The 57671-nt window shown below is 55.3% G+C and carries 50 protein-coding genes, 1 pseudogene, 2 riboswitches and 1 other annotated feature (1 of these 54 running past the window's edge); of the genes and pseudogenes, 10 read left to right on the top strand and 41 right to left on the bottom strand.

Annotated elements, in window-relative coordinates; translation table 11 throughout:
- A protein-coding gene (trpE, locus tag OR1_RS18285) for an anthranilate synthase component I (protein ID WP_041974037.1) crosses the window boundary here: on the bottom strand, positions 1-365 show its 5' end (the start). 1114 nt of this gene lie to the left of the window's left edge; 365 of the gene's 1479 nt are visible here — the first part of the coding sequence; the start codon lies at positions 363-365; its stop codon lies off the left edge, out of view.
- A gap of 102 nt (positions 366-467) precedes the next feature.
- The gene (locus OR1_RS18280) at positions 468-1649 is read right to left on the bottom strand and encodes an ATP-binding protein (protein ID WP_052440646.1); all 1182 of its coding nucleotides are present in this window, start codon (positions 1647-1649) and stop codon (positions 468-470) included.
- Between the two features lie 150 nt (positions 1650-1799).
- On the opposite strand from OR1_RS18280, the gene htpG reads away from it, so the two are divergent.
- Positions 1800-3746 carry a molecular chaperone HtpG gene (htpG, locus tag OR1_RS18275; RefSeq protein WP_041974035.1) on the top strand — a complete coding sequence of 649 codons (1947 nt, stop codon included), beginning with the start codon at positions 1800-1802 and terminating at the stop codon, positions 3744-3746.
- A gap of 119 nt (positions 3747-3865) precedes the next feature.
- Positions 3866-3942, top strand: a riboswitch (cyclic di-GMP riboswitch).
- 220 nt (positions 3943-4162) lie between these two features.
- A riboswitch (cyclic di-GMP riboswitch) is annotated at positions 4163-4238 on the top strand.
- A gap of 152 nt (positions 4239-4390) precedes the next feature.
- A complete protein-coding gene (locus OR1_RS22530) occupies positions 4391-5959 on the top strand; it encodes a DUF5666 domain-containing protein (protein ID WP_041974032.1) in 1569 nt (522 codons plus the stop codon).
- Positions 5960-6079: 120 nt separating this feature from the next.
- Here OR1_RS22530 and rsmI read toward each other — a convergent pair whose 3' ends face one another.
- The 13 genes from rsmI to OR1_RS18205 all read right to left on the bottom strand — a co-directional run bounded on the left by rsmI (position 6080) and on the right by OR1_RS18205 (position 15445).
- Positions 6080-6919: a 16S rRNA (cytidine(1402)-2'-O)-methyltransferase gene (gene rsmI, locus OR1_RS18265; RefSeq protein ID WP_272946217.1), complete on the bottom strand. Its 840-nt coding sequence runs from the start codon at positions 6917-6919 to the stop codon at positions 6080-6082.
- Between the two features lies 1 nt (position 6920).
- Positions 6921-7760, bottom strand: coding sequence for an NAD+ synthase (locus tag OR1_RS18260; protein ID WP_041974029.1), 840 nt, complete (start codon positions 7758-7760; stop codon positions 6921-6923).
- Positions 7750-8613, bottom strand: a complete 864-nt coding sequence (locus OR1_RS18255; RefSeq protein WP_041974026.1) for a nitrilase-related carbon-nitrogen hydrolase — start codon at positions 8611-8613, stop codon at positions 7750-7752. The genes OR1_RS18260 and OR1_RS18255 overlap by 11 nt, the downstream gene beginning before the upstream one ends.
- A 70-nt stretch (positions 8614-8683) precedes the next feature.
- Complete coding sequence (locus tag OR1_RS18250) at positions 8684-9073, bottom strand: YraN family protein (protein WP_041974023.1); 390 nt, start codon at positions 9071-9073, stop codon at positions 8684-8686.
- Positions 9070-9735: a ribonuclease HII gene (locus OR1_RS18245; RefSeq protein ID WP_041974020.1), complete on the bottom strand. Its 666-nt coding sequence runs from the start codon at positions 9733-9735 to the stop codon at positions 9070-9072. Before OR1_RS18245 ends, OR1_RS18250 begins: the two co-directional genes overlap by 4 nt.
- A gap of 47 nt (positions 9736-9782) precedes the next feature.
- Positions 9783-10139: a 50S ribosomal protein L19 gene (gene rplS / locus OR1_RS18240; RefSeq protein ID WP_041974017.1), complete on the bottom strand. Its 357-nt coding sequence runs from the start codon at positions 10137-10139 to the stop codon at positions 9783-9785.
- Positions 10140-10197: 58 nt separating this feature from the next.
- Positions 10198-10776, bottom strand: a complete 579-nt coding sequence (locus OR1_RS18235) for an RNA methyltransferase (RefSeq protein ID WP_041974014.1) — start codon at positions 10774-10776, stop codon at positions 10198-10200.
- Complete coding sequence (gene trmD, locus OR1_RS18230; protein WP_041974012.1) at positions 10766-11506, bottom strand: tRNA (guanosine(37)-N1)-methyltransferase TrmD; 741 nt, start codon at positions 11504-11506, stop codon at positions 10766-10768. The genes OR1_RS18235 and trmD overlap by 11 nt, the downstream gene beginning before the upstream one ends.
- On the bottom strand, positions 11503-12024 hold the full coding sequence (gene rimM, locus OR1_RS18225) for a ribosome maturation factor RimM (protein WP_041974009.1): 522 nt from the start codon (positions 12022-12024) through the stop codon (positions 11503-11505). Before rimM ends, trmD begins: the two co-directional genes overlap by 4 nt.
- Complete coding sequence (locus tag OR1_RS18220; protein ID WP_041974007.1) at positions 12024-12254, bottom strand: KH domain-containing protein; 231 nt, start codon at positions 12252-12254, stop codon at positions 12024-12026. The genes rimM and OR1_RS18220 overlap by 1 nt, the downstream gene beginning before the upstream one ends.
- 193 nt (positions 12255-12447) lie before the next feature.
- The gene (gene rpsP, locus OR1_RS18215) at positions 12448-12717 is read right to left on the bottom strand and encodes a 30S ribosomal protein S16 (RefSeq protein ID WP_041974004.1); all 270 of its coding nucleotides are present in this window, start codon (positions 12715-12717) and stop codon (positions 12448-12450) included.
- A 49-nt stretch (positions 12718-12766) separates the two neighbouring features.
- A complete protein-coding gene (gene ffh, locus OR1_RS18210; RefSeq protein WP_041974002.1) occupies positions 12767-14122 on the bottom strand; it encodes a signal recognition particle protein in 1356 nt (451 codons plus the stop codon).
- Between the two features lie 105 nt (positions 14123-14227).
- Positions 14228-15445, bottom strand: coding sequence for a CHASE4 domain-containing protein (locus tag OR1_RS18205; RefSeq protein ID WP_041974000.1), 1218 nt, complete (start codon positions 15443-15445; stop codon positions 14228-14230).
- Between the two features lie 158 nt (positions 15446-15603).
- Between OR1_RS18205 and OR1_RS18200 the strand changes: the two genes are divergently transcribed.
- Entirely contained in the window at positions 15604-16356 is a 753-nt protein-coding gene (locus tag OR1_RS18200; protein ID WP_052440644.1) for a hypothetical protein, read from the top strand.
- 1 nt (position 16357) lies between these two features.
- Here OR1_RS18200 and OR1_RS18195 read toward each other — a convergent pair whose 3' ends face one another.
- The 6 genes from OR1_RS18195 to OR1_RS18170 all read right to left on the bottom strand — a co-directional run bounded on the left by OR1_RS18195 (position 16358) and on the right by OR1_RS18170 (position 22879).
- Complete coding sequence (locus OR1_RS18195; protein WP_041974051.1) at positions 16358-17224, bottom strand: carotenoid biosynthesis protein; 867 nt, start codon at positions 17222-17224, stop codon at positions 16358-16360.
- Between the two features lie 181 nt (positions 17225-17405).
- Positions 17406-18476 (bottom strand): MlaD family protein, encoded by a 1071-nt coding sequence (locus tag OR1_RS18190; protein ID WP_041973997.1) that lies wholly within the window; start codon positions 18474-18476, stop codon positions 17406-17408.
- A gap of 31 nt (positions 18477-18507) precedes the next feature.
- Positions 18508-19284: an ABC transporter permease gene (locus OR1_RS18185; protein ID WP_052440643.1), complete on the bottom strand. Its 777-nt coding sequence runs from the start codon at positions 19282-19284 to the stop codon at positions 18508-18510.
- Positions 19281-20792 carry a hypothetical protein gene (locus tag OR1_RS18180; RefSeq protein ID WP_041973995.1) on the bottom strand — a complete coding sequence of 504 codons (1512 nt, stop codon included), beginning with the start codon at positions 20790-20792 and terminating at the stop codon, positions 19281-19283. The genes OR1_RS18185 and OR1_RS18180 overlap by 4 nt, the downstream gene beginning before the upstream one ends.
- A 172-nt stretch (positions 20793-20964) precedes the next feature.
- On the bottom strand, positions 20965-21492 hold the full coding sequence (locus OR1_RS18175; RefSeq protein ID WP_041973993.1) for a 3-isopropylmalate dehydratase small subunit 2: 528 nt from the start codon (positions 21490-21492) through the stop codon (positions 20965-20967).
- Positions 21493-21595: 103 nt separating this feature from the next.
- Positions 21596-22879, bottom strand: a complete 1284-nt coding sequence (locus tag OR1_RS18170) for a 3-isopropylmalate dehydratase large subunit (protein WP_041973990.1) — start codon at positions 22877-22879, stop codon at positions 21596-21598.
- 196 nt (positions 22880-23075) lie between these two features.
- Between OR1_RS18170 and OR1_RS18165 the strand changes: the two genes are divergently transcribed.
- Together OR1_RS18165 and OR1_RS18160 are read left to right on the top strand one after the other, a co-directional pair.
- Positions 23076-24104 (top strand): TIGR00730 family Rossman fold protein, encoded by a 1029-nt coding sequence (locus OR1_RS18165; protein WP_041973988.1) that lies wholly within the window; start codon positions 23076-23078, stop codon positions 24102-24104.
- A gap of 213 nt (positions 24105-24317) precedes the next feature.
- Complete coding sequence (locus tag OR1_RS18160; RefSeq protein ID WP_041973986.1) at positions 24318-24518, top strand: cold-shock protein; 201 nt, start codon at positions 24318-24320, stop codon at positions 24516-24518.
- Positions 24519-24612: 94 nt separating this feature from the next.
- On the opposite strand, the gene OR1_RS18155 is transcribed toward OR1_RS18160, so the two are convergent.
- From OR1_RS18155 to ilvD, 10 genes are all read right to left on the bottom strand, one after another.
- Positions 24613-26283 (bottom strand): MXAN_6640 family putative metalloprotease, encoded by a 1671-nt coding sequence (locus OR1_RS18155; protein WP_041973984.1) that lies wholly within the window; start codon positions 26281-26283, stop codon positions 24613-24615.
- A gap of 108 nt (positions 26284-26391) precedes the next feature.
- The gene (locus tag OR1_RS18150) at positions 26392-27948 is read right to left on the bottom strand and encodes a 2-isopropylmalate synthase (RefSeq protein WP_041973982.1); all 1557 of its coding nucleotides are present in this window, start codon (positions 27946-27948) and stop codon (positions 26392-26394) included.
- A 52-nt stretch (positions 27949-28000) separates the two neighbouring features.
- Positions 28001-28222 (bottom strand) — a binding site (T-box leader).
- 65 nt (positions 28223-28287) lie between these two features.
- Positions 28288-28974, bottom strand: a complete 687-nt coding sequence (locus OR1_RS18145; protein ID WP_041973981.1) for a glycosyltransferase family 2 protein — start codon at positions 28972-28974, stop codon at positions 28288-28290.
- Between the two features lie 3 nt (positions 28975-28977).
- Complete coding sequence (locus OR1_RS18140; RefSeq protein ID WP_041973978.1) at positions 28978-30627, bottom strand: glycosyltransferase family 39 protein; 1650 nt, start codon at positions 30625-30627, stop codon at positions 28978-28980.
- On the bottom strand, positions 30624-31376 hold the full coding sequence (pssA, locus tag OR1_RS18135; RefSeq protein ID WP_041974046.1) for a CDP-diacylglycerol--serine O-phosphatidyltransferase: 753 nt from the start codon (positions 31374-31376) through the stop codon (positions 30624-30626). The genes OR1_RS18140 and pssA overlap by 4 nt, the downstream gene beginning before the upstream one ends.
- A 32-nt stretch (positions 31377-31408) precedes the next feature.
- Positions 31409-32053: a phosphatidylserine decarboxylase family protein gene (locus OR1_RS18130; RefSeq protein WP_041973975.1), complete on the bottom strand. Its 645-nt coding sequence runs from the start codon at positions 32051-32053 to the stop codon at positions 31409-31411.
- A 79-nt stretch (positions 32054-32132) separates the two neighbouring features.
- Positions 32133-33149, bottom strand: coding sequence for a ketol-acid reductoisomerase (ilvC, locus tag OR1_RS18125; protein ID WP_041973972.1), 1017 nt, complete (start codon positions 33147-33149; stop codon positions 32133-32135).
- Positions 33150-33240: 91 nt separating this feature from the next.
- Positions 33241-33735: an acetolactate synthase small subunit gene (gene ilvN / locus OR1_RS18120; RefSeq protein ID WP_041973969.1), complete on the bottom strand. Its 495-nt coding sequence runs from the start codon at positions 33733-33735 to the stop codon at positions 33241-33243.
- 116 nt (positions 33736-33851) lie between these two features.
- Positions 33852-35552 (bottom strand): biosynthetic-type acetolactate synthase large subunit, encoded by a 1701-nt coding sequence (ilvB, locus tag OR1_RS18115; RefSeq protein ID WP_041973966.1) that lies wholly within the window; start codon positions 35550-35552, stop codon positions 33852-33854.
- 98 nt (positions 35553-35650) lie between these two features.
- Positions 35651-37306, bottom strand: a complete 1656-nt coding sequence (ilvD, locus tag OR1_RS18110; RefSeq protein WP_041973964.1) for a dihydroxy-acid dehydratase — start codon at positions 37304-37306, stop codon at positions 35651-35653.
- A 296-nt stretch (positions 37307-37602) separates the two neighbouring features.
- Here ilvD and OR1_RS22915 point away from each other — a divergent pair, with 296 nt between their 5' ends.
- Positions 37603-44703: a chitobiase/beta-hexosaminidase C-terminal domain-containing protein gene (locus OR1_RS22915; protein WP_041973960.1), complete on the top strand. Its 7101-nt coding sequence runs from the start codon at positions 37603-37605 to the stop codon at positions 44701-44703.
- Between the two features lie 110 nt (positions 44704-44813).
- Here the strand turns inward: OR1_RS22915 and tsaB are convergent, their stop codons facing one another.
- From tsaB to rpsB, 9 genes and pseudogenes are all read right to left on the bottom strand, one after another.
- Positions 44814-45509: a tRNA (adenosine(37)-N6)-threonylcarbamoyltransferase complex dimerization subunit type 1 TsaB gene (gene tsaB, locus OR1_RS18100; RefSeq protein ID WP_041973957.1), complete on the bottom strand. Its 696-nt coding sequence runs from the start codon at positions 45507-45509 to the stop codon at positions 44814-44816.
- Positions 45506-46574 (bottom strand): annotated as a pseudogene (rseP, locus tag OR1_RS18095) (RIP metalloprotease RseP). Before rseP ends, tsaB begins: the two are co-directional and overlap by 4 nt.
- Before the next feature lie 78 nt (positions 46575-46652).
- Positions 46653-47816 (bottom strand): 1-deoxy-D-xylulose-5-phosphate reductoisomerase, encoded by a 1164-nt coding sequence (dxr, locus tag OR1_RS18090; RefSeq protein WP_041973954.1) that lies wholly within the window; start codon positions 47814-47816, stop codon positions 46653-46655.
- A 22-nt stretch (positions 47817-47838) separates the two neighbouring features.
- Positions 47839-48633 carry a phosphatidate cytidylyltransferase gene (locus OR1_RS18085; protein ID WP_041973951.1) on the bottom strand — a complete coding sequence of 265 codons (795 nt, stop codon included), beginning with the start codon at positions 48631-48633 and terminating at the stop codon, positions 47839-47841.
- 10 nt (positions 48634-48643) lie between these two features.
- Complete coding sequence (locus OR1_RS18080) at positions 48644-49384, bottom strand: isoprenyl transferase (RefSeq protein ID WP_041973949.1); 741 nt, start codon at positions 49382-49384, stop codon at positions 48644-48646.
- Positions 49385-49476: 92 nt separating this feature from the next.
- Positions 49477-50034, bottom strand: a complete 558-nt coding sequence (frr, locus tag OR1_RS18075) for a ribosome recycling factor (RefSeq protein ID WP_041973947.1) — start codon at positions 50032-50034, stop codon at positions 49477-49479.
- Position 50035: 1 nt separating this feature from the next.
- On the bottom strand, positions 50036-50752 hold the full coding sequence (gene pyrH, locus OR1_RS18070; RefSeq protein WP_041973945.1) for a UMP kinase: 717 nt from the start codon (positions 50750-50752) through the stop codon (positions 50036-50038).
- Positions 50753-50849: 97 nt separating this feature from the next.
- Positions 50850-51500 carry a translation elongation factor Ts gene (gene tsf, locus OR1_RS18065; protein WP_041973943.1) on the bottom strand — a complete coding sequence of 217 codons (651 nt, stop codon included), beginning with the start codon at positions 51498-51500 and terminating at the stop codon, positions 50850-50852.
- A gap of 86 nt (positions 51501-51586) precedes the next feature.
- Positions 51587-52357, bottom strand: coding sequence for a 30S ribosomal protein S2 (gene rpsB / locus OR1_RS18060; RefSeq protein ID WP_041973941.1), 771 nt, complete (start codon positions 52355-52357; stop codon positions 51587-51589).
- Between rpsB and lptF the strand changes: the two genes are divergently transcribed.
- From lptF to OR1_RS18045, 4 genes are all read left to right on the top strand, one after another.
- Entirely contained in the window at positions 52341-53720 is a 1380-nt protein-coding gene (gene lptF / locus OR1_RS18055) for an LPS export ABC transporter permease LptF (protein ID WP_237754349.1), read from the top strand. The two genes, rpsB and lptF, sit on opposite strands and share 17 nt — an antisense overlap.
- Positions 53717-54139: an LptF/LptG family permease gene (locus OR1_RS23060; protein WP_272946214.1), complete on the top strand. Its 423-nt coding sequence runs from the start codon at positions 53717-53719 to the stop codon at positions 54137-54139. Before lptF ends, OR1_RS23060 begins: the two co-directional genes overlap by 4 nt.
- Positions 54140-54195: 56 nt before the next feature.
- Positions 54196-54798, top strand: coding sequence for an LptF/LptG family permease (locus OR1_RS23055; protein ID WP_272946213.1), 603 nt, complete (start codon positions 54196-54198; stop codon positions 54796-54798).
- A 71-nt stretch (positions 54799-54869) separates the two neighbouring features.
- Entirely contained in the window at positions 54870-55778 is a 909-nt protein-coding gene (locus OR1_RS18045) for an IPT/TIG domain-containing protein (RefSeq protein WP_041973939.1), read from the top strand.
- On the opposite strand, the gene OR1_RS18040 is transcribed toward OR1_RS18045, so the two are convergent.
- Positions 55765-57615 carry a tetratricopeptide repeat protein gene (locus OR1_RS18040; RefSeq protein ID WP_052440641.1) on the bottom strand — a complete coding sequence of 617 codons (1851 nt, stop codon included), beginning with the start codon at positions 57613-57615 and terminating at the stop codon, positions 55765-55767. The two genes, OR1_RS18045 and OR1_RS18040, sit on opposite strands and share 14 nt — an antisense overlap.
- Positions 57616-57671 lie beyond the last annotated feature (56 nt).

Here is a 57671-nt window from a genome sequence, read left to right as displayed (position 1 = left end):
ACAGCGCCGCCGAAAAAGCGGGGCACCCCTTCGACCTCGACCGGGGTGAACCGGGCCAGATGGTCCCGGACAAAACCGAGCGGATCTTCGACCTGCAGCCGCTTCAGTGGAGCGCCATTCTCGACGATCTCCACGGTGTTGCCGGCCGTCCTGATAATTACCCCCGGGCTCGACCCGAGAAAGGTATAGCGCGCCCACTTCTCCCCCCCCTCGATACTCTCCAGCAGGAAGGAGTAGCGGCCGTCGTCGATCTTGCGGAACGCCGAAACCGGGGTGTCGAGATCGGCCATGATCTCCCGGTAGACCGGGATCAGGTTACCTTTGGCCGAAAGCCCTTGAAAAGTGTCAAAATCGGGATAATACATGCAGGTTCTCCGGAATCAACAAGGCAGGATGGGGATTGGGATTTTATCGAGCCGGGAAGCGTCCTCCCGGGCTGGTAACGGTACCACAGGGCAGGATCGGAATCAAGACAAATGGGGCTTAGCGTCGCGCGGCAACTCTGTCGGGGGAGTAATCGGGAGGGCAAAATAGAAGGTCGAACCGACTCCGGGCTCCCCCACTCCCCAGGTTCGCCCCTCATGGCGGTTGACGATGCGGCGCACCGTGGCCAGCCCGATGCCGGTGCCCTCGAACTCATTGGCATGATGCAGCCTCTGGAAGGTCCCGAACAGCCGGTCCGAATAGGTCATATCAAAGCCGACCCCGTTATCCTTCACGTAAAAGATATGTTCACCGTCAAGGTCATGGCAGCCGAATTCCACGGTCGCTTCATCCTTTTTGCTGGTGTATTTCCAGGCATTGCCCAGATAGTTCGCCAGCACGATCCGCAGCAGATGAGGGTCACCCCACGCCTCCATACCCTCGGCAATGGTACAGGAGATCCGCCGCTCCGGGTGAAGCTCCCGCAACTCGGCGACAACCTCGGTAGCGATCCTGGTCATGTCGAAATACTGGCAGTTCAGGGACCCGCTCGTGACCCTGGAAAGCTTCAGGAGGTCGTCGATCAGGAGCGCCATCCGCCGGGTAGCCTTGCAGACCCGGTCGAGATATTCCCGGCCGTTTACGTCAAGCGCGGCCTCGCACTCTTCCAGCAGCAGCCGGCTGAAACCTTCGATATGCCGCAACGGCGCCCTTAAGTCGTGGGAAACAGAATAGCTGAATGCCTCAAGCTCGTTATTCGCATTTTCCAGAGCATGGGCCCGCCTCTCAAGATCGTCGTTCAACCAGCCGATCTCTTCCTGGGCCTTGGACCGCTGGGCCACTTCCTCCCGGAGCAGCCGGTTGGACTCGGAAAGCTGCAGGGTCCGCTCCTGAACCCGCTGTTCAAGCTCCTGCGTCTTCTCTTCAAGGATTTTGGCCGCCTGTTTGCGCTCCGTTGAAATTTTCAGCAGCAGCCCGATTATGGCGGCAAGCAGTCCGAGGACGATAACCGCTCCCCATATCATGGCGGTATGATTTAGATAGCACAGTTCCGGATCGCTGCCGGCAATGCCGCCGGGCGAAGAATTGGCGCCAAAGGTACGGCCAACTGAAAGATAGTGGATCGAAACCGCTACCGCCAGGATAATGCCGGGAACACGACAAATCCGGATACAGCCATCCATCTGCTTGAAATAGTTATTGATTTGGCTTGCGGACTGCTTCATTTCTCGTTGTATGACTTTCTCTGATCATCCGACTGAAATTGTAATCTTTTGCTTAAGAATATAAATATACCATCTCCTCTTGCAATTCCCAGCCCCAATGATTATGTTTTTCACCTATCGACCAAAAACCAGCAGGAGGAGCCAGCAAGTATGTCCAAAGCAACCAAACAGTTCCAGACCGAAGTCCAGCAACTGCTCGATCTGGTGATCCACTCCCTGTACTCCAACCGGGATATCTTTCTCCGCGAACTGATCTCCAACGCCTCCGATGCCGTGGACAAGGTCCGCTTCGAGGCGCATTCCAACGAGTCGCTGCTCGAAGGGAATGCCGACTGGAAGATCAAGATCGTTCCGGACAAAGCGGCCGGGACCCTGACGATCAGAGACAACGGCATCGGCATGTCCATTGCCGAGGTGGAGGAAAACATCGGCACCATCGCCCGCTCCGGCACCAAGGCGTTCATGGAGAGCCTCAAAGGGAAGAACCTCGCTGAAAATCCGGAGCTGATCGGCCAGTTCGGCGTCGGCTTCTATTCGTCGTTCATGGTTGCCGACCGGGTTGAGATCGTCACCAGGAAGGCCGGCAGCCCCTCTGAAGGTTGCCGCTGGGAATCGACCGGCGACGGCTCCTACACGGTCGAGGACTGCACCAAGGAGAGTCGCGGCACCGATATCACCCTGCACCTGAAAGAGGAGATGAAGGAATACCTGGACGAATGGAAGATCAAGTCGATCGTCAAGAAATACTCCGACTACGTCCAGTACCCGATCTGCATGGACATCACCCGCACGGAGCCGGTCAAGGGGGTTGACGGCAAGGTCATCGAGGGTGGCGGCGATATCGAAACAACCACCGAAGAGACCCTCAACTCCATGAAGGCGATCTGGACCCGACCGAAGAGCGAGATCACCGAAGAGGAGTACGAGGAGTTCTACAAGCATATCTCCCACGACTATGACAAGCCGCTCAAGACCATCCACTACTCGGCCGAGGGGACCAGCGAGTTCCGTTCCATTCTCTACATCCCGTCGCACCGGCCGTTCGACCTCTTTTACCGGGACCAGAAAAAAGGGGTGCAGCTTTACGTCAAGAGGGTCTTTATCACCGACCACTGCGAAGAACTCCTCCCGGACTGGCTCAGGTTCATGAAAGGGGTGGTCGACTCCAGCGACCTGCCGCTCAACGTCTCACGCGAAATACTGCAGCAGGACCTGGAAATCAAGCGGATCCAGAAGAGCCTGGTCACCAAGACCATCTCCACCCTGACCGAAATGAAGGAAAAGGAGTTCGACGAATACCTCAAGTTCTACAAGGAGTTCGGCCCGGTACTGAAGGAAGGGCTGCATTTCGACTACGCCAACAAGGAGAAGCTCCAGGAACTGGCCCTGTTTGAAAGCTCCAAGACCGAGGCCGGCAGCTTCGTGTCGCTGAAGGAATACGTAGGCCGGATGCCGGAGGCGCAGAAAGAGATCTATTTCCTGACCGGCACCTCCCGCTCCACTGTGGAGAACTCGCCGCACATGGAGGCGCTGCGGAAAAAGGATTACGAGGTGCTGTTCCTGACCGACCCGGTTGACGAGTGGGTGACCCAGGCGCTGCACGAGTATGACGGCAAGAAGCTCAAGGCCGTGGACCGCGGCGACCTGGAACTCGACACCGAGGAGGAGAAGAAGGAGCAGGAGCAGAAGCGCGATGAGGCCAAGAAGCAATACGGCTCGCTGCTCGATTTCATCAAGGAGAAGCTCGACGACCGGGTCAAGGAGGTCAGGTTCTCCAGCCGGCTCACCGACAGCTCCTGCTGCCTGGTGGCGGACGAGTACGGCATCAACGCCAACATGGAGCGGATCATGAAAGCGATGAACCAGGATGTCCCGGAATCGAAGCGGGTCCTGGAACTGAACCCGGACCACCCGATCGTCAGCGTCATGGGTAAGCTTTTCGAGAAGGACAAGGAAAGCCCGCGCCTGGCAGACTACTGCGAACTCCTTTTCGACCAGGCGCTGTTGACCGAAGGATCGCCGATCAAAGACCCGCTCAGGTTCACCCGGCTGGTGTCCGAGCTGATGGTTGCCGACGGCAAGGGTCTGGTGGGCTGATTACCAAGGCTTTACAGACATATCACAGTTTTGAACATGACCTTGAGATTTTTTTGGCTTGACAACGATCAGATCATTAAAGTAAAGTTTACGAAAATGTAACAAACTGTTTCACTGATAGACGACAATACTAAACCACCCGCGAGGGTGGGACGGAAAGCCCATAGGGTCTCAAGCAGACAGCCGGGTCGCCGAAATATCCAACCAGATATGACCGGCGACCCGGCTTTTTTGTTTCAAGACAGAATCAACATTTGGAGGGACCTAACGCAACTTTTCTGAAACCAAGGCACAGCAAAAAGCTTCAGATGCAAGGCTTGCGAAGTCTGAGGAGTGAGTCGTAGCCGTAGGCTACGTCGCAGCGACGAGGGCTGAGCGTAACGCAGCAGATGGGCTTTTGGCGAAGCCGTATAGGTACACGATAATACTAAACCATCCGCGAGGATGGGGCGGAAAGCCTAAGGGTCTCACTGAGACAGCCGGGATGCCGAAATGCCCTCACATTCGGCCCCGGCTCTTTTTTTGCCGGGGTTATAAAGGGGGTGATCAACAGAACCCAAATTTGTTAACCGGTAATTTGCAGATTTACTATGACAACTGACATCGACGGAAACGCATCAACAGCATTAACAATGGAGGAAACCATGAAGATTAAGACTATTTGGAGTGCCATAGGACTGATGATCGGTATCGCATCTTTGTCCGCGTGCGGGGGGGGCTCAGGGAGCAGTACTCCGGCAGTTTCGGGCGTTACCACCGGTGTGATCACGGCAACAGGCGGCAGTTCCAGCGGCAAGGAGATCGCCATTGCCGGAGCTTCCCAGAGCGGGGCAACCATCCGGATCAACGGCACCGATTATGATCTTGACGGCAGCCGAATCACCAAGGACGAAGACGACGATGCCCTGGATATCGGTATGGTGGTGACCGTAAAGAGTCATGATGGTGGCCAGGGGAACGCGAAAAAGGCGCTCGAAGTCACTTGTGACCACCTGATCAAGGGACCGGTGGCATCAGTAGACAATAACAGCGACACGCTGGTGGTTCTGGGGCAGACGGTAGCGGTCTCGACAACCACGGTTTTCAAAAGGGTTAACGACCTGGCCGGTCTTTCCAGAAACGACATGGTCGTGATCAGCGGTTACACCGATGCCAACGGCGCGGTTCAGGCCACCAGGATCGAACTGAAGAACAACCCGTTCGTTGCCAACAAGACACCGATAAAACTGATCGGCACTGTGACGCAATTGAACGGCCAAGAGCTGAAGATCGGCGGGGTCGCAATAACCAGCGTGCTGCCTCTGAATCCGCGCATCGGCACCGGATCTACTGTGAAGGTCCACGGGACCATTGCGACAGCTGACGGGCCGTTTACCGCCATGAAGGTGGAATTGAAATCGCGCGACACTGAAGATATCGAACATGCCGAGATCGAAGGGCTGGTGGCAAACCTGTCGCTGGACGACAAGGCCTTCACCATCGGCGATATCACCGTGGTCGCCGGCAATCTGAACATCTCCGGCTTGGCGTTGAACGACCGCGTGGAAGTGGAAGGGAAATTCGTCAACGGCGTTCTGGTTGCTTCTGAAATCAAGGTCAAGAGCCACGGCACCGGCACAACGCCTCCGCCCGCGCCAACACCGACACCAACTCCGACCCCCACGCCGACACCCACTCCAACCCCGACTCCTTCGGCAACAGCCGGCCAGGCAGTATACGCGGCAAACTGCAGCGGCTGCCACACCCTGACCGGCACATCGGTCATGAACCTGGCAGCAAAAGGGGCCAAGGTCAGCCAGAAATTCCCGGCTGCCGGCCAGGCAGGCCATAAAGGCATCACCCTGTCCGCAACTCAGATTGCCGATCTGGCCGCCTACCTGAACAGCCAGACAGCACCAACCCCGACCCCTACGCCGACCCCTACGCCGACACCAACGCCTACTCCTACGCCGACACCCACTCCTACCCCAACGCCAACACCGACACCGACCCCTGCCTGCGGTAGCTGCCATGCCGTTCCTCCTGCGACGGGCCAGCATGCGTTCCACATTTCACAGGGATACACCTGTGCTACATGCCACGGCACCGGCTACAGCTCAACGGCCGTGACTGCATCTACTCACATAAACGGCGTAAAGAACGTGATTAGCAGCCTGGGTTGGAATGGTACGTCATGCGCGACGGCCGGCTGTCACGGGAGCAGGCAGTGGTAATTAAGCTTCCGGCAACAAGGTGATAACCTTGCCGGAAAAACCGGGATCGCCGGTCTCAAGACCTTCCTCCGGCAGCACTCCGCAAACACCAAGGGCCTGCGCAAGCAGGCCCTTCTCAATTCAACTATTCCCCTCTTGTTTCAACCTGAGAGCCAGGTCGTAGACCGCGCTCCGAGGCTGGCCGGTGGCATCGGCCACCCGGCGCACGGCATCCTTGACTGTGACCCCGTCGGCCAGCAGGCTGCGCAGCATCCCCTCCAGGTCCATTGGTTCCTCGTCCGCGGCCACACCCGGAGCGACAAGGATCACCACCTCGCCGCGCGCCGGCGTCTCTGCGTAATGTTGGACGAGATCGAGGAGCAGCCCCCGGTTGAACTCCTCGTAGATCTTAGTCAGCTCCCGGCAGACAATCGCCTCGCGTGGACCGAAGACCTCGGCCATGTCCGCCAGGGTGGCGGTCAGACGATGCGGCGCCTCGTAGAAAACCAGCAGACGCGGCTCTCCCTGCAGCTCTTGCAGCCGCTCCCTACGCTTGCCCGATTTTGACGGCAGAAACCCGGCAAAGGTGAACTCGTCGGTCGGCAGGCCTGAAGCGGAGAGCGCCGCAATGGTGGCCGAAGCGCCCGGTATCGGCACCACCGTGATCCCTTCCGCCGCCGCGGCCCGTACGATCCGGTAACCCGGATCGGCAATGCACGGGGTTCCGGCATCGGTGACAATGGCAATGGATTGACCGGCCTTGAGTTTTTCGATCAGGTACGGTGACTTGAGGGTCTCGTTGTGGTCGTGATAGGCGGTAAGCGGGGTGGAAATGCCGAAGTGACTCAACAGCTTGCGGCTGTGACGGGTGTCCTCGGCAGCGATCAGGTCCACCTCCTTAAGGATGCGGACCGCCCGGAAGGTCATGTCCTCCAGGTTGCCAATGGGTGTGGCAACGATATAGAGGGTGCCAGCCGGCACCCTATTTACCCCAATCCCTTGAATATCGAAAGTCTCTATCTATTGTGCGGTTCGAGACTTTCGCGATCACCGGCAGGCGGCGCTTGAAATGGGAGTTCTGTACCTTAGCATAGATCTTTTCGATGAAAGCGGCCTCAAATCCGGCAGCCAGCAGCTCGGCGCGGCTCTTGCGGAGATCCACCATCTGGTAGAGCAGTTCATCCACGGCCTTGTAGGTGAACCCCAGCTCCTGCTCGTCGGTCTGGCCTGCCCATAGGTCCGCCGAAGGCTTTTTGTCGATCACCTCGCGCGGCACCTCCATCTCTTCGGAGAGCTGCCAGATCTGGGTCTTGTAGAGATCGCCGATCGGGTTCAGGGCGCTCGCCATGTCGCCGTAAAGGGTGCCGTAGCCGAGAAGCAGCTCGGTCTTGTTGCTGGTGCCCAACACCAGCGCCGACCTGGCTGCCGAGTGGTCGAACAGTATCGTCATCCGCTCGCGGGCCATCTTGTTGCCGCGCCGCATCGAATCAGCATCCGGGAACAGCTCGAAATAAGCGTCCACCATAGGCGTAATGCCGATAACGCAATGCTCGATCCCGAGCCGTTCGGCCACCAGCCGGGCATGGGCCTCGCTCTCCGGGTTGCTCTGCTTGTACGGCATGATGATTGCCTGGACATTCTCGGCCCCGAGCGCTTCGGCCGCCAGGTATGCCACCAGGGCAGAGTCGATCCCTCCGGAAAGCCCCAGGACTGCCCTCTTCAACCCGACCTTGTGAACCTCCTCGGCCAGGAACCCGACCAGAATCCGGCGCACCAGTGCGGCATTTATGGCAAGTCCCAATGAGCCTACATTACCAGACATGCGCGCTCCTCCGCTCCTTTTCGATCCGCCGCAGTTCGCGGATGGTCAGATCGAGATTTTCGTCCCGCAACAACGGTGCGAATATCCGCTCCCGCCGCAGTTCGCCGTCATCAACCCGCGCCGTTACCAGCTCTTCTTCGAGCAGCTTCGCCCGAACCGCGCTGTCGCCGGACGGGGTGAGGATTTCCGATCCCCCCCAAAAATTCACCCCGTCCTCGAAACCGACCCGGTTGCAGAACAGCACCCGGCAGGAGAGGAACATGGCAGTGGTTGAGGTCAGTCGCTGCCAGGCCCGGGCGGAACCGAGACCATCATTGGACGCGACCCCCCGTCCTGGGCTGCTTGAGAGGCAGAGGATGGTGGTAGCGCCGTCCATGGCAAGGGTATAGCCGGCAGACAGGTGCCACATATCCTCGCAGACCAGCATACCGAATCTTCCGAACCGGGTGTCGAAGGCGCGGAAACGGTCCCCGCAGGCGAGATACCGCTGTTCGTCGAACAGGCCGTAGGTGGGGAGATAGACCTTGCGGTGCCTGTGCTTGATCTCCCCCTCTTCGAGATAGATGGCTGTGTTGAAAAACCGGCAGTCCGCAGACTCCTCGACCAGACCGACGGCGATGCTGATCCGGCGCGAAAGCACCCGGAGTTTGGCGATCTCCGGGGAATCGATCCGCAACGCCACTTCCGGCACCAGGTCCTTGAGAAAATAGCCGGTCACCGATAGTTCGGGGAAGACAACGAGGTCCGCGCCGCTCTCAACTGCCTGCGCAACGGACGCTTCGATTATTGCCAGGTTATCGGATACACACCCTAATTTTGGCCTGATCTGGGCCAGGGCAACAATGAACTCCATAAGTCGGAACTCCTTGGAATTTGTGCCGTAACGGTAACACAGTAGCAGCGGCTTTGCAACGAAAGGGGCATCAATAATTCAGGTCAAAGGCGTTCCTGATATGGTCAAAGGCCGGTTCTCCATCACCATGCAGGATAATGGCGATAACATCGAACCTGGCCGGGGCTTCGAGCTGCCTGTGACTGGCGAGCCAGGTCAGCGAGGCCTTCATGATCTGGCGCTGCTTGAACGGGGTAACACTTAGCTGCGGGACACCGTACGATGCCGTTCTGCGGGTCTTGACCTCGACAAAGACCACGGTCTTCCCCTCTTTGGCAACGATATCGACCTCACCACCCTTGCAGCGGTAGTTCCGCTCCAGGATGACATAACCCTGCCACTCCAGAAAGGCGGTAGCGAGATCTTCGCCCTGACTGCCGACCCTTTGGTTTGGTCCCGGCCTTTTCTCCACTGGTTTCATTCCGCATCCTCTTCCGGCTCGTGGTCCAGGTGTTCCCTGACCCCGCGAAAGCTCTTCCGGTGGATCTCGCACGGCCCCAGTTGGGCGATCGCCGCAAAATGGGCCGCCGAGCCGTACCCCTTGTGGCCGGCAAAGCCGTACCCTGGATACTGTCGGTCGAAACCATCCATCATCCGGTCCCGAGTCACCTTGGCAACAATGGAGGCGGCAGCAATGGAGGCCGAGAGGGAATCACCCTTTTTGACGGTCTGCTGCGGGATATTGGCCTGGATATTACTGATGCCGTCTATCAGGAGGAAATCTGGAGGGAGCTGCAGGTTGGAGACTGCCTGCATCATGGCAACTAGTGTTGCCTGCAGGATATTGATCCGGTCGATCATGGAGTGATCCGCGACGCCAACAGCCACGGCAAGCGCCTTGGCATTGATCTCTTCGATGAGGGTTTCGCGCTTCTGGGGGGTCAGCTTTTTTGAGTCGTCAAGGCCGGGAATTTCCAGCCCGTGCGGCAGTATGACAGCGGCGGCAACGACCGGCCCGGCCAGAGGACCACGCCCGGCCTCGTCGATTCCGGCAATAAGCTTAAATCCACGGCGGCGCGCCCTGGTCTCAAAGGCAAAGAGATCTCGCTCGGCTCCAGTTGTGGCGAAGAGTTCGAGGTTCATCCGGCCCCCAAATGAAAAAGCCCCGGTTACCGGGGCTCTTGCATAGCCTATTGACCTGCGACGTACTTCTTCTCGCGAATCCTGGCAGCCTTGCCGCGGAGCTTGCGCAGATAGTAAAGCTTGGCGCGACGGACCTGGCCGCGGGTCACTACTTCGATCGCTTCGATCGACGGGGAATGAATCGGGAACACCCTTTCGACGCCGACGCCGTTGGAGATCTTCCTTACCGTGAAAGACTCGCGGATACCACCGTTCTGACGGCAGATGACGACACCCTGAAAAGCCTGGATACGGCTCTTGTCGCCTTCAACGATCTTGACTTGCACCTTGACCGTGTCGCCCGGCTTGAAGGGGACCACGTTCTTCTTCATCTGTTCCATTTCCATGTAATCGATTCTGTTCATCTCTGTACTTCCTCCTCTATTAATAGTTCTGATTTGATATCCGGTTGTTGTTCAGTTCTCATCTTCCGAAAAGCCGGTCCAGATATATCGACACAGCCGACCTGACCGAAAGATGATTATATTCGCTGTTCCCGCTGATCGGTTCCAGTACAAAATCTGCCTGATCAAAAACCTCTTCCGTCATCCCCCACCCCGTTCCAAAAAGGAGCAGCAGCGGGGATGCCAAACTTTCGAGTTTACCTCTCAACTCCTGAGCAGTTACCGAGTTGGGCCGCCCCTTGGCGCCGGTTACGGCAATCAGGGGACGAGTGCCGAAGGTCTCGGTCATCTCCGCAATGGCATCATTCAGGCCCGGCACCACCTGCAGCAGTTCCAACGCCTCTTTGCGCTTGGGGTTGTATCCGGCGCCCCACCCGCCGAGCCAATGGGCGCGTATTCTCTCGGCAAGGGCCTGCTGATCCGCAACCGGAGTGACTACAAAATAACGGCACAACCCGAAGGTCTTCGCTGCCCGCGCAATGTCGTGCAGATCAAGGTTCGTGACCGCTGTTGTCACCACCTGGCGGTGCTTGTCATAGACCGGATGATGCAGCAGCGCTACGGCCACCCTGGCAGCAGGGACGGTTTCAATGCACATGCCGCGTCTCCAGGGCATGGTCGGCCAGCTTCCGTTCTGCTGGGGTGAGCTGCACGTTGGCGAGCAGCTCGGGCCGGGCGGCGGCGGTCCTCAGGATAGCCTGCTGACGGCGCCACTTGGCAATTTCGGCATGATTCCCGGATAGCAGCACTTCCGGAACCGTCAAGCCGTGAAACTCAGGCGGCCGGGTATACTGCGGATACTCCAGCAGACCATCGGAGAACGATTCATCCAGGGCCGAATCATCGCAACCGAGAACGCCTGGCAACAAGCGGCCGACAGCGTCCACAACGACCATGGCAGCCAGCTCGCCGCCGGTCAGGACAAAATCGCCGATCGAAACCTCCTGGTCGATGCAGAGCTCGGTGACCCTTTCATCAACCCCTTCGTAGCGGCCGCAGACAATGATCAGCTCCGTCAATCCGGCAAGTTCCTGCGCCATCTCCTGGCTGAACGGGACCCCGCGGGGTGAGGTCAGGATCACCCTTGCATCGGGGCGCTCGGCCTTGACCGCCTCGATGCAGGAGTACAGCGGCTCGACCTTCATGACCATACCGGCGCCACCGCCATAGGGAGAATCATCGACAGTGCGGTGGCGGTCAACGGCATAATCACGGATATTCCATAGATTCAGCTCGATCAGGCCGCGCTCGATCCCCCTGCCGATTATGCTATTGCTCAGCGGGCCGGCAATCATGTCGGGGAAGAGCGTCAACAGATCAAATTTCATAGATCGAGAAGCCCTTCGAGAGGAGTGACCCTCATAATGCGGCCAGTCAGGTCAATCTCCCTTACTACGTCTTCAAGGGCAGGAATCAGATACTCCCGCTCTCCATTTCTGACAACATATACATCATTGCTGCCGGTATCGAATATTTCCGCCAGCGTCCCGAGTTCAAGGCCATCATCGCTGATAACCGTCAACCCGATCAGGTCGTGCCAGTAGTACTCGCCTTCCTCGGTCTCGGGTAGCTGGTCACGACGGATCACCAGTTCGCGGCCGATCAGATGAGTCACATCGTTGATGCTGTCGAAATTTTTAAGCTTAACAACTGCCCTACCCCCTTGGGGCCTCGCGGAAGCTATTTCCGCTTCGAGCAGATCGCCGCGCACTCCTCGCAAATGAAAGGTGCGCAACCCCATCAGAGTGCCGCAATCCCCTGAATAACAGGAAATCCGCAACTCGCCCCTGATCCCATGGGTTCCGGTTACCTTACCCAGAAGAACCAGATCGTCAGACAACTCCATCACTCGACAATCTTGAGAATCGCCTTTTTGTTGTCCTTGGTCGAAACTGCATTGAGCAAGGTCCTTACTGCTTTGGCGGTCCGTCCTTCCTTGCCGATGATCCTGCCCATATCCTCTTTGGCTACCGTCAGCTTGATGACCAGCGTATCCTCTTCAAACTCTTCGCTGGTTCTGACCTGGTTTGGATCGTCAACAAGTGCCTTCGCGATGGTCTCTACGAGCTGTCTCATGTCGGTTTCCTCTGTGGGTGTGGGATTTCCGGCGGGCCGGGACAAATAAACAGCATTCAAAAGTCTGCGTTATCGTCATGAAATCCAGACATGGTGCAATAGAGGACTGGTTGCGTCACTCCTTCGCCGGATCGCATCCCCATTGAATGCATTTTCGTATGATCAGACCATGTAATCCGGGCTGAAACCCAGCCTATGCTGCAGTTTTGGCAGCAAACTTGGCCCAGATACCGGTAGTTTTCAGCATCTGCTTGACAGTATTGGTAGGCTGCGCGCCATTATTAAGCCATTCCAGAGCCTTATCCTCCTCGATTTTCACCAAAGCAGGGTTATGGTTCGGATCATAGGTGCCGACGTTCTCAATAAAGCGGCCATCCCTCCTGCTACGCTCGTCGGTGACGATAATCTGGTAAAAAGGTTTCTTCTTTGCGCCGCCACGAGCCAATCTGATCTTTACTGCCATTTGCACTCCTCCTGATGTCGACTTTGAGTCGATTTGTAAATTATGTTGTTTAAAAGGGAAGCATGTTGCGCATACCGCCCATGCCTCTCATAAGCCCCTTTGGGCCGAGCTTCTGTAATTGCTTCATCACTTTCTGCGCCTCGGAGAACCGCTTGAGAAGCTGGTTCACTTCCTGAACCGTGGTGCCGCTCCCGTTGGCAATGCGTATCCTACGGCTGCCATTGATGATGGCATGGTTGGACCGCTCTTCTCTGGTCATGGAGTCGATGATTGCCTCCACTCTTTTCATCTCGCGCTCGCTCGGCTGGGCATCGCCGAGTTGCTTCATCATTTTTCCCATACCAGGGATCATACCCATGATGGAGTCAAGCGAACCCATTTTCTTGATCTGCTGGAGCTGATTCTTGAAATCCTCCAGATCAAACTGGTTCTTCTTGAATTTCTGCTGAAGACGGGCCGCCTCCTTATCATCAAAGACCGACTGCGCCTTTTCGACCAGGGTCAGCACATCGCCCATGCCGAGAATCCTCGACACCAGGCGATCGGCGTGAAACACCTCAAGGGCGTCGAGCTTTTCGCCCAAACCCACAAACTTGACCGGCTTGCCACAGACTGCCTTTATGGAGAGGGCGGCCCCGCCTTTGGCATCGCCGTCCAGCTTTGTCAGCACGACACCGGAAATTTCCAGCCTCTCATTGAACCCGGTGGCCACATTGACCGCTTCCTGACCGGTCATGGCGTCGGCAACAAACAGGATCTCGCGCGGCTGCACCTCATCCCTGATCCGGACCAGTTCATTCATCAGAAAGTCGTCGATCTGATGACGACCGGCAGTATCGAGAATAACGGTATCAAAACCGTTGAGCTCGGCATACTTCAGGGCATCGGAGCAGATTGCCACCGGGTCCTGGTCGCTACTGGAATCATAGGTCTCAACCCCCAGCTGCCGGCCGAGCGTCTTGAGCTGTTCGATAGCTGCGGGCCGGTAAACGTCAGCCGGCACCAGGAGCGGATTGCGCCTTTTTGCCTTCAGGTGCCGGGCGAGCTTGCCGCATGAGGTCGTTTTCCCCGCTCCTTGAAGCCCGACCATCATTATCGAAACCGGAGGCTTTGCAGCCAGATCGAGACTGTTGTCCTCGTCCCCCCCCATGAGAGAGACCAGCTCGTCGTGGACAATCTTGACCACCTGCTGTCCGGGGGTAAGACTCTGAAGAACCTGCGTCCCCACGGCACGAACGCGAACCTTTTCGATAAACTCCTTGACAACCTTGAAGTTGACATCTGCCTCAAGGAGAACGAGGCGCACCTCGCGCAGTGCCTCCTTGATATTCTCTTCGGTCATCACTCCCTGGCCGCGAAGCTTTTTAAAGACCAGTTCCAGTTTGTCGGACAGATTCTCTAACATTCAAACCCCATGCGGGTTTACACCCTGGAACCGCCAACAGCCGGACTCCGGGCGCAGATAGCCCACTCGTAAGGGATTGAATATAGGCGAATAACTTGTTACATGTCAAGCTAATTTTGCAGGCGGGGGTTGCAGATCTGTTGGGTCGGAGGATTCGGCGCCGGGCTCTTGCTCAATTGATTTGCCGGGATCTGGAGTCTCGTCGGTTACACTGACGGACTCATCCGTGTCGCCCGCATCGGAATCGGTACCAGCAGAGGCGGAAACGTCCGGTTCATCCGGATTGTCCGTCTCTCTCTCCTCTTCATACGTTGCTTCCTCCTGGTTGGCGGTTGCGATGAGAACAGGTTCGTCAAGATCGTTCCCGGCGCTCCAGTCATCAGGGACAACCCGTTGATCAACCGGGACTGGGCGTGGAAAACAGAAGATTGACAATGCCAGAGCCAGCAATATCCCCGCAATAGCCACACCGGCAATGATGACAAGGCGGAGCGAGCCGATGAGCCGTTCCCCCTCTTTCATGACTTGACGTGGGATAACGGCCTTGATGATAAATGACGGCTTGGCGTACAAATCGTTCAGGTAATCGTAAACGGCCAGATCATTCTCACCGGACCTCTTGATCAGTAAAGAGGCTCTCCCGGCATTCAGTTCATTCTGAATCGTTGCCAGTTCCGGAGCAAGATAAGGGTCTCCCAGACGGTACACATTGAACGAGAGTCTGGCGTCTTTGGAAAGACGGTCGATTTCCATGTTGTCGATAAAGCGCCCCATGATAAGCGTGCCTCGAATCGGGGCATCCCGTTTTGTTGTGACAATGGGTCGGGCAGCCACCATGAGCGGCCCTTCGGGGAGATTGATAATCCCGGTGACGATGCTGGATGGATAGCTGAGGTTAAGCAGCCTGCTTTCCGGTCCCAGATGACCGTGCAAGCTCACCTTACCACCGGATATCTCGTTGGTGTTCCGGTCGAACCACCCTTCATAGACTATCTTGCCGGAATTGTGCACGAATAGAATGAGATTCGCTTTGATCTCGACAAAACTGGCCGGCAGGATATTTTTGTTAATAAAATTCTGGTTACCGTTTTCGACAAATTCATATGCATCATCCCATGATGCCCAATCGCCCACCTGACTCCCTAGCATCACCAAGTCACCCTGGAGAATATTCTTGACTCGAAGCAGGCTTTCCTGCACCTCTTTTTGCTCCAGCCCGCTGAAACTCGTCCTCATAACGGTATCGCAGGATTTGTACAATACTATGGCGAGTGCAGACAAGATCAGCACAATCAACAATAATGCCTTGAGGCGCAGTGTCATTCGCCCTCCGGATAATGGCCAATTCAGGTTAGATATTCATATCGCCAAAAGTAAAAACATCTTAAGAGAATAGCGCAATCCTGACAAAAAGCAGGGAACGATTGCCGACGCCAAGAGGGTCTGCTAGAGTAACGGAAGGATGATGAAAGGAGTCTCGGGTGCAACGTATCGGCCTTATTGCCGCCATGCAGGAAGAGATTCGGCCATTGCTCCGGCAGGTTAAGGTCTTAAGCCGGGAAAAGGTCGGGGGACATCACATATATCGGCTGGATGCCTGGGGACAATCCATCTGCTTGGTCGAGTCGGGAATGGGACCGGACAATGCCGCTGCCGCCACTCGGCTGCTCATAGATACGGCCAGGCCGGACAGGATCGTAAACTTCGGTTTTGCCGGCTCGCTAACCCCGGATCTGAGCGTTGGAGACGTTGTTTGCGCAGAACGGCTGCTCTTTCTCCATGGCCGGCTGTTCAGCGAGCAACATGGGCTGAACGGCGATAGTCCCGGATCATGCCCAGAGGTCAGGGAAACTTGTGGCATTCCCGTTATTGGCGCGGCATTCGTTACCACGCGAAAGATTACCTCAAAAAAGGAGATTGCCGGGCTCCTGCCGACAGGCATCAGGAAAGCGGTGGTCGAGATGGAGACCTCGGCAGTGGCCCAGGTCGCTAATAGCCACTTGATCCCTTTGACAGCCATCCGCTCGATCAGCGACAGTTTCGACGATGAGCTGAGTTTCAGCCTTGACGAGTTTTGCGATAAAAACCTGAACCTGCAAACATGGCGGGTAATGCTTACCATTGCGAAGAAACCGTGGATCATGCCGCAGCTGGTGCGGCTGGCCCGCAACTCCAAAAAGGCCGGGGAAAACCTGGCAGGGGCAATTGCCAAGCTACTGCACCCCGTTGGATGAATCACCCCCGGCGTCCGCCTGCCGTTGAGCCGGGGAAATCCCGCAGGTGTTCAGCCAGTTCTTCCTTGGTGTAGCGGTTGGTCCGGCGGATGGCCAGGGTGGCGACAATCGCAACCGGGAGGATGTAGGTAAAGATCCCGGTGAGAGCCATCTGGCGCTCACCGATCAGAAAGGTGACCGTGAGGTTGAAAACGACCACCGAAATATAGAGGAGCGGTCCGACCAGCGCCCGAAACGGCAGATTGGCAACCCCTTTGGCGTGTTCGACATTTTTTCCGACAGAGCGGTCAACGATCTGGAGCGCCAGAATCATGATGAACCCGACCAGCCACCACCCAAGGTAGTTCGACAACGGTACCCCGTAATGGATACCCGCCTCCTTGTAGCCGTATATCTGCCCCAGAAACCAGCGGCTCCCCTGAAGCGCAACAGGGTCAATGATGATATCGAGAAAGACCTGCAGGAGCGAACCTAGCAACAGTGCGGCAAAAGAGCGGCGGATGGCACCGGTTTCCAGGGTGACAAGGTTCCAGCGCCATCCGCGAAGAGGTGAGATGATGAAAAGAGCGGTGGCATAGCTGCAGTAAGCCAGAAAGACATAGGAGAGGGAATCGAAAAACGGAACGCCGGCAATCCAGAGTTCCCGGTCTTTCGTGGCGTCGATGTAGTAGTACCAGCCATAAGGAAAACCGTTGTTGATGGACGAATATTCTGAGGCAAAGGCGATTAGGTAACCGACGACCGTGAACAGCCCGACCTTTTTCCAGCCGATATGCGGAACAGCGGCAAAGAGATAAGCGGCGAAAAAGGCAAATACATAGGGCCGCATGGTGAACGTGCCTGCTGCTATTTTCAGTACATCTTCCATCATGATATCCCCACAAAAAAATGACGCGATTTACCGCGCCATATTTATATTTTTTCTCTTAAAGGAACGTGAATTTTTTAGCAATATCAAGGCTGTCAAAGGAGTGCGCAGAGGCGTGTCAGAGCCACTCCGCTCAAGCGAAGCCAAAGACTTAAGCAGATAGGGCAAAAAGCCGCGCGCCCTAAAACAGAGTGCCGACGATACTGCCGAGCACGGATATCGGCCCGCTATCCCCCAGCCCCTCCATCGCCTTTTCAGTCTTTTTCAAGGTGGCGGTGGCATCCTTGTAAAGCTTGTCTTCATTCACCAGCTTGCCGATGGTCCCCTCGCCGCGATTGATCTTGTCGGTTATATCCTTGATATTGCGGGAAGCGTCCTTCAGGTCAGAGTACAGGACATCTTCATTCACCAGCTTGCCCAGGGTACCTTCGCCGCGATTGATCTTACCGGCAACCTCCTTGATCTCCTTGAAGCCGCCGGTCATTTCGTTCACGCCGTCATTCAGGCCTTTGATTGCTTTACGGGCATCCGCGTACAGGGCATCGTCGTTAACGAGCTTGCCGATGGTCCCTTCCCCTTTGTCGATCTTGGTGGTAACGCTCCTGATGCTGACAATGGCATCGTTGGCATTGTTGTAAAGCGCCTTGTCGTTCAACAACATGGCCAGGGAGCCGTCCCCACGGTCGAACTTTTGGGTAATGCTGTTAAGATTGGCGATACTGTTCCTGAGATTGCCCCGATTGTCATCCAGAATGGCGGCAATCTTGTGCATAACCTCATTCTGGTTCTTGTTCAATTCCGTGATCAGGATCTTGGCGTCCTTGGTCAGATCACTTACGTTGTCAACAATGATGTCGATGTTGGCAACGTCCTTGCCAATGACGGTCCCGCCCGGTTCCAGCAGCGGCGCATTTGGAGACCCGAGAGAAAGTCCCAGGAACTGGCCGCCGAGAAGATTGGTGAGCCTGAGTCCGGCAACGGTGTCGGTCTTGATGCGAGTGCCGGGCTCAACCTCAAAATCTATCTGCACCTTGTCGGTCAGAACGGCAACATGCTTGATCTTGCCGACATCGACCCCTACCAGCTTCACAGGGTCCCCCACTTTCAGGCCGGTCACGCTGCCGAGAAAGGTCTTGTACGGGACCTTCCTGTTAAACGGGTTCCACTTCTCGCCGGTCTCAATCATTACACCCAGCACGACGATAGATATGACAAAGAAGAGTCCGACCTTTCTTTCAATTGTCATTGCCATGGTTGTTCCTTTCCCTCTTCATGCCGTTGCTTTACATCAGTATCCGCGTCAGAAAGTAGTCTGCGATCAGCACCATCATAAACGACAGAACGACCGAACGGGTTGTCGATCGTCCTATGCCGCGGGCGCCGCCGGAAGTCTTGAAACCGACGTAACAACAAACCAGGGCGATGATCCCTCCGAACGCCACCGATTTGATCAAGCCGTTAGCCACTTCCCGCAGCTTCAGCGCTGCGGTCAGGCTGTCGTAATATGTCGCGTACGAAACGAATATCTTGGGATGGAGGTTACTGATGATGGCACCGCCGATTATCCCGATAAAATCGACAAAGATTGTCAGAGCTGGGACACAGAGAAGGCAGGCTATCATCCTCGGCATCGCCAGATAACGGACAGGGTTTATGTCGAGGGTTTTGAGAGCGTCGATCTCCTCGTAGACCTTCATTACCCCGATCTCCGCAGCCATTGCCGAACCGGCGCGGCCGGCCACCAGAAAACTCGTCATTACCGGCCCCAACTCACGGACCATGGAATGGGCAACTATCGCTCCTATAATTGTCTGGCTGCCGTACTTGTTCAATTCGACGCCGGTATTCAGGGCCAGAACCATGCCGACAAAAAATGCCATGACCGCTGCCACAGGGAGGGTCTCATACCCGATGATCGTTATCTGCACCAGAATGCTCTGAAAATTCCGATGCGCCTCCCGGAAAAAGTAGATGGTCTGCCCCAGCAGGATCAGGGCCTCGCCGACTATTTCCTGGAAATAGATCAGCCGTCTGCCGATGGCGTCAAGCACCCTGTTCACAATCCCCCTCCGGCGGTTATCGGTGCAGAGCCCTTCCCGGTCACTTTCGCACCCCAATTGAGCCCGAACGGAAGCCATAACAGCTTCAGGCTCTTTTCTCCTTCGACATTTTTATAGCGAACCAGCCCTTTAAAAATGCTCGTTTCTGCAAAATCTGCCTTGCCGCGATAAAACAGCAGCGGGTAGAACTCGTAAGCTGTCGCATCATCACGGATCTCGTGCCAGTACAGGCTCCAGAGAAATGATACCACCGATTCGCCGGAGTCGGTCCATTTCTGTTGATAAATGCGCCACAACGGCGACCAGTTCTGCTCGATCTCTCCCCGATCCAGAATCGGTTCGACCAGGGCTGGGAACGAAAAGGTTTTCACCCCCCTGGGATCGCGTTGATATACAAACATTGGCCACAAGGCAGTGCGCTTTCGCTCCGATCCGTCCTTGGCCCAGCGCTCAAGGCTGTCTGAGTAGAGAAAATAAAGCACCCGGTTGCGGTCGCGACTGAAGGTATCAGTTGTCAAGGTATCATTCCGGAACAGCGGCCACAGATACCAGTGCTTGCTGCTCTCCTTTTTCACCTCGCCGGAATAAAACGGCAGATAGCTGTCGACCCGGCGTTCCTCTCCCCGGACTGTCCATATAAACGGCCAGAGAAAATCGGTCTCCTGCTCTTTCAGCTTGCGGTCGTCGCGGTAGCCGCAGAACGGCCAGAAATACCCCCGCTCGGTCTTGTCGGGAGAGTCCGTTGCCGTGTAAAACGGCAGCAGAAACAGCTTCTCCGTGGGGTTGGCAGTATTGAGCCCCCTGGTGTCGCTGATAACAAAAGGCCAGAGAACAAACCTTTTGCGGTAGACCCCCTCTTTGGCTGACTGGCCGTAAAGGGGCCAGACCTGGAATCCGGACTCCTTGTCCCCTTCCAGCGTGTTGAAGAGCGGGTAAAGATAGTTTCGGGATGTCGTCCCGTTCTTCACCGTACTGCCATACAGCGGAAACAGAGCGTAATGGTACTCATCCTTCCAGAACCGCTCGTAAATATCCCCGTAAATCGGGAAAACAGAGGTGTATGGCCCGTACTTCTTCGAGGTCCCGCTGATATAGAAGGGGAAAAACATGCTGTCTTTCTCCCCTCCCCCTGCCTCGTCCTTCCGAAAGTTGTTATTCTGAATGAGTTTCAGAAACTGGAACCGGGAAACCTCTGGCGTTGTTTCCGAGGAAGCCAGAGGGTAAAGGTACTCGGTGACAGAGGTTCCCTGCTTTTTATTGGCGCTGTTGTGAAAGAGCGGCCGGAAGGCAACTACGGAATCGCCTCTGTTTTCCTGGATCTTTATGAGTGGCCCGAGTATCCCCAAGTTGCTGAACTGCTCTTTGGGGCTTTCGCGGTAGTCGATCAACGGCCATAGAGTGAATATGGTGCCTTCGACATCGATATCGCCCGCCTTCGCCCCAAAAGAAGGGATCGCCGGCAGGAGAAGGCTCGCCAGCACCATAAATGCAAGTAAAGGTCTCGTCATCCACCCCTCATTCCACACCCAACAACGCAAGAATATTATGCCTTGCCTTGAATCATCGTCAACAAAAAAGCTTAATCAAGCAGTAGCCGTGCAGATCATCGGCCACAAAACATAAAAAAACAGGGCGGAAGACAAGCGTCTCCCGCCCCGATTACGACCGGCCATCCTTTGGTCAATACTGCTTGTCGGCGTAGTCCACCCAGCCGCCGGCCAGGACAAGCGCCTTGTCAAAGGGCGAAATATCGAAGCTGAAGGCTTTCTGCTTGCCTCCGCCGCTCAGGGTCAAGGTCTGGGCCGAGATGTCCAGGGCCATGGCAACATCTTCCCCCGCCGAATGCGAAAAAATCTGGTCGATGTCCGCTTTCGGCAGTTCGATGGCAGCCATGCCGCAGTTGAACATATTCTGCCGGAAGATGCGGGCGAAAGATTCCGCAATCACTGCCGTGATCCCGTTGACCTCAAACACCCAGGGAGCGTGCTCCCGCGAAGAGCCGCAGCCGAAATTCCCGCGGCTGACAATGACCCGGGCGGCCTTGGTTTTTGGTCCCTTGGGATCGAAACCGGGGAGTTTCAGATCTTCCAGGATGTACGGTTTCAGGTCTTCTTTGGTTATTTCAGTCAGATATTTTGCCGGGATGATCTCATCAGTATTTATGTCTGCCCGGTCGAGAAACAGCACCGGCCCGCCGAATGTTTTCATATGCAGATCTCCTTGAAAAATTAATTGAACCAACAAATCCCCAGAAGCGTGGATTTTTCGATAAGCGCAGGGCAACGCCGCGATTGCGGAAAAGCCGTGCTTCTCATAGATACTTGCGGGGGTCGGCGATTTTACCCTCTATCGCCGTTGCCGCACTGGTTGCCGGTGACATCAGATGCACCATCCCCCCCTTACCCATCCGTCCCATGAAGTTCCGGTTGGTGGTGGATGCGCAGACCTCGCCTTCGGCCAGCACCCCGTTGCTCATCCCGAGGCATGCCCCGCAGGTCGGATTGGTAACGCAGAATCCGGCATCCATGAAGATGTCGATCAGCCCCTCTTTCAGCGCCTCCTGATAGATATGGGGAGTGGCAGGAGACATGATGCCCCGCACCGTTGCCGCGATCTTCTTACCTTTGAGGATTCCGGCCGCAATCCGGAGGTCTTCCAGACGACCGTTGGTGCAGGAACCGATATAGACCTGGTCCACCGGCTCACCGGCGATCTCGGTGACGGTTTTCACCTGGTCGGGTTTGTAGCCGAAGGTCACGGTCGGCTCCAGACTTGAGAGATCGATATTATAGACCTGATCGTACACGGCATCTTCGTCGGAACACCACTTGATGAAAGCAGCCAGGGCCTCTTCCTTCGATGCATATTCGTCCTTGATGAACGGCCAGAGGTATTCGACGGTTACCTTGTCCGGCATGCAGATCCCGGAGGTACCGCCAGCCTCGATAGCCATGTTGCACAGCGTCATGCGCGACTCCATGGTCATGGCTTCTACAACCGGACCGCGGAACTCCATGACCCTGTCAGTGGCGCCGTTTACCCCTATGAGTCCGATGACATGGAGTATGGCGTCCTTGGCATAGACCCCTTTCGGCAGCGTGCCGTTAAGGTTGAACCGGATCGTCTTTGGCTCCCGGAATGCGCAAACGCCTTTCAAGATGCCCACTTCCAGGTCAGTGGTCCCCACGCCGGCGGCAAATGCGCCGAAGGCCCCGTGGGTGCAGGTGTGCGAATCGCCCATGATAACGGTGTAGCCGGGGCGGATAAACCCTTTTTCCGGGAATAGCGCGTGACATACCCCATTAGCGCCGATGTCGAAAAAATCCTTTATGTTGTGCCTCCTGGCCCAGTCACGCAACATCTTGGCCTGAGTGGCCGTCTTGGTGTCTTTGCTCGGAGTGACGTGGTCAATCACCGCCTTTATCTTCGAGGTATCGAATACCCGATCCTTGCCGCGCGCCATAAGATCGGCTATGGCAATCGGTGTAGTGATTTCGTGGCACATAACCACATCAAGCTTCAGCACCTTTGTGCCGCTAAACGGCTCATCAACAAGATGACTGGCAAAAATCTTTTCTGCTGTTGTCTGACCCATACGTTTAAATCCTTTCAAGACGAGACTCAGAAACTATCGGGCATAATAGCGCAAACCCGAAACTGGCCATACTCTAACCCAAACAGTACAGGCAAATCAACGGTATTTTATTCCTGAAACCGTTGTGAAATTTGCCTGAGCGGGAAGCAGGTGGTATACTCCCCCATAATCAGAGATCAAGGAGACATTATTCTTTATGGAACTAAGTTTTACAAGGGGCAACGGCGATCTCGACCAGATGATCGAAGAGCTGATCCGAAAAGCCGATGGGATTCATCATCCGGAATTTGTGCGGGAGATGATCATCTCCGCCCTGAAAGCCGGCCAGGAGACCGATTATCTGGCCGATCTCAAGATGCTTAACAACACCATGAAGGAGATGCGGTACACCAACAAGGTCTTTGCACCGTATCGTCAGAAGAAAAAAGTGACGATTTTCGGTTCTGCCAGAACCGACCCGAGTGAGCCGATCTACCAGAAGTGCGTCGATTTCAGCCGGGAGCTGGTGAAACGGGGCTTCATGACCATAACCGGTGGCGGCGGCGGCATAATGCAGGCAGGAAACCAGGGCGCCGGCAGCGAAAACTCGTTTGCCGTCAACATCAGGCTCCCGTTCGAGCAGAATCCCAATCCGGTCATGGCACAGAATCCACGGCTCATTACCTACAAGTATTTCTTCAACAGAAAAGTGGCGTTTGTAAAAGAATCCGACGCTATCGCCGTGTTCCCCGGAGGGTTTGGGACCCTGGATGAGGCGATGGAGGTGTTTACCCTGATTCAGACCGGGAAAACCGCGCCTAAGCCGCTCGTATTGATCGATGATGACAGCGGCTACTGGGACCGGTTTTTTGATTTCATCAAAGCTTCCATGCTCGGCAAGGGGCTGATCTCAGCCGAAGACTTTTCCATCTTCTCGATCAGCCGGTCCGTAGAAGAAGCAATTAATGCCATTGAAAGCTTTTATCGCATCTATCACTCGCTCAGGTTTGTAAATGGCACACTGGTCGTGAGACTTACCAAGGATCTCACCGACGACCAGATTGAAACCCTTTCTAACGAGTTCCCGGAGATCAGGCGCGCCGGCACTCTGATTAAACGGAGCGGCCCATTGCCCGAGGAATCGGATGAACCAGACCTGCTCAATCTACCCCGTATTGCCTTCGCATTCGATCATCAGCATTACGGATTGCTGATCGCTTTCCTGGGGAGAATCAATACGTTTTGACGGGGCCGGCTCAACTGAGCCAAAGTACTTGACACTATTATTTCACACATGCTAGTTTTACGCTGCAGTAAGTTTCGGACGTTTTTGCGGAATCAGGAAATGCGAAGTTCCCAGTAGGGCCTTGCTCTTCCCTGCCAGAAGACTCCGGCAACTGCGGTAACCCCCAAACATCCGGCAATAAGACCCGGAGCAACACGAAGGAGGAAGCAGAACATGGCACAGGGCAAGGTAAAATGGTTCAACGACGCAAAGGGTTTCGGTTTCATCGAGCAGGAAAATGGCGACGATGTATTCGTGCACTTTTCCGCCATCCAGGGAGAAGGTTTCAAGTCGCTGGCAGAGGGCCAGGCGGTGACATTCGATGTCATCAATGGACCTAAAGGGCTTCAGGCTTCCAACGTTCGCAAGATCTAAATCAAAATTCTCCCGATCAATCACAAGGCCCTGACGGAACAACCGCCAGGGCCTTTATATTTTTATGGCACCCATCTCTATATACGGCCAAAGACTACTCGGTAATCCGTTTTCGTAGCAGGCACCACCCCAAACACCCCATAAGCAGCGCAGCCACAGTCTCAGGATGTTCCACAGTTACAAGAATTGGGGCTAGCAGCGCCCGGCACCCTCTGGCTAGCCACTTGTGGCGGGCAACAACCTCGGCCATGGCCGGGCTCACCCGGTAATAGCACCTTACCAGCATCCTGCCAACCGGATTGGTCATCAGCCATCGGTCGCGGAATTTTCTGAGCACCATAACCTTCGGGTGCAGATAACTTCCGTATGCGGCAGTGGCAATGAAACAGCCACCCCCGCCGCCGCCACTTTGCGCGGGACTGCTCACCGCAGGACCTGTTACGAGCGTTGGCGCCTTGCCACTCAGCGGGGCGTCCTGAAGGCTCGGGATCGGCTGCAATGGATCCGCAGGGACCACGGTCGCCCCGGTCAGGTTGTTGCACAAAAGCAGTGCATCCGCCAGAGCTATCGCTGCAACTCCGGCAGGTTTCATTGACAGATCGATCTGAGGATTGGCGGCATAGAAAGCGAAGGAATAATCCGCAGCAGGGTAAGAAATCGTGTTGATATTAGTTTCGAGGAGAAGCGGATGGATCAGGGAGACCTCATTCTGGTGACTCATCCAGTTGCGAAGCACCAATCTTTTCCCCACGCCGAGCACATATTGATCCAACTCCCCGGCCAGCGATTGATCGATAATGGGAACCATCCTGATATCGCTGCCATTTGCCGGTGCCGGCACTGTGGCCAGCAATTCCCAGATGGATTTGATGGAATCCCGCCCTTTGATTTCCGCCAGATAGCGATTGAAGATCCAGCGGCCATAACCTCCGCCGGTAGTGACACTAACTGGCGTATCTAGCGGCAGACCCGGATTTTGCAGGTATCCCGGCAGGTAGTCATAAAGCTGGTTCACCGAATTGAAGACCTCGTCTTCCATCCAGGTGGAAGTTGCTTCTGCGTACCAGATATCGAAGTAATAATTGTAGCCATACTGGATGGCGTGATGGTATTCGTGTGCCGCCGTTATCTGCAACAGCTGATTATGAGAGTAGCTTGAGAACTCGGCGAAATCGTTTTCAATGACAATATAACTCGAATACGAGGTTCTGCTCAGGGGAGTTGCCGCATTGGTAAAGCCAAGATACTTGACACTGGCTCCCCCGAGGTTCTGGAGATAGACATCGTATTCCCCCCTGGCTGCAGGTGCGGGATTATAGCCCATCTCCTGAACTTCACTGGCATATACCGCTTCGAATACTGCGGCGACAGTTTCCACCCAGTCAGGGATCCCATTGTTATTGGCATCGCTGAGAGGCGGGGCATCACTGCCGTCTGTAGCGTAATGGATAAGGAAATGACCTTCTGCAGACCGGACCACCGCCTCATTGACCAGAGCCGGCTTGGCCAGGTATTTTGCCAGCACCTGCTGCGTTCCTGCGGCCAGCTTCGACCAGTCGTGACGCAAGGAATGATAGACCGGCGTATAGCATCGATCTAAAGGCAATTCTCTTCCCGCCTGAGACAGGCCGGCAACCGGGTATGACCGGCTGAGCTCACCAAAACGCTCCAGATAATGGTTATCAAGCTCGCCGGCACACAAGGCAGAGACAGGTCCGAAGACAAACAAACATATCAATGTAATGATGATGGCTGAAGATTTCATAACAGAAATCCTACCACAGATTTGTGCATGTACACACTCACCAAACCAAGAAAAAAGGGGGAGCCATAGCCCCCCCATCAATTACTGCTTTGCGTTCACCGCCCAGGACTACAGCGACTCGATGAACTTCCCCTTCTGATAATGCAGGCGGTTCAGGGCATTGATGTAAGCCTTTGCCGAAGCCTCGATAATATCGGTGGATGAGCCGCGGCCGCTAACGGTCTTGTCGCCGTCAGAAACCTTGACCGTGACCTCGCCCTGGGCATCGGTACCCCCGGTTATGGAGCCGACGTTGTACTGGAGGAGTCGACCCTTCGTCTTAGTGAGCTTCTTGATCGCCTTCAGGGTGGCGTCAACCGGGCCGTCGCCGAGTTCGGCGGTCCTGACCGGCTCACCATCGATTTCCAGCTGCACAGTAGCGGTTGCCACTGCAAACGAGCCGCAGGTGACGGTAATATGGTCGAGCTTGTACTTCTCGGCCGGCCGCATTACCTCCTCGGCAATCAATGCCTCGAGGTCTTCGTCGAACACCTCTTTCTTGAGGTCGGCCAGCGATTTGAACTTGTCGAACGCCTTGTTCAGATCTTCGTCGTTCAGGTCATGACCCAGCTCTATCAAGCGTTTCTTGAATGCGTGACGACCGGAATGTTTGCCGAGCACCAGCGCATTTTCTTTCAATCCCACCGAATCCGGCGTCATGATCTCGTAGGTCGATTTTTCCATCAAAACGCCATGCTGATGGATGCCAGCCTCATGTGCAAAGGCATTGGCGCCGACAATAGCCTTGTTGGGCTGGACAGCAATACCGGTAATTGTTGAAAGCAGGCGGCTGGCCGGGGTCAGCTGTTCCGTCGCAACATTGCACCGGAACGGCAGGATATCGGCACGGGTCTTGAGGATCATGACAAACTCTTCGAGCGAACAGTTGCCGGCGCGCTCACCGATGCCGTTGATGGTGCATTCCACCTGACCTGCGCCGGCCTGGATCGCAGCAATCGAGTTTGCCACGGAAAGCCCCAGGTCATTGTGACAGTGGACAGAGATGACCGCCTTGTCGATGTTCCGGACGTTGTCCTTGAGATGCTTTATGATGTTGAAATACTCAAACGGTATGGTGTAGCCGACCGTGTCAGGGATGTTGACCGTTGTTGCGCCGGCATCGATGACCGCCTCAACGACCTCTACCAGGAACGGCAACCGTGTCCTTACAGCGTCCTCGCACGAAAACTCGACATTCGGTGTATATGAACGGGCACGCCTGACCGCCTTTACTGCATCCTCAAGAACTTTCCCCGGCTCCATCTTCAGTTTGTACTTCATGTGAATGTCAGAAGTTGCAATGAACGTGTGGATTCGTCCCTTTTCCCCGGCATGCTTGAGCGCTTCCCATGCCCGGTCGATATCCTTTTCGCTTGAGCGGCACAGACCCGCAATCTGCGGTCCCTTGATTGTCTGCGCAACCTTTTTCACTGCCTCGAAGTCACCTTCCGAAGCAATCGGAAAGCCGGCCTCGATGACGTCGACATTCAGTTTCTGGAGCTGTTTGGCAAGGCGCAGCTTCTCCTCGATGTTCATACTGTTGCCTGGCGCCTGCTCCCCGTCGCGCAGGGTTGTATCGAAAATCCTGATAATCTGCTTGTCATCCTTCTGGGCACTCTTTGCCATGTCGCTACCTCCGTTGTTGTACTTCCAGAAATAAAAAAGCCTCCGCCCCGACAAAAGGGACGAAGGCTTGAGCTCTCCGTGGTACCACCCTTATTTATCCGGCAGACAGAGCTGCCAGGCCTCGATTGTCCCGTAACGTGGGTGACGTCTCCGATTACTCTTCGTTCACCGGAGCGGCTCCGAGGCGAGTTCACCGTTTCCCCCCACCGGCTCGCACCATCCGCCGGCTCTCTCCAGAGGTTCCGCGACTACTACTCCTCTTCACTGCCTTTGAAATTTTATTGAGCTTAAATAAAACAGCAGTTTGATGTCAAGCAATTTCTTTCAAAATTATTATCTCTACCGAAACAGCCCGTATTTGACAATGCACCAGATCGCCTTGACCCCGTCCTTCCAGCCGATTTTCTTCCCTTCGGCATAGGTTCTGCCGCTATAGGAGATCCCAACCTCGTAAATGCGGCAACCGGTCCGCGCAACCTTTGCGGTCACTTCCGGCTCGAACCCGAATCGGTCCTGTTCCAGGCTAATCCCTTTGATGATTTCCGTGCGAAAAACCTTGTAGCAGGTCTCCATATCGGTCAGGTTCAGGTTGGTGAACATGTTCGACAGCAAAGTCAGAAAGCGGTTACCGAGAGAGTGCCAGAAATACAGAACGCGATGCTCTTCACCACCGACGAACCTTGACCCGAAAACAACATCGGCCTTGCCGTCCAGGATCGGTTTGATCAGTTTGGGATACTCCACCGGGTCATATTCTAGATCCGCATCCTGAATAATGAACATATCCCCCTGCACATGCCGGATACCGGTCCGGATCGCGGCACCCTTTCCCTTGTTTACCTCGTGACGGACATAATTCAGCGAACTGTATTTTGCCGCCAGCCCCCGGATAATGTCGGCAGTGCCGTCCGTTGAACAGTCATCGACAATGATCAGTTCCTTTTCGACAGGAACTTCATCAACGCGACGGACAATTTCGGCAATGGTCGATCGCTCATTATATACCGGAATTATTACACTCAGCATTGGCTACTCCAGTAACTCATAAACTGCGACCCCGGCGCTTGCTGGGTCAGTGAACAACAGCACCAGCCGAAGCCCCGGCACCGGACGGTACCCTTCCCCATTGACTATAAAAAGTCCCTGAAGCGAGGAAGATAACAAAGGTTTCAGCAGTGGCAGCATCTGGGGGCGCATCCCCAGCAGTGTGCCGTCGGCAACGATGTAGCGGGCATGGTTCTTTCTGGCCACGCTAAGTATCTCTTCGAGGTCTGCCTGGGGAATATCCACCCTGGACATATCGGCGTAGAAGGTCAACCGCGCATCGCGAGCCATGACAGTGGACCGCTTTGGCAGATTTTTTTTCAGCATCTTGCCGATCAGTTTGTGATCGTAGCGGGCGCCATCATCGTCGTAATGATACGGTTTTGCTTTACCGAACGAAATATGCGGCATAAACATGATCACGCCGATGATACCGCCGGTAACTGCAGCTACCGGAAAGCGTGATATCCTTCCGGACAAATCTGACCCGGCCCGCAGAGCAGGTATCCTTAGCAGCTGCTGCTGCAAGGCAACCAGACCCTGTGCGGCAAAGATCAGAAAAAAGGGGAGAAACGGGGCAGTATAAACATTTCCGAGAAAAAAGAAGACGATCAGAATCAGGAGCGGGGCGCACGCTCCGCAGATGAAGAGTCTGCTTCTCAGCCATCCTACCCGCGCCGTTCCGGCGGCCATACCCAGCAGCATCAGCAACCAGACATGAACCGGCAGTGTCTCATCCCAAAGGGACTGGATGTTCCGCACCGAATTCTTCCAAAGAAAATCCGGATACCTGCGGATCACGTCCATAAAACCTATTCCGGCAAACGAAGGTTCCCGTTTCAGGTCCGGCCGGTCCAGATACCACCCCAGTGAATCCGCAAGCGTCACGCTGGATTTCCCGGAGAGCTGCCAGGAGCCGTTCAGGTTGTGAAGAAGGAGGATATACGGGGTCGCCAGGACAAAAAACGCTCCCCAGACAATGCACAGCATCTTGAGATGCAACCGCACGTCTCGCCTTTTCATGACCGGCACGGCAAACACGATAAAAGTTGAGGCGACCAGGATTACGATCGCTTCAGGACGGGTAAGATAGGCAGCGCCGAGCAACAGTCCGGCGGCAACGCCCCAACCGCTTCGTAAACTTTCGGCTGACCGCCAAAGACAGTAAAGGGCTGACAGGATCAGAGCCAGGTAGGTAGACTGGGTAAGCACCTCGCTGCTGAGCTTGGCAAGAGAAGGCGAGAGCGCAACCAAGAGCGAGGCTGCCAGTGCGGTCTGCCGCGAAAATAGCTCTCGTGCCAACAGGTAAACCGGGACAACCAGCACAGTTCCCATAAACATTGAGACAAGCTTGCCGGCCAGTTCGTCATCGCCGACCAGTAAATTAACCAATCCGATGAGCAGGGGGAACATGGGGGGGAAATGAACTGCGCCGGCAAACCCTTCGCCACGGAAGATCGAGCGCGCAATGTTCACGTACGATATGCCGTCGGCGGCTATTACCCGTGCGATTGGAAAGGTATAGATCCTCAACGACAGGGCAAGCAGTAAAACTCCGGCAATACTCAGAAGGTCGTTTCGGTGCAGCTGCGAATCTGGATTAATATCCGATCCCTCAACCATCTGACCAATCATTGAGGAGACCTGCCGGACTCGTGGCCCTTGTGAATAGCCTTTTCCAGGCGCCTCCGTCTGGGCCAGGTAAAGATAAAACCAACTGGGCCGGAGAAGATATAACAAAGAAAAATTATGAAGAGCATGAGAACCGGTTCTGCCGCCACCACAACAAACAGGAGCACGATCAGCACCAGAAACCCGAACGGCTGTCGTTTGATCAGTTCAGGGTCTTTGAAGGAATAGAACTTGATGTTCGACACCATCAGGAAGGCGAGGAGATAGATCAGCACCAGAATTGCAAGTTTTTTGAACGAGCTGGGCCAGCCGAAATGATAGAAAAGCAGGACCGTTGCCGAAACCATGCTTGCCGCCGCCGGTGTCGGCAGCCCGATGAACCGCTTGCTCTCGACCGTATCCACCTGGACATTGAAACGCGCCAGGCGCAGTGCCGCACAGGCTACGAAGAGAAACGCCGCGACCCAGCCGAGCCGTCCGAATGGGCGGAGCGCCCAGGCATACATTAGAATGCCGGGGGTCACACCAAAAGATACCAGATCGGCCAGAGAGTCGTATTCCACCCCGAACTTGCTGGTAGTGCCGGTAGCCCGGGCCACCTTACCGTCAAGACCGTCAAAAACGGATGACGCCAGAATCCATATTGCAGCGGTGCGGTAGTCGCCGGAAAGAGTGGCTACCATGCTGTAGAATCCTGCAAACAGGCTCCCGGTGGTAAAGAGGTTGGGAAGTATGTAAATACCTTTCCGGATACTCTCGCTTCTCTCGGTTTTTTCGCTTTCGCTCACCCTAAAATCCCCAGGACCGTTTCTCCGGCCACGGTCTTTTCACCCATCGCGACAGTAATCTCGGTCTCTTTCGGCAGATACACGTCGAGCCGGGAACCAAACCTGATCAGCCCATACCGCTTGCCGCGTTCGAGTTGATCCCCTTTACCTGCATAGCATACGATACGACGGGCAATCAGTCCAGCGACTTGCACCACAACAATCCTGCGACCGCCAGCGGTTTCAATCACCAAGCCGCTCTGCTCGTTCTCGAAGGTCGCCCGCTCATGGCGGACATCAAGAAATTTGCCGGAGATGTAAAAGGAGTCCAGCACCTTACCGGTCAGCGGCGCACGGTTGATATGAACATTGAAGACCGACATGAATATGCTGATCTTGCTCATCTCCTGACCGAGATGCGGCTCAAAGGCAGTGCCGATATAGATCACCCTGCCGTCTGCCGGGGCAATCACCTTTTTTTCGCCCGACGGCGCAGTCCGCGGAGGGTTACGGAAAAAAAAGACGATAAAAAGTGTCAGCAGCAGGGAAAAAGCCGCCGGCAGGACCCAGCATATCCAGGCAAAAACTGCTGTTGCAATCCCCGCCGCAATAATGAAAGGAAATCCTTCAGGTGCAATGGGGAAACTTCCGGGTCGGTCCATCAAAAGATCCTTCAATAAAAAACCGGGCTACCCGCACCCATAAAAGAGAGCGGGGCCCGGCATTCCGGATGAAATTCAATTAGTTCTTGGTCTTGTCAACGATCTTGGATTTACCGATCCAGGCCATCATCGAACGGAGGCGGGCGCCGACCTCTTCAATGGGGTGATCCGCAGCCTGACGGCGCAGGGCATTGAACACCGGCTTGTTGGCCTGGTTTTCCAGCATCCATTCGCGGGCGAATTCGCCGTTCTGGATCTCTGCCAGGATCTGCCGCATCTCGTCCTTGGTGTCTTCGTTGATGACCCTTGGGCCGCGGGTCAGATCGCCGAACTCGGCAGTATTGGAAACCGAGTAACGCATGTTGGCGATACCACCTTCGTAGATCAGGTCAACGATAAGCTTGGTCTCGTGGAGGCACTCGAAATATGCCATTTCAGGAGAGTAGCCCGCTTCAACCAGAGTCTCGAAACCAGCCTGGATAAGGGCGGAGATGCCGCCGCACAGCACGGCCTGCTCGCCGAAAAGGTCGGTCTCGGTCTCTTCCTTAAAAGAGGTTTCGATGATGCCGGCCCGGCCGCCGCCATTGGCAGAGGCATAGGCAAGGGCGATATCCCTTGAGTTACCAGCGGGATCATGATGAACAGCGATCAGGGATGGAACGCCGCCACCCTTGGTGTATTCGTGGCGGACCAGATGGCCGGGCCCTTTGGGGGCTATCATGATAACATTGATGTCGGAACGGGGTACGATCTGGCCGAAATGGATGTTGAATCCGTGGCTGAAAGCAAGATAGGCCCCCTGCTTTACGAACGGGGCAATCTCTTCCCGGTACACTGTACCCTGGATCTCGTCCGGGAGCAGAATCATGATGATATCGGCCACTTTGACCGCCTCTGACGTCGGCAGCACGGCAAGTCCGGCCTCAGTGGCCTTCTTTACCGATGTGGAATCTGACTTGAGCCCCACCACAACATCAACCCCGGAGTCCTTCAGGTTATTTGCATGGGCGTGTCCCTGCGAGCCATAACCGATGATGGCCACTTTCTTCCCCTTGAGAAGCCCGAGGTTGCAATCCTTGTCATAATAAATCTTCATACCATCCTCCTGAATTATTGTTTCAACCGTTTATGAGGGCATCGCATGCGATGCCCGTTCACAGAAGCCCGGATAGGTCTTCCGCTGGCAACTATTGGCCTTTCCATCCTTTTGCTCCCCTGCCGATGGCGACAGGGCCGGTCCGGACAAGCTCCTTGAGCCCGAGAGGGCGCAGCAGCTCCAGAATTGCGTCTATCTTGGCAGGAGAGCCGGTGGCCTCGATAGTATATGACCTAGGGGTAACATCGATGATCTTCGCCCGGAAGATATCGACGATCCGAAGCACTTCAGCCCGGCTTTCATCCTCGGCAGTCACCTTTACCAGCGCCATTTCACGCTCAATGCCGCTGCCGTCGGTGAAATCGATAACCTTGATGACATCGATCAGCTTGTTCAGCTGTTTGCTGATCTGCTCCAGGATCTGATCGTCGCCCCGGGTTACGAGGGTCATCCGGGAAATGGTCTCGTCGTTGGTCGGCGCCACCGACAGGGAGTCGATATTAAACCCTCGCCCCGAGAACAGGGCCGCAACGCGGGACAAAACCCCGAATTCGTTTTCCACCAGCACAGAAATAGTATGTTTCATGAGGAATAACCTCCATCAATAATTAAGTGAACTGTGAATCCGTTCGCTTCGTTCACGAGTGAAAAGTGAATAACTGCTGTTCTCTTCACCCCTTACCTTTAACCATTCACAGCCTATCAGGCATTCAAAACCATTTCGTTCAAAGACGCCCCGGCCGGAACCATCGGCAGCACCTTCTCCTCGCGAGCAATCTTGAACTCCATGATAACCGGACCATCATAGGCAAACCCGTTCTTGATGGTCTCCTCTACCTCATCGGTCTTGGTTGCCTGGAACCCTTTGGCGCCGAACGCCTCAGCCAGCTTGATGAAGTCGATCGGTTGCTCCATGCAGGTCGATGAGTAGCGTTTGTCAAAGAACAGTTCCTGCCACTGACGCACCATTCCGAGGAAGTTGTTGTTAAGGATGACAATCTTTACCGGCAAGCGGTTCTGCACCAGGGTGGCCATCTCCTGCAGGTTCATCTGGAAACCGCCGTCACCGCACACCACAATAACCTGCCGCTTCGGAAAGGCCGCCTGTGCCCCCATGGCAGCTGGAAGTCCGTAGCCCATGGTACCGAGCCCCCCTGAAGACAGGAGGGTACGCGGCTTGGTGAAGGTGAAAAACTGGGCGGTCCACATCTGGTGCTGGCCAACGTCGGTTGCCACTATTGCATCAGAATCCGACAGCTCGCGCAGCTTTTCGATCACGTACTGCGGCTTGATGACATTGGCGGCATGCTTGTAGGTAAGCGGGTGCTTCCCCTTCCAGGCGGCAATCTCTTCATGCCACTCCCTGGTGGCCTCCTTAAAGGCCTTTACCTTGTCGGGGTGCGCCTCCACCTCTTTGATCATCTTGAAAAGCACATCCTTGACGTCGCCTACTATCGGCAGATCGACAGGCACGTTCTTCTTTATGGAGGTCGGGTCCACGTCGATATGGATGATCTTGGCATGCGGCGCAAAGGTTGCCAGCTTGCCGGTCACCCGATCGTCGAAACGGGCACCGATTGCAACCATCACATCGGTGTTGGTCATCGCCATATTGGCGTAATAGGTTCCGTGCATTCCCAGCATTCGCAACGAGTTGGGTGAATCTTCGGGATAAGCGCCAAGTCCCATCAGAGTAGTGGTAACAGGTACATCAAGCATGTTGCACAGCTTGGTCAGTTCTTCTGCGGCATTGGCCAGAATGACACCGCCGCCCACGTAAACAACCGGCTTGCGGGAATCGAGCAACATCTCGATTGCCCTCTCCACCTGCTTGGGATGTCCTTCCAGGTTCGGCTTGTACCCTCTGATTTCCACCTTTTCCGGATACTTGAACTCGGTCTGGGCAATCTGCACATCCTTCGGAATATCAACGAGCACCGGTCCGGGCCTGCCGCTGCGGGCTATGTAGAACGCCTTCTTCAGAATACCGGCCAGTTCCTTCACGTCGCGAACCAGGAAGTTGTGCTTGGTACACGGACGCGTAATGCCGATGATATCGACCTCCTGGAAGGCATCGTTGCCGATCAGTGCTGTAGGTACCTGACCGGTGATGATGACTATCGGGATCGAATCCATGTAAGCGGTTGCGATCCCGGTTACCGTATTGGTGGCACCCGGGCCCGAGGTTGCGAAAGCGACGCCGACCCTGCCGGTGGCGCGGGCATAACCGTCTGCAGCATGCACACCTGCCTGCTCATGGCGCGGCAGGATGTGATGGATCTCCTTGAAACTGTACAATTCGTCGTAAATATTGATTACCGTGCCGCCGGGATAGCCGAAAACCGTATCGACCCCCTCTTTTTTGAGGCACTCAAGTAAGATTCTGGCACCATTCATTTTCATGTCTATGTCCTCCCCTGTTGAGGGATCAATTTTATGTAGGGGCAAACCTCGTGTTTGCCAGGGTTACGGGCGATCATAAAGATCGCCCCTACAGATGCCTATTCCGTTATGGCTCCGGTGTGAGCCGAGGTGACCACCTTGGCGTACCGCGCCAGCCAGCCCCCCTTGATCTTCGGTTCGGGAGCCTGCCAGTTAGCCCGGCGGGCAGCCAGGACTGATTCGTCAACCAGCAGGTCGAGCTTACGGTTCGGGATGTCGAGCAGGATCCGGTCGCCATCCTCTACCAGAGCTATCGGACCGCCGTCAGCCGCCTCAGGAGAAATGTGGCCGATGCAGGGACCGCGCGTACCGCCTGAGAACCTGCCGTCGGTGATAAGCGCCACGCTGTCGCCAAGCCCCATCCCCATGATGGCTGCAGTAGGCGCCAGCATTTCCCTCATTCCCGGACCGCCTTTCGGACCCTCGTAACGGATTACCACCACGTCGCCGGACTTGATCCGGCCTTCCATGATGGCTGCCATGGCCAGTTCCTCGGCATCGAAGCACCGGGCAGTCCCCTCGAACCTCATCATCGCCGGAGATACGCCGGACTGCTTGACAACGGCCCCCTTCGGCGCGATGGAGCCGAAGAGGACGGCGATACCTCCTTCTTTCTTCACCGGGTTCGTGGTCGGCCGGATTACCGTCTCGTCCACGTTCGCGATGCTCGAAGCGATCTGCAGGGTCGAAAGACCCAAAACTGTAGGATTGTCTCTGATCTTGTCGCCAAGCTGTTTCAGCACCCCGGCTACCCCGCCGGCGGCATCCAGATCCTCCATGAAGTGCTCGCCGGCCGGATTCATGGAAGCAAGCTGCGGTGTCTCCTTGGCCAAAACATCGAAGGTCTCCAGCGGGAGATCTACACCGGCGTCACGTGCAATTGCCAGCAGGTGCAGGACGGTATTGGAAGAGCCGCCGAGCGCCAGGTCAACACGGATGGCGTTTTCAAACGCGGCACGGGTAAGGATCTGCCGCGGCGTAATATTGTTTTTCACCAGCTCAACGATCTTCTCCCCGGATGCAAAGGCGATCCGGCGCTTGAGCGCTGAAACGGCCAGAGCTGTGCCGCAACGCGGCAGGCTCATCCCCAGGGTTTCGGTCAGAATCGCCATGGTATTGGCGGTAAACAGCCCCTGACAAGACCCCATACCGGGGCAGGCATTGTCTTCGCAGACCTGCAGCTCCTTGGCATCAATTACGCCGGCCTTGTAACGGGCCATCGCCTCGAAGGTGTCGGTAACAAACGAGTACTTCCTGCCCCCTTCACCTCTACCCGAAAGCATCGGCCCGGCAGTAACCACAATGCAGGGGATATCGAGCCGTGCGGCAGCCATCAGCATGCCAGGGGTGATCTTGTCGCAGTTGGTCAGCAACACCAGACCGTCCAGGCGATGAGCTTCGGCGATCGACTCCACCATGTCGGCGATCAGCTCGCGGGTTGGGAGCGAGTAGTGCATTCCTTTGTGCCCCATGGCAATGCCGTCGCAAACACCGGGAATACCGAAAAAAAACGAGTAGCCCCCTCCGGAGTGAACCCCCTTCTCGATGAAACGCTCCAGGTCGCGCATGCCGACATGTCCGGGTATTAGATCGGTGAAACTGGTGGCAACGCCGATAAAAGGCTTTTCGAACTCGCTCTGTGGAACCCCGGTCCCCTTGATCAGTGCGCGGTGCGGCGTCCGCTCCAACCCCTTCTTTATCATGTCACTTCGCATGGTTAAACTCCGGCAACTTATGCTGAGAAAAATGTGAATGAAGAAAATACTGCATTTTGCGGGCGAATGTCAACATGAATAAAATAGCGTTATCAAAAAAAGACCAGCAGTAACGATGCCTTAGAAATAGTTTACAAACAGGTTTTCAGCAATTGCCGAACAAGCCCCTGGCAAAGATTGACGATACGCCATTAAACCCAATTTAATGCAAACGGTTTTAAATATAATTTATTATTTAATTAACTCACATCTTGATGTATATTTTTGCAATTTCATTGTAATCGGAGGGGCGTTTAATGCATATCTCATCCATAGGTCCCAAGTTTAGGCTCTCAATCCTGACCATAATCCTGACGCTTTTTGTGTGCTTGAACGGCGGGGAGTGCATTGCCACCGAGCAGTGGCAGACTGTCGGCCCGAACGGGAAGGCAGTTGCCGTATCCCCTAATTTCGCGATCGACCGTACTGTATTCGCTGGCTCTGACAGCACCGGTGTGCTAATAAGCACAGACGGAGGCACAAACTGGACCGTTGTCAACAACGGCCTTGGCAACCTGAATATCTGGGCAATTGCCATTTCGCCGGTCTACGCCTCTGATCGTACCGTGTTTGCCGCGACTGATAGCGGGGTTTTCAGAAGCACTAACGGAGGAGAAAGCTGGAGCAATGTCTATGACGGTCTGGGCAACCAGCCGACCCGCTCGCTGTCCCTGTCCCCCAACTATGTGAACGACCGTACCATCTTTGCCGGAACATGGGGTGGCGGCGTTTACAGGAGCACTAACGGAGGAGATAGCTGGTCCTCGTTCAACGGCGGTATCACAGACCCTTTTATTGCTTCCCTGGCGGTTTCCCCCTCTTACGACTCTGACCGAACTGTCTATGCCGGAACCTGGACAGCCGGTGTGTTCAAGAGTAATGACGGAGGTTCGAACTGGAACTCCGTAGGCATAACATACCCCCATACCATCCACGCTCTTGCCGTTTCGCCGGGCTATGCAACAGACCAGACCATCTTCGTCGGCATCGGCGGTGGCGGAGGAATACAGAAAAGCTCGGACGGCGGGTTAACCTGGTCGCCGCAAAATTATGGTCTGAGCAACCTCAATATCCTGTCCATGGCAATTTCCCAGGGATTCGCCGACAACCCGGCACCTCCTGGCTATCCAGGCAATCGGACCCTGTTTGCCGGAACTCTGGGCGGCGGCTTGTTCAAGAGCGTCGATGGTGGAGCGAATTGGAGCCCAATCAACAGCGGCCTCACCAACCTGAACGTCTGGTCCCTGGCCCTTACGCCCAACTACACAGCTGATCAAACCGCCTATGCCGGTACAGACAACGGTTTGTTCAAGGCGTCCCCGGTTGCCGCAATCCCCGCAATTTCCGTCTCCCCTCCCGACCGGCATTTCGGAGACGTAATGGTCAGCACCAGCACCGCGCAGCTCTTTGTTGTCAGTAACAGCGGAGAGGCAACACTGAATGTCGCGGCCATCGGCATTTCCGGCGGCACGTCCGAGTTTTTTGTCGATCCGGTTACCTGCCCCAGTCTTACTCCTGTTCTCGCCCCGAGAGAGAACTGCACAGTACGCGTAACCTTTCTACCCTCTTCAATCGGCACCATAACCGCCACTATGACGTTAGAGTCAAACGCGGCAAACAGTCCGACAGTATCCATACCGCTCAGCGGCACGGGCATTTCAGGCAACTATTCCCTGAACATATCTCTCAGCGGTACCGGCAGTGGCAGCGTCAGCCTTTCCACAGGCGGCAGCTGCACCGGAAACTGCGTCCAGACATTTGCCGCCGGCACCGAGGTGACCCTTACTCCCACAGCCGGGAGTGGCAGCAGTTTCAACAGTTGGAGCGGCTGTGACTACCTATCAGGTGACAGCTGTACGGTAACTATGAGCGCCAACAGAAGTGTCAACGCCGCATTCCGATCACTCTCCCAGAGTCCCTACCTGTGGCAGGGAATCGGGCCGTATGGCGGCAACATCCAGACCTTCGCTGTTTCACCGGCCAACGCCTCTGACCAGACTGTCTTTGCAGGAGGGCAAGGGGGGGTTTTCAAGAGCACGGACAACGGAGCCAGCTGGAGCCCGGTCAATGCCGGCTTAACTACCCTCGGCATCAACGCCTTGGCAATTTCACCCGATTATGCAATCGACCAGACGATATACGCCGTTTCCCAGGGGGGAGGGGTATTTAAAAGCACGAATGGCGGGGCGAACTGGATGGAAAACAATAGCGGCATGACTAATCTGTTTGCCATGGCTGTGTCGGTTTCACCCAGCTATGCATTAGACCGGACAGTCCTTGTCGCAACGCAAAACGGCATTTTCAGGAGCACGGACGCCGGAGCACACTGGGCCTTGGCCAAAGCCGACGAGTATGCAATGGCGCTGGCGTTTTCCCCGGCGTATGCAAATGACCGGACCATCTTTGCCGGGACCTTCTCCGGCGTCTACAAAAGCACGGACAGCGGCGCGAGCTGGTTCGCCGTCAACAACGGCATCACCGGAACCAACGGCATCTATGTCTTGTCCCTTGCGGTTTCCCCCGGTTATGCGACCGATCAGACGATCTATGTCGGAACCGATTTTAATGGCCTATTCAAGAGCGTGAACGGCGGTGCGAGCTGGAGCCCGGCAAACACCGGTATTCTCGGCGGCTACCACGGCTTGGGGGTTGCCAGCGTTACCGTAGCGCCCGGTGCCCCCCAGACGCTCTATGTCGGCGGCTATGACCAGGGCCTTTTCAAAAGCACGAACGGCGGAACAACCTGGAATGCGATAACTAACGGCATCAGCTCCTTTTATGTCAGGGCAGTCGCGTTCCTGCCGGGAAGCAACCAATCTCTCTTTGTAGCCACAATGGACAAAGGGGTCTACAAAAGCACCACTGGCGCGACGAGTTTCGAACAGGCCAACTTCGGCATCAGCAACGTATCGATCAGTGCCGTAGCCATCTCTCCGAACTATTCTACCGACAAGACCATTCATGCCGGCGTCAGTTATGGCGACGGATTCAAGAGCTCGGATGACGGCGCAACCTGGAGTAAAATCAACAAAAGCAATATCACCTCAATGGTGAATTCCCCCAACTATCTCTCCGATCAGACGGTTTTCGCCGGTTCATGGGATGGCGTATTCAAAATAGTCAACGGTACAGTAACTTCCCTGCCGGGCTCGCCCCGCACCCGGACATTGGCTGTCTCCCCGGCATTCGCCCAGGACAGGACCATATTCTCCGGATCAGACTTCGGCTTTGCAAAAAGCACTGATGGCGGAACCAGCTGGAGCGCTACCAGCAGCATCAATGGCAATCAGACCATTCGAACCGTGGCGTTTTCTCCCGATTACGCCTCTGACCGGACGATCTTTGCCGGAACCCATGCGGGCGTGTTCAGGAGTTCCGACGGTGGAGCAAGCTGGAATGCCGCCAACAGCGGCCTTACCTACCTGCCTGTCGCAACGTTTGCAGTTTCACCCGGTTATGCCGCCGATAAGACAATATTTGCAGGAACATGCGATTCAGATCCATGCACCAGTGGCAGGGGCATATTCAAGAGCATTAACGGCGGATTGAGCTGGTCTCCCGTCAACAACGGTCTGTTCACCCAGGCGATCAACACACTGGCCATTTCGCCAAACTATGCAGACGATCAAACCATTTACGCCGGGACCAATAATGGAGGGGTTTTCAGAAGCACGGACGGCGGTGCGAGCTGGAACATCGTCAACGGCGGGGTCAGCAGTAATGACACGGTTACTTCCCTGGCCATCTCGCCAAACTATACGATCGACCGAACCGTATTTGCCGGTACGATGTTCGGTGGCATATACAAGCTGACATCAATTGCGCCGACTCTTGCCACGTTGAGCATTGTCAAAACAGGAACAGGTTCTGGGAAGATAACTGACAGCACCGGGTTAATCTGGTGGTCGGGAAACAATGGCGCTTCCAGCTATGTAGCCGGTATGCTTGTCGTTCTCACCGCCACGGCGCATCCAGATTCCAGCTTCAACGGCTGGACCGGGTGTGATTGGGTAGCTGGCGACCAATGCACGGTATCGATGTCAGGGCCAAGAAATGTAACGGCGCTGTTTACCTACCAGGGCCCAACCGGTTCGATACGGATCAATTCCGGCTATCCTGCCACGACCTCTACCACCGTAACGTTGCAGCTCTCAGCCTCTGACAGCAACGGCATCTCGGAAATGAGGTTCAGTACCGATAATGTTTCCTGGTCAGTCCCTGAGACATATGCGACCTCAAAGTCATGGACGCTGACTGGAGGTGATGGTGAGAAGAAAGTCTACGTCCAGTATAAGAACAGTCTCGGAAGCTGGTCATCCTCTTACGTCGCCTCCATTATACTCGATACCGTCGCGCCGGTTACCAGCGCCTCCCATCCCTCCGGTTCATACGGCACGGCTTTCGATGTGGCCCTCACCGCAAGTGACTGGAGCGGCACCATGGTTGATCTGCAGAGTGGTATTGCGGCGATCTATTACACCACGGACGGGTCAGTTCCCACCACCAGTTCTGCCGTCTACACGGCGCCCCTTACTATTTCGTCAGACACCACCCTGAAATTTTTTGCAAAAGATGTCGCTGGCAATACAGAAAGTGTCAAAAGCATCGTTTATAAACTGGTCTCAAGCGGCCAGATCACTGTCAACGGCACCGGCAATTACGGAACGATCCAAAGCGCCATTGACGCGGCACCGGTTGGAGCGACCATCAATGTCCCTACCGGGGTTTATTACGAATCAATCACTCTCAAAAAAGGGATTACCTTACAGGGAGCAAATCCGTGGGATACCATAATTTTTGCAGCCAATAACGCCTATGCCGCCGTTAATGTTGTATCGGACACCGCCACCATCAAAGGCTTCACCATCAGCGGAGAACCACTTTACTCGGGCCAGCAGCGCAAAGGCATTGAGGCAAACATGGAAGCGCAGGTCACTGCCATCAACAACATCATCATGAATCATAATGTCGGCATTTCGTCCTATAACAGATCAAGTATCATGGTCACAAACTCCGTAATCGCCAATAACACATGGGGCGCGGTGGATATCGGTATGGCCACTGTCGCAACCCTTGAAAACAACGTAATTGCCAATAATGGCTTTGGGTGGGTGGACAGCTACGGTTCCGGGGCAAACTTCGTATTCAGAAACAATATAATTGCAAACAATGCGAGCTATGGTTTCATAACGATGTCGTCGTTGTTTATCGAATACAATGATGTCTGGAATAACAGTGGCGGGAATTATGCTTTTAACACAGGATACGGCGTCATCCCCTTCAGCCCGGCACCGGGAACTGGTGAACAATCTACCGATCCTCTTTTCAGCAGCCCGGTTTACTACGCCCTCTCATCCGGCTCACCTCTGAGAAATGCCGGAAACCCTTCTTCCGCATACAACAACACGGATGGGACAAGAAACGATATGGGGATATATGGCGGCCCCGGCAGAATGCCGACCGATTACTCGACCCCGCCGCCGATGGTTACGACACTGACTGGCTTCGACAAGCCAGCTGACAATGGCGGCGTCATCGGTCTTGACTGGAGCAGATACCCGAAACCGGCTGATTTCGAGCAATTCAGAATATACCGCAGCACTGAAAGCTTTGCCGACGTGGCCGGCATGACCCCGATTGCCACTACCTCAGACACTTCGTTTTTCGATAACACTACGCTGAATGAAACCGATTACTATTATGCGGTAACCGGTGTAGACGCCTTGGGGAATGAGAACAAAAACGTAATCTTTGCCGGTCCGGTACGATCCGTTAACAACTCAGTGATTCCCCCGGTCACGACTGCTTCGCCGGCCGGCGGAGTGTACCTGACGGCGCAGAGCGTCACTTTGACCACCAGCCAACCAGCAACCGTGTATTACACAACCGACGGCTCCATTCCAACTACGGCCTCTGCAATCTATGCCGCTCCGGTCAACATAGCAGCCTCGACAACACTCAGATTTTTTGCCAAAGACACCTTCGGGAACACCGAATCGGTCAAAACCGAGAATTATGCCATTGCAGTCCCCCTCCAGGTGGCGATAACCGGTGAGGGCACAGGTTCCGTCCACACAATATTGGCCCCCGATATCCAATGCCTATCCGGTACCTGTCTCCAATTCTATCCACCTGGAAGCATTGTCACACTGACCGCTACACCGGCCGCTGGCTTTGCCTTCTCCGGCTGGTCAGGCGCCTGTACAGGAACCGGAATATGTCAGGTTACCATGGATGCGGCAAAAACCGTTTTTGCCACCTTTGCACGATCAAGCGATACGGCACCGCCGACTGTCAGCTTCACCATGCCTGCCGCTGCAGGGGCACTCACCGTTCCCATCGTTGAGTTCACCGCCACCGATGATATTGGCGTAACCGGTTATCTCGTCACGGAAAGCCCTCTGCCGCCATCAGGCAATGACTCTGGCTGGAGCAGCAGTCCGCCTGCCACCCATACCTTTATCTCACCGGGGAACTGCTACGCCTATGCCTGGGCAAAGGATGCGGCAGGTAACATATCCGCCCCTCGTGCTGCCGTGGTGAACATTGCCGTCAATGGTTCTGGCGACGTCCTGCCCCCCCAGATCCTCGCCTTCGCAGTCCCCTCGGTCTCGACACTTACCGTACCGATTGCCACCCTGGCCGTGATGGACAACATCGGGGTCACTGGTTATATCGTGAGCGAAAACAGCTCCCCCCCTTCGCCTACCGATCCCCGCTGGATGAGCAACGTACCGACCAGCTTCACCTTTGCCGCCTATGGCAGCAAGACCCTTTATGCCTGGGCCCGCGATGCTGCAGGCAACATATCGGCAAGAATCAGCGCCACCTGCCTGGTCATGGACCCAACTGGCACCTTGGATACGGTCCTGACCGGCTGGCCGGCCCATCCTTCGACCACGTCTCCCTCTACGTTCACATTTACGTCCAACAGCGCAGCAGCAACGTTTGAATGCAGCCTCGACAACCAGAATTATTTCCCCTGCGCAAGCCCCATTAGTTTCGGCACGCTAGCCAATGGCAGCCATACATTCAGAGTCAGGGCAAAAGATCCGGCAAGTAACTACGATGTCTCACCGGCAAGTTATATCTGGACAGTGAGCGTTCCCATTGCCAGGTCTGCGCTCAATCCCTATACGACTATTGCCAACGCTTATGCAGTAATTGGTGACGGACAGAATCTGGAGATAAAAGGGATTGAGTTTTCCGAAAGCCTTTTGTTTGATCGTGCCGTCGCAGTTACCCTAAAGGGGGGGTTTGATTCGGTGTTCCTCTCCAACAGCGGGACAACCGCCATTCACGGTTCCATCGTGATCAGCAACGGAGTAGTGACCATCGAGAACATCACCATCATGTAACGACAGCTCACTCGGTTATGGCCGTCTCAAACACATGGGAGAAATTGACAACGCCCCCTGTCCGGAAGTATGGACCAGGGGGCGTTGCATTGACTGGGTATGGGAAATTTCTAAGCCGTGTCCTGCCGCTGCTTGGCCAGTTCCGCCTCGGAAAGCCGAAGATAAACCGGAAGCAGGTCAACCGGAGAGACGCAGTCGCCGCGTTGCAGAGCGGCATGGGCTATCATGGCGCCGTTGGCGGCTCTGGGGAGCTGGGCATTCGGAGGGGCGAAAATGGCGAGTCCACCGAGCATCGCGGTAAGCTGCTCCCGGTATCGAACCGCGCCATCGCCGACCAGGATGGTCGGTCCGGTAATCCACCCGGCAAGCTCTTCGGGAGAGATGACCTCATCCGGCCGCAAAGGTATCGGCAACCCGGCATTACAGGAATAGAGGCCGGCGTAAAGCTCGTTCTTGCGGGCATCGTACAGTGCACAGACTGGCAGCCTTGCAAGCGGCAAGTTCATGGCGAGCATGGCCAGCGACGAGAAGCCGGCAACCGGTTTGCCCGTTGCCATGGCCAGCCCTTTTACCGCGGCGATCCCGACCCGGAGCCCGGTGAAGGCGCCCGGTCCGGTTGCCACCCCGAAACCGTCGAGATCTGCGATGGCAACGCCGCTGTCGGACATCAATCGTTCGACGGCATCGAAAAGGCGTGACGAAACCGCTTTACCGCCGGCGAGCAGGTACTCGCCAATGAGCTGCTCACCATCGGTAAGTGCCACGCCGCAGCAGGATGAGGATGTGTCGATCGTGAGAAGCTTCAACCCTGCCCCAAGAAATATCTCATGATGTCGTTGTAGAAAGCCAGCACCATCAGGCTCAGGAGCAGAAACAGCCCCACCTGCTGAGCCATCTCCCGTGCCTTCTGGCTCACCGGCTTCCGGAAAATCAATTCCCAGGCAAAGAAAAAGAGGTGCCCGCCGTCCAGGATCGGCACCGGCAGGAGATTGAGCACTCCCAGATTGATGGACAGCAAGGCCATGAAGGCGATGAAGCTCACCCCCCCTTCCGAGGCCTGCTGGCCGGCCATCTTGGCGATCATGATCGGCCCGCCGACCGTATCGAGCGGTATGGCGCGTTCAACCAGCTTCACCAGAGACAGGACGGTCAGGCGGATCATGTTCCAGGTCTGGGCAGTCCCTTTCACCAGAGCATCACCAGGGCCGAACCGGTCCACAACCTCGTCACCGGCGGAAACTATCCCGATGGCGGGTGAAGAGACACTTTCCCCGAAAAGATTTTTCGCCTTGCGGGTTTCCGGTGTGACTTTGAAGCCCAGAACCGCACCGGCACGCCGGACCTGAATATCGATAGCCTTGCCGCCGCTCTCCGCGATCGCTCCGGCCAGCTCGTCCCACCTGCTCACCGGTTTGCCGGCTATGGCAATCACTACGTCACCGGTAACAATGCCGGCCCTGGCAGCCGGCTTGTCCTTGATAACTTCACCGATCTTGCTGGTTATTGCCGGCACCCCGATCATGTAGACGACCATGAACAGAATCCAGGCAAAGACGAGATTGAACACCGGGCCGGCGGCAACAATGGCAATGCGCTGCAACGGCGGCTTGGCGGCAAAGGAACGGGCCTGGTCCTCGGCGCTCAACTCGGCGTCGCTCCCCTCACCAACCATCTTGACATAGCCGCCGAGAGGAAATGCCGAGATAAGGTATTCGGTCTCCCCTTTTTTTAAAACCAAACAGCTTTGTCCCGAACCCGAGGGAAAACTTCTCCACCCCTACCCCGAAAAGCTTGGCGAACAGGAAGTGCCCTAATTCGTGAACGAATATCAGAGCGCCAAGAACGATTATTGCTGCGATGATGCTGGTCATATGAAACTCCGTCAGACGAGAATCGGGCATCGAGGCTGGAAACAGCCCGGCATCTCGATCAATCCCCCCGATTTACGATTAACAAGCAACAGCTTTAAGCAGTTCGCCGGCCTTCATCCTACCCCAGGCGTCAACGGCGAGCACGTCATCTATGGAACCCAGCTGGTGGGGGTTATGTGCTGCCATGGTCCGGACAATGAGCTCGGAAATCCCGAGAAACGGGATCTTACCGTTCAGAAAGGCCTCCACCGCAATCTCGTTGGCCGCATTCATTACCGCCGGCATGCTCTCCCCGGCAGACATGGCGTCATAGGCGAGACGGAGACAGCGGAACTTTTCCATATCCGGCTTGAAAAAGGTCAGACCAGAGAAAAGGGTCAGGTCGAGCGGTTTGACACCGGTGGCAACCCGCTCGGGGTATGACAGGGCATACGCTATGGGAGCCTTCATATCCGGAGTGCCCAGCTGGGCAATGACGCAGCCGTCGACGTACTCTACCATCGAGTGGATTATGCTCTGGGGGTGGATGTTGACGTCGATCTTTTCCGGGGAGGCATCGAACAACCAACGGGCCTCGATGACCTCCAGCCCCTTGTTCATCATGGAAGCCGAGTCAATGGTGATTTTCCGCCCCATGCTCCAGTTTGGGTGGTTAAGCGCATCGGCAACCGTCACCTTACGCAGCTCTTCGAACGGGGTATTGAGGAACGGCCCGCCGGAAGCGGTCAGGATGATCTTTTCGATATCCTCGCTGCGATGGCCTTCCATTGACTGGAATATTGCGCTGTGCTCGCTATCCACCGGATAGAGCTTGACTCCGGCCTTTGCGATCTCTTCCATGAAAAGATGGCCGGCTGTGACCAGGGTCTCCTTGTTGGCCAGGGCGATATCCTTCCCGGCCCGAATGGCTGACGCCGTCGGCAGTAGCCCGGCAGCGCCGACTATTGCCGCCACGACCATTTCCGTCTCCGGATGGGTAGCAGCGGCAACCACCCCTTCGGTTCCGGACAGGATCTCAGGATTCACACCTGCGGGGAGCATTTTTGCCAGGGTTGCAGCAAGGTCGTTATCAAGCACCGAAACCAGCTTCGGCCGGAATGCGGCAATCTGTTTCACGAACAGATCCAGGTTTCTTCCGGCAGTAAGGGCAACGACTTCAAACCGGTCGGGATGGGCCGCCACAATTTCCAGCGTACTGACGCCGATTGATCCCGTTGATCCCAGAATTGTGAGTTTCTTCATTCTGTCTCCCGATCCAAACCGTCTATCCTTTGGAAAATATGAAATGAGCGTACCACCATGCTGCCGGCGCCGCGAAAAGAATGCTGTCGAGCCGGTCCAGCATGCCGCCGTGGCCGGGGATAATCGCCCCGGAATCCTTTACCCCGCAGCTTCGTTTCAAAAGTGATTCGAAAAGATCCCCTAGCTGTCCCAAGATCCCCAGGGCAACCGCGGCTGCGATGCAATCGACTGCCCCGAGCTGTGGGAAAAAGCTGAATTTTGCGATAAAAGCGCCGGCCACGCTCCCGGCAAGCCCGCCGACAGCACCTTCGATGCTCTTGTTAGGGCTGACAGCCGGATAAAGCTTGTTCCTGCCGAATGCGGAACCGATGTAATAGGCAGCCGAATCGCCGGCCATGACGATCAGCATCATAAGCAGAATCCAGAATGGTCCGAACGGCTCGCTCCTAAGCAGCAGAAGCTGCGAAAGTAACAATGGTACGTAGAGAAAGCCGGCAGAGAGAAGCGCCCACTCCTGCGCTGCCTGACGGATATCGCGAAAGCGGAACAACAGGGCCAGAGCGCTGACAAGAACCAGGGAGGTCAAACCGGGAACCAGAAGCGATGGACAGAACAACGGGAACAAAACCAGGGGAGCGCCGATAACCGAGGCGATGATCGCTTCGACGTTTCGGTCCAAAAGCGCCATCCGGTAAAACTCCAACAACCCCAGGAAAGCGACGACAATAACAAAAGCGGCAAAAAGTGACTGACTCCCCTTGACGATGAGGGCAATCAACAGAGGAAGGGCAATGGCCGCAGTGAGTAATCGTTTGATGACATCCTCCTTACTTACCGGACCTCAGCTGTTCGCTGGTCAGTCCGAACCGCCTCTCCCGGTCCTGATAGTCTTTGAGTGCCTTGTAAAGCTGAAGCGAGTCAAAGTCCGGCCAGTTCACGTCGGTGAAATACAGCTCGGTATAGGCCAGCTGCCAGAGCAGGAAGTTGCTGATCCGCATCTCACCGCTGGTACGGATCAGCAGATCGGGATCGGGAATGCCATCGGTATACAGGTACCCAGCAAACAGCTTCTCATCGAGATTTGACGGGTCGATTTTCCCTGCTGTCGCATCTGCTGCGATCCTGGATACAGCACCGAGAATTTCCCGGCGTGAGCCATAGGAAAGGGCAAGGGTCAACTGCATGCCGGAGTTACCGGACGTTGTGGCGATGGCCTCGTCGATTTCCTTGTTAACACCCTGGGGGAGTTCATGGCGATTGCCGATCACCGCAAAGCGGACATTATTCTGCATCATCCGCGGCACTTCCGAGCGGATATATTTTTTCAGCAGTGCCATCAGGGCCTGTACTTCGGTCTTCGGACGGAGCCAGTTCTCGGATGAAAAGGCAAAGAGAGTCAGATAAGCGATGCCGACCTTCGAACACTCCTCGACAATCATCCGGACCGTCTCCACACCTTTCTGGTGCCCCACGATCCGTTGCAGCATCCTCTGCTTTGCCCAGCGGCCATTCCCGTCCATTATTATGGCCAGATGACGGGGCAACCTGTCCGGTTTCAATCGACGCATCGGTATCTATGCTCCACGAATAAAAAAACCCCTTCCTTCAGGGGTTTCAGGATTTAATCATAATTCATAAAGCCGCGCAAGCAAAAACAGGATCAGACCTCAAGGACCTCTTTCTCCTTGTGGGCCAGCACTTCGTCTATCTTGAGCTCAAAGCTCTTGGTAAGATCCTGCACTTCCTTTTCGGCCCGCTTGAGGTCATCTTCGGAAATCTGTTTGTCCTTTTCCAGCTTCTTGACGCCGTCGATGGCGTCTCTTCTGATGTTGCGCAGAGCCACCTTGGCATCTTCCGCCATCTTCTTAAGCTGCTTCACGATCTCTTTCCGGCGCTCCTCGGTCAGCGGCGGGAATACCAGCCTGATCAACTTGCCGTCATTGGCCGGGGTCACCCCGATGTTGGCATTCATGATCGCCTTTTCTATCGGCGGAATCATCTTTGCTTCCCACGGTTGAAGGGTTATGGTGCGTGGTTCCGGGACTGCCAGGGTGGCAACCTGGTTTACGGCAGTCGGTGTGCCGTAATAATCAACCTTTATGTCATCCAGAAGAGCAGTGCTGGCCCTGCCGGTACGAATCTTCTGGTATTCGCGCCGAAGTGAATCGGTAGTCTTGTCCATGTGGTTCTTCATATTGGCGATGACATCTTTGGTCATTCTACTCTCCTTTCACAATGGTGCCGATATGCTCGCCGCAAACGACCTTCTTGACGTTGCCGTGCGAGGTGATATCAAAAACGATGATAGGAAGGCTATTGTCCATGCAGAGCGATGTAGCCGTAGCGTCCATGACCTGGAGCCCCTTCTTGAGCACCTCGATATAGGTGAGAGAGGGGAACTTGACTGCGTCCGGGTTTTTCTTGGGATCAGAGGAGTACACGCCGTCAACCTTTGTCCCTTTCAGGATTGCCTCGGCACCTATTTCCATCGCTCTCAGACTGGCGGCAGTATCGGTAGTGAAAAACGGATTGCCGGTCCCGGCGCCGAATATGACCACCCGCCCCTTCTCCAGATGCCTGATGGCGCGCCTTCTTATATAGGGCTCGGCGACCTCCTGCATGGCAATGGCCGACTGGACGCGGGTGTCGACGCCAACCTTCTCCAAGGCATCCTGCATGGCGAGAGAATTGATTACGGTCGCCAGCATCCCCATATAATCGGCGCTGGCACGGTCCATTCCCTTGGAAGATGCGGCCAGCCCGCGAAAGATATTGCCTCCGCCTATGACCAGGGCAAGCTGTACCCCGCACTCGACAACATCCTTGACCTCGCGGGCAATGGTCTCGATTGTCTTTGGATCGATGCCGTACCCTTGGTCACCCCCAAGGGCTTCTCCGGAAAGCTTCAGGAGCACTCTCTTGAAAGTAGGTTTCATGATATCTCCCTGGTTCTTTTAGCCGGCAGTTCATCATTGAGAAGTGCCGGTCATGCAAAAAGAGCCGGCCATCGAAATGGCCGGCTCCGGTCAGCAACTAGTTGCCGGCTGCTGCTGCAACTTCTGCAGCAAAGTCGCTCTCTTTCTTTTCCAGCCCTTCGCCCAGGACAAACCGGGCAAAGCGCCTGATCGACATGTTTTCGCCTATTGTGGCAATGGTCTCGTTCAGATAGGTCTGGACCGTCTTGTCCGGGTCCTTCACATAGGCCTGCTCAAGAAGGCAGATATCGGCGTAGAACTTGTTTACCTGCCCTTCAATGATCTTTTCGATGATATTGTCGGGTTTGCCGGATTCACGAGCCTTGGAACGGTAGATCTCCTTCTCCCGCTCAAGAACGTCGCTGGAAACTTCTTCACGACGGACAAACTGGGGGGAAGCAGCGGCAATATGCATGGCGATATCTTTGACGAAATTCTGGAAATTCTCGTTCTTGGCAACGAAGTCGGTCTCGCAGTTCACTTCCACGAGCACGCCGATCTTGCCGCCGGCATGGATGTAGGAACCGACCGAACCTTCGCTGGCCACGCGCCCCGCCTTCTTGGAAGCAGCAGCCAGACCTTTCTTGCGAAGGTAATCAACCGCCTTTTCCTGGTCTCCACCGGTCTCCTGAAGGGCCTTCTTGCAATCCATAAGGCCGGCGCCGGTAACCTTCCTCAGTTCGTTAACCTGTGCAGCTGAAATACTCACGTCTATCCTCCATATGGCCCAAACTTCAGCCCAAAAATATTGTTGTCACTTGCGTCTTGGATCATGATTCTGCGCAACAGCGGCTACTAAACGGTCAGTTCCTCTTCGCTACCTTCTGCTGCAACTTCAGAACCAGCATCCTCACCCTCGGCATCGGTCTGGAGATCGGTATTGCGGTTTTCCGCACCTTCTATGACAGCATCCGCGATCTTGCTCGTCAGGAGCCTGATCGCCCGGATGGCATCATCGTTGCCCGGAATGACATAATCGATGTCGTCAGGGTCGCAGTTGGTATCGACAATCGCCACAACCTTGATGCCGAGTTTTTTTGCTTCCTTGACAGCGATCTCCTCATTCTTCGGGTCAATAACAAAGATAACGCCCGGAACGCGGCCCATGCCCTTGATTCCGCCCAGGGTCTTTTCCAGCTTCTGGCGCTCTTTATCGAATTTAAGGGCCTCTTTCTTGGTATATGCTTCTGCAGTACCATCGGTTAGCATGGCATCAAGACGCTTCAAACGGTCGATGCTCTGCTTTACCGTTGCAAAGTTGGTCAGCATGCCGCCCAGCCACCGCTGGTTTACGTAGAACATGCCGCAACGGCTCGCCTCTTCGGCTACCGAGTCCTGGGCCTGCTTCTTGGTGCCGATGAACATGACCGTTTCACCGGCCCGAACCGCATCGGTCACAAAGTTGTAGGCGTTCTTGAACAGCCTGACCGTTTTCTGCAGGTCGATGATGTAGATACCGTTACGTGCCCCGAAGATATAAGGCTTCATCTTGGGGTTCCACCGCTTGGTCTGGTGACCGAAATGAACGCCGGCCTCCAGAAGTTCCTTCATGGTAATGCTTGACATACTCTCTCCTTTTCCGGTTTGTCCTCCGCCTGCGGTCTTTCCCCGGCAAATCCCCCAATGGGACACCAGACCGGGAACCGGCACGGCGTGCGTGATAAAGCAGCGGATATATATATCATATGCAGTGCTTGCTGGCAAGGCATTTTTATGGCTTCGCTTTACTTGGCCGCTGTTCTCATGTATCATCCCGGCCATGCCGACAACCCTCGACCGCTACATATTCAGGGAAATCACCGTTCCGTTCTTGCTGGGAATGACGGCCTTCACAGGAGCCCTGTTGATGGGGAGATTCCTCAAGATCGCCGAGCTGGTGGTATCGAAGGGGGTACCGCTCAGCGAGATCTGTCGGCTGATTGTATATCTGCTCCCTTCATTCGCCCTGGTTACCATACCAATGGCGTTTCTTCTGGCAATCCTCCTGGCTTTCGGACGGCTTTCGGCTGACAGTGAAGTTATCGCCATGAAAGCCAGCGGGGTGGGGCTCGGCAGACTGATGACGCCGGTGCTGGCATTCGCGGCCATTACCACCCTCGCTACACTTGCAATTGCTGTATATGCCGTACCTGTAGGGAACAGCGCCTTTAAAGACCTTCTAGGCAAGGCTGTTGAAAGCAGCGCGGATATCGATATCCGCGAACGGGTTTTCGTCGACACCATCCCCGGACTGGTGATCTACGTAGAAGGGTACGACAAAAACGCTCACACCATGACAGGGGTTATGATCCAGGACGACAGGAGACCGGACAATCCTCTGACCATCTTTGCCGGGCACGGCACACTTTCCATGGATGCACCGTCCCGGCGCGCCAATCTTCTGCTTGAGGAAGGGAGTATCCACAACATTCACGAATCCAGTTACCGGCTGGTCAACTTTCGCGAGTACGAGTTAAATATCAAACTTGACCATGCGATTCGCGCCATCAGCAGGAACGAGCTCGACATGAGCCTGCAGGAGCTGGAAGCCGGGATCAAGGGGGGAACCACTGACCCCAGGATAAAAAAGGATATGGAAATTGAGTATTACCGGAGATTTGCCACGCCGTTCGCCTGTTTCGTCTTTGCGCTTGCCGGGGTGCCGCTCGGCATCCAGAACCGGAGATCCGGCAAGGGGGGGGGATTTGCCGTCAGCATCGCCTTGTTGATCATCTACTATGTTGTGCTTTCAGCATCAAAGACCCTTGGGGAAAAAGGGGTACTGGATGCCGCCGTGGCAATGTGGGCCCCCAATGTCATTTTCCTGGCCCTGGGAGGATGGTTCTGTCTCAGGTCCGCTGCGGAGAAATCTGTGCTCGGACCGCTTGCTCCGGCAGCAATCTCAGACTTTGTCCGTAAAATCCTTTCAAGCGCGGGAAAGACAAGATGACCCTTTTCACCCGCTATATCGCTTTGATACAGATACGGCTCCTGTTACTCTGCTACGGGGCGTTTGCCTCCATCTACCTGGTAATCGACATCCTGGAAAGAGTCGGCAAACTGACCAGGGCGGGAGGCAGCCCTGACCAGATCGTTCAATTTTTTCTCTGGAAACTGCCGGAGATTTCAATCCAGGTCATCCCGCTGGCAGTACTGATGGCGACTCTGCTGACCCTGGGCACCCTATCAAGGAGCTCCGAGCTTACGGCCATGCGCTGCTCCGGAGCTGGGCTGTTGCGAATTACCTCGCCTTTGCTTGGTATTGCCCTGACGGTAAGCTTGCTCAACCTGGCGCTCGCCGAAATAGTAGTGCCGCGAAGCTTTGATAAGATGCGTTATATCGAAGAGGTCAGGATCAAAAAAAACTAGCCCGAAAGCCTTTTTTACGCCAGGGAACGATCTGGTATCGGGACAAGACTGCCATTTTGAATGCCAGGATGTTTGACCCTGACACCTTGACTCTCCGTGGGGTGACAATTTGGGAGATCGGCCGGAATCTCCAGCCGATCGCGCGAATCGAGGCAAGGGAAGGAAAACTGCAAGGCGATGAGTGGTTGTTGCGTCAGACGGTCCAGTACCGGTACAGCTCCGGAAACCTCCTGCAGACGGTAAAAAAACCTGAGTTTAAATCGGCTATACAGCTTTCGACCACCGATCTCAAGACCGTCGGTAAACAGGCTGAAAACATGGGATTTGCAGAGCTGTACAATTACTGCGACAAACTGCAAAAAGGAGGATACGATCCAACCCGCTACCTGACGCTCCTTCACGCAAAACTGTCGGCGCCATTCAGCCCAATCGTGATGGCCTTCCTGGCAATACCGTTTTCCATCCGCACCGGTCGTTCCAGCGGCCCGGCAGTCGGGATCGGCTTGAGTCTGGTAATCGGATTATGCTATTTCATCGTCAACGCATTCCTCATCTCCTTCGGTCAGGCCGGCGCATTGCCCCCGATCGTCTCGGCCTGGGCAGCAAATGTCATCTTCTGTGCTATTGGTATCTGGCTTGCTCTCACCGTAAACCGTTGACATCGGCGTGTGCCGTGATTTACTGACATAGAGACACCGGAATTCTCTAGTCCGCACTCAAAGGAGTTCACATGCCCGGTTTTATCGTCATCTTGTTGGCCGTCCTGCTCTCCTTGCCCGCAGTGGCAGCAGAGATCGCTCCGAAACCGGCGGCAAAGACACCGGTCAAGAAGACTCAGTCTGCGCAGGAAAGAATCACCATCCTGAGTATTATCCCGGCCCAGGGGGAACCCGGGATGACGGTCACACTCTCCGGCACGGGATTTTCGGAAACAAGCACGGCATTCCTCGGCAGTGTCGAAATACCGGCCAAACTGCTCGGCCCCAAACAGCTGAGCTTTGAGATTCCTCGCATCCAGCCCGGACTTTATGCGCTCTTCGTCAAGAACAATGACGGCGCTACCAGCAAGACGTACAACTTCGCTATTCAGCCGCTCAAGCCTGTGGTTCAATCGCTCTCGCCGGACACAGTTCCGGCCTGCACTACCTCCGGCAGCAGAGAGGTAACCATAACCGGCAAAAACTTCCAGGAAGGAGCACAGGTGCTGTTTGACGGCGGCGGGATAAGGAGCCGCTATTCCTCCCCGGAAACCATCGGCTTTACTGTCCCGGCTGTTCGGGGCGGGATACATCAGGTCCAAGTCAGAAACCCCGAAGAGACAACCTCCTCGCCGCTGGCACTTTTGATCGACAACCGGCCCGAAATTTCGGCCATTACTCCGGGCACTGATTATGTGAATTACTACGAACTTTCAGTGGAAGGGAGAAATTTCCTGCAAGGATCCGTGCTGGTAGTCGATGGGCAGCGTATCTCAGGAGGGACACCTATGCCGGGGAACCGCGACCGGCTGATCTATATGGATTGCACGCAACTTATTTACCAACGCTACCCGGCAGACCCGACCCCCAGAACCTTGCGGGTGCAGGTGGTCAATCCGGGGAACGAGGAAAGCCCGGTAATAACCATCAATGCGCCATAGCTGATCCACGCCCCGACACAAAGGGTTCTGCCTTCATGAGGTTTTGACGGGCTTCCTTATGCCCCGGTTCCAGACGAAGCACCGCTCGGAACCTGTCGACAGCCTGCTGGAACTTCCCCTGCTTAAACAGCACAATCCCCAGATTGTTCAGAGCTTCTGCATAATTAGGAGCCAGCCCAATGGATTGGCCGTACGCCAGTTCCGCATCCCTTAACTGCCCCTGCGCCAGGTAGACATTTCCCATATTGAAAAAAATTTTGGGGTTATTCGGAGTCAACTTGGCCGCAGCCTCATACTCTTCCATGGCAGCGGGGTAGTTATGCTGGCTGAAATAGATCATCCCCAGATTGTTGCGAGCCGCCACATCTTTTGGATCAAGGGCAATGGCAGTCCGGTACTCCCGGACCGCATCGCCAGATCTCCCCCGGTCACGGTACTGACGGGCCAGACTACCGTGAGCCCGGGCTTTTCCGGGACTCTTGCGGACCACGTCCTCCCATAGTGTCATTTCATCCTGCCACACCGAGTTGCGGCAATAAGTTGCCGTGCCCAGGGCAACCGCAGCAACTACAAGAAGCTGGACGATGGCCTTGGCTCCGGCAAGTTGCCTTTCGTCCAGCCAGGTCTTGAGCAGGATAACCAAAGACACTGCACAGATACTGAACCCTATGGAAGGGAGGTACAGACGGTGCTCGAATATCAGATCTCGGATAGGGATAATGCTCGATTCAATAGAAAGGGTTATAAAGAACCAAAACAGACCAAAGGATGCAACCGTTATCAGATACGCCTTCCTACCATTCCATGAACGGCACATCCCATAAAGCGCAAGCGCAAACATTGTCGCCAACACGAGTGCTGACAACAGAACCGGAGTCGAAAACAAGGTTTCGTATCGCGGATAATCATAATCAAGATTCTGGTCCACCGGAAAAACCAGCAACCGGATATAGGTGATTATGACCCTGAACTGGGTAAACAGGTACTCAGCCCTGGAAATCGTATCGGTTTCGGCAGTAAGACGGCTTATCTCCCCGAGCATTTCACCCGACTGCGCTCTTCCTGCCATCAGAGCAAGCGGAACAGCAAGTGAAGCGACAGCGAAAAACACGACGGCAATGAACCGTTTTCTCCCCCCACTCTTGAAAAATGTCAGTTCGATCAGGGCAACGACTACCGGCAGGGTAACCGCTATTTCCTTGGTAAACATTGCCAGCATAGTAAAAACCGCAGTCCCCGCCCAACATGCGATTCGCCTCCCATTAGATGTTGAGATGCGTCCGGAGAGATAGAGTACTAGCGCGGCAAGATAGAAAAGCGTTGCCAGGGAGGTCACTCGCTGGGCAAGATAAGTGACCGCCTGGGTCTGTATTGGATGGAGTGCAAAGAGAAGAGTTGAGAAGAATGCTATCAGGCGCATATTAAGGCTGACATCGCCTAGCCCCGCCTTTGCAAACAAAGGCGTCCTCCCAATCAGCAGGACAAGCAGGTAAACAAGTATTGCTGAGCAGCAATGCACAAAGAGATTGAACAGGTGGTACCCTACAAGATCGAAGCCGTGCAGGGCATAGTTGAAGGCAAAGCTGGCATCACCGACAATCCGTGACTTTATGGCGAACCGAAATTCCTTGACCAGCGGATTAGCTAAAATGGAAGTGATATCATCCAGGACAAAGGGGACTGTGAAGGTGTTCGAATAAACGAGGAAAGGCGCAAAAAACAGAATTACGACATGTACGGTGGGGTGGGAAAGCAAAAGAAAGAGGCCGTTACTGCAGGCAACAGCAGCATCGGCCTCTTTTACGGGAAGTTCGGTTGACCTCTTACGTTTGCCCATCTTCCGGGTTAAGCATCTCCGTAATTGAAATGATTATGGTTTAAGGTAACACAATT

This window comes from Geobacter sp. OR-1 (genome assembly GCF_000813145.1).
In the GTDB taxonomy this organism is placed as follows: Bacteria; Desulfobacterota; Desulfuromonadia; order Geobacterales; family DSM-12255; genus Geoanaerobacter.
The sequence above is the reverse complement of the archived record's forward strand: the minus strand, read 5'-3'. Positions and strand labels throughout refer to the sequence as shown.

Bases quoted from the DNA above. Each gene is read 5' to 3' on its own strand.
- OR1_RS18280 (WP_052440646.1), bottom strand. From the start codon at position 1,649: ATGAAGCAGTCCGCAAGCCAAATCAATAACTATTTCAAGCAGATGGAT.
- htpG (WP_041974035.1), top strand. From the start codon at position 1,800: ATGTCCAAAGCAACCAAACAGTTCCAGACCGAAGTCCAGCAACTGCTC.
- OR1_RS22530 (WP_041974032.1), top strand. From the start codon at position 4,391: ATGAAGATTAAGACTATTTGGAGTGCCATAGGACTGATGATCGGTATC.
- OR1_RS18260 (WP_041974029.1), bottom strand. From the start codon at position 7,760: ATGTCTGGTAATGTAGGCTCATTGGGACTTGCCATAAATGCCGCACTG.
- OR1_RS18255 (WP_041974026.1), bottom strand. From the start codon at position 8,613: ATGGAGTTCATTGTTGCCCTGGCCCAGATCAGGCCAAAATTAGGGTGT.
- OR1_RS18250 (WP_041974023.1), bottom strand. From the start codon at position 9,073: ATGAAACCAGTGGAGAAAAGGCCGGGACCAAACCAAAGGGTCGGCAGT.
- OR1_RS18245 (WP_041974020.1), bottom strand. From the start codon at position 9,735: ATGAACCTCGAACTCTTCGCCACAACTGGAGCCGAGCGAGATCTCTTT.
- rplS (WP_041974017.1), bottom strand. From the start codon at position 10,139: ATGAACAGAATCGATTACATGGAAATGGAACAGATGAAGAAGAACGTG.
- OR1_RS18235 (WP_041974014.1), bottom strand. From the start codon at position 10,776: ATGTGCATTGAAACCGTCCCTGCTGCCAGGGTGGCCGTAGCGCTGCTG.
- trmD (WP_041974012.1), bottom strand. From the start codon at position 11,506: ATGAAATTTGATCTGTTGACGCTCTTCCCCGACATGATTGCCGGCCCG.
- rimM (WP_041974009.1), bottom strand. From the start codon at position 12,024: ATGGAGTTGTCTGACGATCTGGTTCTTCTGGGTAAGGTAACCGGAACC.
- OR1_RS18220 (WP_041974007.1), bottom strand. From the start codon at position 12,254: ATGAGACAGCTCGTAGAGACCATCGCGAAGGCACTTGTTGACGATCCA.
- rpsP (WP_041974004.1), bottom strand. From the start codon at position 12,717: ATGGCAGTAAAGATCAGATTGGCTCGTGGCGGCGCAAAGAAGAAACCT.
- ffh (WP_041974002.1), bottom strand. From the start codon at position 14,122: ATGTTAGAGAATCTGTCCGACAAACTGGAACTGGTCTTTAAAAAGCTT.
- OR1_RS18205 (WP_041974000.1), bottom strand. From the start codon at position 15,445: ATGACACTGCGCCTCAAGGCATTATTGTTGATTGTGCTGATCTTGTCT.
- OR1_RS18195 (WP_041974051.1), bottom strand. From the start codon at position 17,224: ATGGAAGATGTACTGAAAATAGCAGCAGGCACGTTCACCATGCGGCCC.
- OR1_RS18190 (WP_041973997.1), bottom strand. From the start codon at position 18,476: ATGGCAATGACAATTGAAAGAAAGGTCGGACTCTTCTTTGTCATATCT.
- OR1_RS18180 (WP_041973995.1), bottom strand. From the start codon at position 20,792: ATGACGAGACCTTTACTTGCATTTATGGTGCTGGCGAGCCTTCTCCTG.
- OR1_RS18175 (WP_041973993.1), bottom strand. From the start codon at position 21,492: ATGAAAACATTCGGCGGGCCGGTGCTGTTTCTCGACCGGGCAGACATA.
- OR1_RS18170 (WP_041973990.1), bottom strand. From the start codon at position 22,879: ATGGGTCAGACAACAGCAGAAAAGATTTTTGCCAGTCATCTTGTTGAT.
- OR1_RS18165 (WP_041973988.1), top strand. From the start codon at position 23,076: ATGGAACTAAGTTTTACAAGGGGCAACGGCGATCTCGACCAGATGATC.
- OR1_RS18160 (WP_041973986.1), top strand. From the start codon at position 24,318: ATGGCACAGGGCAAGGTAAAATGGTTCAACGACGCAAAGGGTTTCGGT.
- OR1_RS18155 (WP_041973984.1), bottom strand. From the start codon at position 26,283: ATGAAATCTTCAGCCATCATCATTACATTGATATGTTTGTTTGTCTTC.
- OR1_RS18150 (WP_041973982.1), bottom strand. From the start codon at position 27,948: ATGGCAAAGAGTGCCCAGAAGGATGACAAGCAGATTATCAGGATTTTC.
- OR1_RS18145 (WP_041973981.1), bottom strand. From the start codon at position 28,974: ATGCTGAGTGTAATAATTCCGGTATATAATGAGCGATCGACCATTGCC.
- OR1_RS18140 (WP_041973978.1), bottom strand. From the start codon at position 30,627: ATGATTGGTCAGATGGTTGAGGGATCGGATATTAATCCAGATTCGCAG.
- OR1_RS18130 (WP_041973975.1), bottom strand. From the start codon at position 32,053: ATGGACCGACCCGGAAGTTTCCCCATTGCACCTGAAGGATTTCCTTTC.
- ilvC (WP_041973972.1), bottom strand. From the start codon at position 33,149: ATGAAGATTTATTATGACAAGGATTGCAACCTCGGGCTTCTCAAGGGG.
- ilvN (WP_041973969.1), bottom strand. From the start codon at position 33,735: ATGAAACATACTATTTCTGTGCTGGTGGAAAACGAATTCGGGGTTTTG.
- ilvB (WP_041973966.1), bottom strand. From the start codon at position 35,552: ATGAAAATGAATGGTGCCAGAATCTTACTTGAGTGCCTCAAAAAAGAG.
- ilvD (WP_041973964.1), bottom strand. From the start codon at position 37,306: ATGCGAAGTGACATGATAAAGAAGGGGTTGGAGCGGACGCCGCACCGC.
- OR1_RS22915 (WP_041973960.1), top strand. From the start codon at position 37,603: ATGCATATCTCATCCATAGGTCCCAAGTTTAGGCTCTCAATCCTGACC.
- dxr (WP_041973954.1), bottom strand. From the start codon at position 47,816: ATGAAGAAACTCACAATTCTGGGATCAACGGGATCAATCGGCGTCAGT.
- OR1_RS18080 (WP_041973949.1), bottom strand. From the start codon at position 49,384: ATGCGTCGATTGAAACCGGACAGGTTGCCCCGTCATCTGGCCATAATA.
- frr (WP_041973947.1), bottom strand. From the start codon at position 50,034: ATGACCAAAGATGTCATCGCCAATATGAAGAACCACATGGACAAGACT.
- pyrH (WP_041973945.1), bottom strand. From the start codon at position 50,752: ATGAAACCTACTTTCAAGAGAGTGCTCCTGAAGCTTTCCGGAGAAGCC.
- lptF (WP_237754349.1), top strand. From the start codon at position 52,341: ATGGTAATGCTTGACATACTCTCTCCTTTTCCGGTTTGTCCTCCGCCT.
- rpsB (WP_041973941.1), bottom strand. From the start codon at position 52,357: ATGTCAAGCATTACCATGAAGGAACTTCTGGAGGCCGGCGTTCATTTC.
- OR1_RS23060 (WP_272946214.1), top strand. From the start codon at position 53,717: ATGACCCTTTTCACCCGCTATATCGCTTTGATACAGATACGGCTCCTG.
- OR1_RS18045 (WP_041973939.1), top strand. From the start codon at position 54,870: ATGCCCGGTTTTATCGTCATCTTGTTGGCCGTCCTGCTCTCCTTGCCC.
- OR1_RS18040 (WP_052440641.1), bottom strand. From the start codon at position 57,615: ATGGGCAAACGTAAGAGGTCAACCGAACTTCCCGTAAAAGAGGCCGAT.